We start from the raw sequence: 47,774 nt of genomic DNA, 5'->3' as shown, positions 1-47,774 counted from the left end.
GGAGTCATATATAATTCTTAGACTACAAATTTCTGATTTTATTTTGACATTCCTCCCCAGGTTTTGTTCTTGATCCAAAATATGTACATCTTGTTTGTAATTATTAGAAATTTTAAATTTAATAATAACTAAAAGGTTACCACTTATGAACACTACAGTATCAGTTCTCTTTTACATAAAGAGATCAAAAGCCAACAATGAAGGTATCTGCCCCATTTATGCAAGAGTAACAATCCAAGCCAAACGATTTGAGTTTAGTACAAACAAGTATGTAAATCCTGAAAGATGGTCTTCTGAAGGTACTAAAGTTAAGGGTACTAATGAAGAAGCTAGAACAATAAATAGCCATCTTGATTATTTGAAAAATCAAGTTTTGGAAGCTGAAAAAAGATTATTCAAAAAAGACATCAAAGTTACTTCTGAAAATTTGAAGAATGAATTGTTTGAAGCCAATGAAACCAAACGAATGCTAATTCCAATCTTCCAAGATCACAATAACAAAATAAAAGAATTGGTTGGCAAAGAATATGCTCCAGGAACATTAGAACGTTATAAAACTTCGTTGAGTCATACCATTGAGTTTCTACAGTGGAAATATAAAGTTTCAGATATCGAGATAAACAAAATAGATCATGCCTTTGTAACTGACTACGAATTTTGGCTAAGAAGTGTTCGGAATTGTGCGAATAACACAGCGGTTAAATATATTAAGAACTTCAATAAGATAATTAAACTTTGTCTGGCCAATGACTGGTTAGACAAAAATCCGTTTGCAAATTATAAATCGAAAGTCAAAGAAGTAGAACGGGTTTATTTATCTGAAGACGAAATTCAAAGTATCATTAATAAAGATTTAAAAACAGAGAGATTATCCTTAGTACGTGATATCTTTCTTTTTAGCTGTTTTACAGGCTTGGCATACATTGATGTCAAAAACTTAACAAAGTCGCATATAAGCATTGGTATTGATGGCGAGAAATGGATATTTACCCACAGGCAGAAAACTGAATCCGCTTCTAAAATTCCAATCCTTCCGATAACCCAAATGATTATCGATAAATACGAAGACCATCCACAGAGCAATAATCAGGAAAGATTACTTCCCATTTTGAGCAATCAGAAAATGAATGCCTATTTAAAAGAAATAGCGGGCGTTTGCGAGATTGAAAAAGAATTAACCTTCCACATTGCCCGTCATACTTTTGCAACCACTGTAACGCTTACAAATGGCGTTCCTATTGAAAGTGTAAGTAAAATGCTTGGACATAAAAATCTCCGTACAACTCAGCATTACGCAAAGGTTTTGGACAGAAAAGTGAGTAATGATATGTTGTTGATCAAGAATAAGTTCACTCCTAAAAATCTAAACGTAAAAATAAGTTGAATTTTAAGCTTTCTTTAGGTAGTTAAGGCAAAAGAAAAATTACATATTTATTATTTATCATTACTATAAACATTGGCAGATGAATCAAATCAGGAAGTTAACATTCCTGACTTGATTCTTCTTCTCTTAAACTTATAAGGCTTTCAAGCATTAAATAATCATCTCCACTTTTATCAGCCTCAGTTAAGCTAGATTTTTCCTTATCTGATGGCTTCTTAAATTTTTTGCGTGCTTTAGGAACAGCTTTATTTAATTTTTTACAACTCTCTTTTCCAAGTTCATTATCCAGATTATAGAATGCTTGAAGTATATCTTCATGATCCTGTTTTTCTGTAAATCTCTGCATGGCATTTTCTACCATTGGTTGTAAAGCCTTAGCATATTGTTTTTTTGTTGAATCACTCCCGTAAGCAAGCTGATACATTATCACTCTGAATTCATGTAGATTTGCTTCATAATGCTTTTCAATATTACTTACAACTTTATTTAAGTCAAGTGAATCAACAAATTCCCTACTAAAGGTGTTTGTTCCATATTCCCCAAGCATTGAAATACTCAACAAACTTTCCCAATACCTTGGAGTAGCTTCTTCAAAATCTTTTTTTACTCTATTAAAGTCAACAGAATTGACTATCTCATTAACTTCTTTTTCAAAAAAAATCAATTCAGTCAACCCTGAGAAAAACATTTGAGGAAATCGAATTTCCTGTAAACTAGATCTTTTAATTTGCAAGCTGATTTTGTCAACAAAATATTTGAATTCACTTCTTTTGATGTTTCCTATGTACTTTCGATAAAAAGAAATCAAGTCAAATATCAAATCAATTTTTCCCTTTTCATTTCTCTCAATTATTCTTTGAAAATCTGTAAAATTTAATTTGCTTTGAAAATTTACAACCCATTCCAAATGCCCTGTAGAAATAGTATCAAATAACCATGGTAGATAATTAAATACTTCAACATCTGAATTTTTAATAAGTTCAGCAAACTTATCAGAATCAATTTTATCCATAATCGGTTTAATAACTTCTTTACAATGGTATTTCAATGTAGCTCCCATTTCGTTAAAATAGTACAGCGTACTTTTATCCCCATTATCAATCAAATCGGCTATTTTATCCGCCTTGTCTTTAAAAACCTCATTGGCAATTTTACTGTGTCCTGGCAATGTTGTAGTATGAAGGTGGCTTGCCAAAATTGACAATATTGGCAAACCATGCTTAATAGTTTCATTCGTTAAGCTCTTCCATTGATCTATAGTTAATGAAACAGACCATCTTTTAGTATAATCATTAGCTTGCCCATGTTTCAACCATGACCAAAGAATCATTATTTGTCTAGCTTTTGTAAAATCCTTAAACACTTCATCCAAAAGCTCAGAGCAACCCGTTCTATCTATCAAATAAGCAGTTTCGATAAATGATTTGGAAAACTCACGATGAACCGTTTTGAACTTGCCTCTGCTTTCAACTAAAATCCTTCTATCGCATAAATGATTTAACTCATCTTTTAGCCATTCCTTTGTTGGTGCGGATTGCTTTTTTAAGATACTATTTCGACTATACAACTCAATAATTTCATCAATACTGGAGCCCTCTTCAACTTTTGCAATCTGTTTAATAGAAATATAAAGTACAATTAAATCAAACCTGTCTTCAGCTTGAAGTTCTGCATACATTTTATTTATCCTCAATAATCCTCCACCTAACATAAAAATAAACTGCCACACCGTATCTGTACTCTTAGCATAACTTTCAACAACCCTTTTTAGATGCTGGTCAAAAACTCCATAACCAATTCTATCTCTGCCGTGATTATTGATTTCATTTTCAGTTAAGTAACTAATAATTTCTGTCTCACTTTCTAAAATAGCTGTAATTACCTCTTCGCGAAGTATAAGCCAACTAATATATTCAACGCAATTAGGAAAATGTTGTTCTAAATTACCCTCACTACTGAAAGAGTTCCTTGTGTTTACAAGAATTATTTTTTGCTCTTTTTTTGCAAATTGTAAAATACTTTCAATTTGTTCTGTTTTAAGTTTGGTATTTGCATCATCAATAATTAAAACTAGGGGCTTTTGTGCAAGTGTCAGAAATTGAGATATTTCTTTAGCAATTTCAACACTTGATTTGTCAGAAACAACATATTTAAATACTATAGCATCTTTAATGTGCCCGGCAATACCTTTTGCTAGAGTTGTTTTACCACTACCTGAACCGCCTGCAAGTATAAGTTTATTCTCTTTTTCAATAGTCATTAAACAATGATCAGATAAATATCCTTTTGCAAGCTGAAGACAAACAGATCCTTTAGGAGAAGAAAAAGAAAACACATCAGTAATATTTCCTTTTACAGAATAATCTATTATTTCAAATGCGCCAAACGGGAATGTAATTCCTTTTGTTTTGTACTCCTGTGCAATACTCCAAAGATTCTCCCAAGTTTTTTTAATAGCCTTTTGCTCTTCGATAGTTATCTTTTTTGCATGTATATTAGCATGGTCATTCGGACACACTAAAGCCAAATTATCTTCATCATTATTTCGACTCACATGATATTCATCTATATGATGTATGTGAAAAGGTCTTGTGGAAATGCCATCTGAACAGTAGCAACAAACCTCACCACTTTTTGATAAAATTGCATCCAGTACTTCATAAGATATAGGATCCCTTTTCGTTTTACTATATATCAAATCAGTTTCGTCATTTGTAAATCCAAGCTTTAAAAGAGCATATTTGCTCATAGGCTTTAGACTACTAAGATTCAATGATTTTGAATCAATCTTTTGAATCAAATCAGTGTCAAAACCTAGCTCTAATAATCTCTTTTCCGAATCTTTTCTCATAATATACATGTCATGCATTGTAAAGTTAAAAATCATTTATAAACTAACAATTAAAATCAAAATCAAGCGTTTATAAAAGATTTAGAATTAACCTTCCACATTGCCCGGCATACATTTGCAACAACTGTAACGCTCACAAATGGCGTTCCTATTGAAAGTGTAAGTAAAATGCTTGGTCATAAAAATTTGAGAACCACACAGCACTATGCGAAAGTTTTGGATAAAAAAGTAAGTGAGGATATGAAAATATTAAAGGAAAAATTTCATTCTATGAATTTGCCAAAAGAACTAAAAACAGTAAATAATTGAAATCGTATGTAATTTATAAAATTATTTTATTTTTACAGAATATACTTATGAATATGTTTTATATTGCAATAACTAAACTAAATAAAAATGCCCGATAACTTTTTCCCCGAATTAGATGTACTAAGAGAATTTATAGATAATAATAATCTACGTATAAATCATTCGAATATTCATTTAAAAAGTAAATGTAATTTTAGAACAGGAAGAAGAAACACGAATGTTTATAGTGATGTAATTATATCTTTTAATAATTATAACCGAGAATGTATAGTTATTATTTTTGAAGATTTTGATGTGAATTTTTATCCGACAGTTTTTTTAACACCATATCAAAATATAGATATAGACGTAGATGAGGAAGCTTTAATAATTAAAGGTTTTTTTCAAAATAAAAGATTGGGAAGATATAGAGTTACAATCTTCCCAGTAAACAAGAATTAATAATATAAAAACACTTATTCCTAAAAATAAGAAGAAATTCCCAAACTCATTCCGTCAGTTATTGCAGGCGGATTACCAAATATATCTCGCTGTTTTTGATAGCGATAATTAAAGCGAATGACTGTTTGAGAAGTTGGTCTAAAACTAATTGCAGGCATTATGCTCCAAAGATCTTCTCCTATATTCCCACCTGTTTCATTAAAAGTTCCGACATTCCAATCTACATATTCTAAACGGCAGGCAACATTCAGTACAGCATTTTCCCAACCTAAAATAGTTCTCTTCAAAATAGGTTGTACAATATCCATAAAACCTCCGTACTGCTTATTTCCAAATTGCTGAGAATAAGTTTCAGGAACATCAACATTGATCCAGGCAAATTCCGTTGTGATAAATGTTTTCGTTTTTGGAATCGTTGTATTAAAATCCAATGCAAATATAGAAACACGTCTTTTCACATCAATTACAATCCCATCCTCTTGAAACTTATTATAAATTCCTTTCATATAGGATATTCCTAACTCTCCTATTTTACTATTTCTAACTGCTAGCTTTCCTGTAAATAAAGGTTCACCGCTATTTATTTCTTCAAATCGTTCGGGATTTTTCTTTGCTTCGGGTAAAAATGTTTTGTTTTCGGCATTTTCAATTATTGAATCGTCAAAGTTTCCGGATAAATAAACCTCATAGCCAAACATCCAATCTTTAGAGTATTTTTTTCCAAACAACCCAGCCCCAGCATTGCTAAAGGTAGCCGGCAACATTTGAGTTGATGATATAGGTCGGTCTGTAAATTCCCATTTTGGTCCGTCGTGATTTTGATTAAAAGAACCTATTGGATTTAAAATTATTCCTGCTCTTAAATTAACCAACGGATGAAACTCTACATCAAGTGAAGCAAATTCTATGGCTATTTCTTTCCCTCCATCCTCGAATTCTATTTCACTCAAAAATTTTACTCGTTTGCTAATGGCTGATGACATAAAAATAGATAATCTTCTTGCTTGAAATTGATGTCCTTCTGAAATTCCATCCGTTGTCATTTTTTGCCAATTCATTTCTAAATAACCTCCAATTGATATTGGTGTTTTATTGATATTCAGCGCAGGTCTATTGTATAAAGCATCCATATTCAGGATGTTTTTCACAGTATCTTTTGGGATTCTTTTCAGTAAATTGGGATCAATTTGAGCAAAGGAAATTGTACTATACAGAAGTATAAAAAGGAATATATAAGTTGGTTTTAATCTCATTTCAGGGATATTTTTAAAATGTTGTTTTCAATTATTATTGGAAATTTTCTTAAGTCTTCATCTGCAGGTCCGCTTTCTAAAATACCTCTATTGCTAAATTCACTTCCGTGAGCAGAACACTGAAGTTTATCTCCAAAGACTTGTAATTCTGCTCCCTGATGAGTGCAAGCCATTAACACAGCAGTATAATCAGTAGCACCAAATCGATAGATACAAATAGGAGATTTTAATAACTCATTTTGGATAATGATATATTTCTTATAGGTTGTTTCTCGTTCCTTTTTAATTTCAAAATCAGAAATCGGAACTAAAATATCCGACCCTTTGATTTCCTTTGAATGAACTTGGGAAGAACTGCAACTTTGTAACAATGATGCGCCTGCCAATCCTGCAAGACAGCCAAAACCACAGGCTTTTAAAAATTCTTTTCTATTCATAATTACAATGATTTTATAAATTTTAATACTGCATTTTTATCGGATTGTGAAAGATTTTCAAACGCATTTTTACTATTTTTTGCTTCACCGCCGTGCATAATTATTGCTTCTTCAATACTTCTTGCTCTTCCATCGTGCATTAGGAAATAATTCCCCCCTTGTGAGTTTTCAGAAAGACCAATTCCCCAAAGTGCAGGTGTTTTCCATTCAAAAGTTTTGGCACTCCCTTCTGTATAACTATCATCTAAACCTGTTCCCATATCGTGTAAAAGTAAATCGGTATAAGGTGCAAAGGTTTTGTTGGAAAGGGCTTTAATAGGCGAATATCCTGTCTTTAATTCAGATTTATGACAACCTGTACAATTGATTTGATTAAAAACAGTTGCACCCTGTTTTACAACAGCATCATTTGAATTGCGTTGCACAGGAGCTTTTAATGTTTGCAAATAAAAAACAACGTCATTTACGGTACTTGTAGCTACTTCAGGGTCAATTTCCAGATTGGTATAAGTATCAATAGGTCGGAATACGGATGTTATCCCCATATCTTGATTGTAGGCGTTTGCGGTTTGATGCAATAAACTATGAGCTGATGCTTTTTTACCATAACGACCTATATACTTCCCGTTTTGAGAAATTGCACTTGAAAGAGGTATTACAAAATCAGGGATATCTATCCAGTTTGGAATCCCTGAAATTCCATCACCATTACTATCATTAGGGTCTGTCATTGCTAAGATATCAGCATCAGTAACAAATTGGATGAATCCTAAACCAGTATTTGCGGGTGGCGTAAATTTTGAAAAAGTAGCTCCGGCAGGGATTTGTTCAGGAATGAATCCAGGTAACCCTCTGTTTTGTAATTGTGGTCCACCTTTGTGAAGAAATAAATTCCCTGTTTCATCAATTTGTCCAAAACGGATAAGTGTTGTAAAAGGATGTCCTTTACCGTCACCGGCGTGACAACTGATACAACTTGTCGCAACAAATGTAGGACCAAGTCCTGTTTCTCGAGTGAATACCTCATTAAATGCCTTGTCACCTTTTAAAAAACGAGCTAATTCTTCTTGTGTTAATCCTTGTACTGTTCCATCTAAAACTTTCTCGTCAGATGGGATATCCGTGTAGGTTGACTCACAGGATATTAAACCAACAAAAAGAAAACAAACCACAAAAAGCTTATTCAAAAATTTATTTTTCATTACTCTAAATATTATTTTTAGTCAAAACTAAATAAATATTTAGAACAGCGATATAAATATTAAAATATTTTAAAACGTAATTCTATTACATTTGTTAAATAATTAAATATCAAATGGCAAAAACACAAAAAATAAAAAAGAAAAAGATTGTAAAGAAAAAACCAATTACAGCATACGCTGTAATTCGTATTATAATGATAGCTCTAGTGTGCTTAATCTTGATATTAGGAATAGTGGCAAAGATTATGCACTATTTTAATGTTCATTTTAAATAATTATTTGCTACTTTTACAGCAGTGAAACTTACAAACATCATATTATCAATTGTTTTTCTAATACTTTCGTGTATGCCTTGTGCAGATATGGAAGTCAATAGTGCTACACATACTCAAACAGAGTTTGCATCAAACCACGAAAAACATTCTCACGATAAAGAAAAAGATTTGTGTTCGCCATTTTGTATTTGCAGTTGTTGTGGTTCGCAAATGGCAAGTTACTCTCAACCTGTAATTATTGACTTTCCAATTCGTTTGGAAGGAATCAAAACACAATTACCTACTTACAAATCAATTTTTTCTTCCAATTTCTACGGAAGTATTTGGCAACCGCCTCAAATAGCATAATGATGCCCGAGTAATTTCGGGTTAGAAAGTTGTGACCTTTTCACAAATAATGGCAAATATTCTATTTGCTGATTTCTAATTCATTATAATATTTTATGTTAGACAAAATCATACAATTTAGTATAAAGAACAAGTTCATTATACTCTTATTTACCCTTGCACTTATAGCTTGGGGAAGCTACTCTATTAAAAATTTACCGTTGGATGCCTTGCCGGATGTTACCAATAATCAGGTACAAATTATTACCACCGCACCAACATTGGCAAGTCAGGAAGTAGAACAATTAATTACTTATCCGCTTGAACAAGCAGTAAAAACTATTCCGAAAGTAATCGAATTACGCAGTATTTCTCGTTTTGGACTTTCTGTTGTAACGGTAGTCTTTAAAGATGATGTTGATATTTATTGGGCTCGCCAACAAATTTTTCAACGTTTGAAACAAGCAGAGGAAAACATTCCTAAATATGCTGGATCTCCCGAATTAGCACCTATTTCAACTGGTCTTGGAGAAATATATCAATATGATGTATATGCAAAAAAAGGCTATGAAGACAAATACGATGCTGTAAAACTGCGAACTATTCAGGATTGGATTATTATTCCACAATTACAAGGCGTTGAAGGTGTCGCCGAAGTAAGCACTTGGGGCGGAAAATTAAAGCAATATGAAGTGGCCATCAATCCAAATAAACTAAATAGTTTAGGAGTTACCATTACCGATATTTTTAATGCTTTAGAAAAAAACAATCAGAATACCGGTGGTGCTTACATTGAAAAAGATCAATATGCTTATTTCATTCGTGGCGTGGGTATGGCTACCGGCATCAAGGATTTAGAGAATGTTGTCGTAAGTAATAAAAATGGTTCGCCTATTCTAGTTCGAAATGTAGCTGAAGTGCGCGAAGGTGTAGCATTACGCTATGGTGCTTCTACAAAAGATGGTAAAGGAGAAATAGTTTGCGGATTAGCCTTGATGCTAAAAGGAGAAAATTCAAATGCTGTTGTTGACAGAGTCAAAGAAAAAATGATTCAGATTAACAAAAGCCTGCCTGAAGGCGTTGTTGCTGAAGCTTTTATTGACAGAGGAAAATTAGTAGATAATGCTATTGGAACAGTAACCAAAAATCTGCTTGAAGGGGCATTAATCGTAATTTTTGTATTGATCTTATTCCTGGGAAATCTTCGTGCCGGGTTAATTGTGGCTTCGGTTATTCCGTTGGCAATGCTTTTTGCCGTAATCCTGATGAATTATTTTGGTGTCAGCGGAAACCTGATGAGTTTAGGTGCCATAGATTTTGGAATTATTGTAGATGGTGCTGTAATCATTGTTGAAGCAACAATGCATCATTTACAAAAACTCAAAAGAAAAAAGGATTTAACTCAAGAAGAAATGGACAGCGAAGTATTTCAATCTGCTTCAAAAATCCGTAACAGTGCAACCTTTGGAGAAATTATTATCCTGATTGTGTATTTACCAATTCTTGCATTAGTTGGAACAGAAGGTAAAATGTTCAAACCAATGGCAATGACTGTAGGATTTGCTGTGATTGGAGCATTTATTTTATCATTAACCTATGTGCCAATGATGAGTGCAATGTTCTTATCAAAAAAGACTGAGCATAAAACCAATTTTAGTGATAGAATGATGGCTTGGTTCGAAGGAATATACACTCCCTTTTTAGAAAAAGCATTACGTTTAAAAAAAGCCGTTTTAGCAATCTCATTAGGATTATTTGTATTAGCAATAGTTATTTTTCAAAATATGGGTGGCGAATTCATTCCAACAATTGAGGAAGGAGATTTAGCTCTTAATGCTACAATTATGACAGGAAGTTCGCTTTCACAAATGGTAAAAACAACCACAGAATATGAAAAAATTCTAAAAGCAAAATTCCCCGAAATAAAAACCATAGTCGCAAAAATTGGTAGTGGTGAAATCCCAACCGATCCAATGCCTATTGAAAGTGCTGATTTAATTATCGTTCTAAAAGACAAAAGCGAGTGGACGGGCAAATATGACAATTGGGAAGATTTAGCCAATGCAATGAAAGAAGAAATGGAAGCCATTCCGGGTGCTAATATCGAAATTTCACAGCCTATTCAAATGCGATTCAACGAATTAATGACAGGAAGCCGAAGTGATATTGCCATTAAAATATTCGGGGATGATTTAGAGATATTGGATGCCAAAGCAAACGAATTGATTTCGAAAGTAAAAAGCATTGAAGGTATTGGAGATTTAAAAGCGGAAAAAGTAACAGGCTTACCGCAAATCACGGTGAAATACGATTACAATAAAATTGCCTTATATGGTTTAAATATTACAGATATTAACCAAATCATCCGTTCCTCATTTGCAGGAGAAAGTGCCGGTAAAATTTACGAACAAAGTAAAAGGTTTGACGTAGTGGTAAGAATGGATGCCAATAGCAGAACTGATATTACCGATGTGAGTAATCTATTTGTTCCTCTGCCAAACGGACAGCAAGTACCACTTTCACAAGTAGCAACCGTTTCTTATGAACAAGGTCCTGTACAGGTTTCTCGTGAAGATGGTAAACGCAGAATTACTGTTGGATTAAACGTTCGTGGTCGAGACATTAAAAGCGTTGTAGAAGAAATTCAACAAAAATTAGACAAGGATTTCAAGCTTCCGGCGGGTTATTATGTAACCTACGGTGGACAATTTGAAAACTTGATTGAAGCTTCCAAAAGACTTTCCATAGCTGTACCTATTGCGCTAGGCTTAATAATGGTTTTGCTGTTTTTTACTTTCAATAGTATGAAACAGGCAGGATTAATATTTTCTGCTATTCCGTTATCGGCTATTGGTGGTGTATTTGCACTGTGGATGCGGGGAATGCCTTTTAGTATTTCGGCAGGAATTGGATTTATAGCCTTGTTTGGAATCGCAGTACTGAACGGAATTGTATTGATTTCATATTTCAATCAACTTAAAACTGAAGGAATAACCGACCCATTACAAAGGGTTCTAATTGGTACAAAAACACGTTTACGCCCCGTTTTAATGACAGCTTCTGTAGCTTCTTTAGGATTTATGCCGATGGCATTATCGACAAGTGGCGGTGCAGAAGTCCAAAAACCATTGGCAACCGTAGTTATTGGCGGATTAATATCAGCCACATTACTAACATTAATCGTTTTACCTATTCTGTATTTACTATTTGAAAAAGGAATTAAAGGAAGAAAAAAAATGAAAACAACATTCGTTACCTCAATTATTTTATTGATAAGCAGTTTTTCTTTTGCTCAAAATGGTCAATCTATTTCACTGCAAAAAGCAATAGAAATGGCAAAAACCAATAACATTGATTTAAAAATTGCCGATAAAGAAATTGAAAAACAAACAGTGCTGAAAAAGACAGCATTTCAGGCTGACCCATTGCAGGTACAGTATCAGGGTGGGCAATTCAATAGTGCTGATTATGATCATAATGTTTCGGTACAACAATATTTCCCAATTGGAAGAATTACAAAAGCCAACCGACAATTACAGGAAGAATTAGTCAAATTATCCGAAAAGCGAAAAGCATTATCCGAATATGAAATTGAAAAAGCAGTAACACTCGCCTACTATCAATATTTATATGGTATTTCTATTCAAAAGCTAAATGCAGACTTATTAGCTATTTATTCTAAGTTTCTAAAGAATGCGGAACTGCGTTTTGAAACAGGCGAAAGTGGTAAAATTGAAGTAATCAGTGCCAAAGCAAAATCAAAAGAAATTGAGACCCAACAAGCTCAACTTGAATTTGACTTGGCCATTTATCAAAAGCAATTACAGTTTTTCATTCAAACCGAGGACAATATTGTGCCTGATAGTGCAACGCCAATGCAATTTTCAATTCAAAAGAATAAAAACCAATCAAAAGTAGAAACTTTGGTAACGGATTATTACACACAACAAATTTCGGTGTATCAAAAAGAAGCCAACACATTTAAAGCGTTGAAAACACCAAAATTAGGATTAGGTTATTTTGCACAAACAATTGATACTAAAGCCTATTTTCAAGGATTTACTACGGGTTTGCAAATTCCTTTATTTGGTGGTGTAAATTCAGCTAAAGCCAAAGCATCAGCTATTAGTATTTCACAATCTCAATTAGAATTAGACAAAAATAAATTGGCTTTGAATCTGAAAATGCAGGAATTGAAAAACGATTTTGAAAAACAGCAAAAAGCATTAGAATATTATCAAAAGGAAGGATTGCAATATGCAGAACAGATTATTACAACGGCTCAAAAAAGTTATGCCAATGGCGATATGAGTTATTGGTCCTACATCAGTTTTTTGAATCAGGCTATCGACATCAAAAAACAAAATGCTGAAGCTACCAATGCTTACAATCAAAGTGCTATTCAATTACAATATCCATCTATTTCTAAAAACTAAAATTTATTAAAATGAAAAATATAAAGATAAAAACAACACTCCTACTTCTTGCTTCTTGCTTCTTCTTTCTTACCTCTTGTGGTGATAAAAAAACCGAAGAAACCGGTCACGAAGAAGAAAAGTCAGAAAATGAAGTAGCATTAACTGCTGTCCAATATAAAACTGTTGGGATTCAAACAGGTTCTTTAGAAAACCGAAATCTTAATTTGGTGATAAAAGCCAACGGTTACACTACAGTTCCACCACAAAATATGGCAAACATTTCTACCTTGATTGGTGGAACGGTTAAAGATATTTTAGTTCTTGAAGGCACATATGTAAATAAAGGAAAAGTATTGGCAACCATTCAAAACTTAGATGTTGTTGAAATGCAGGAAGATTATAATTCGGCTGTTGCCAATATTGAATACCTGCAATTAGAATACAATCGTCAGAAAACATTAAGTGACGAAGATGTAAATCCTAGAAAAGTACTTCAGGAAGTAAAAGCAAAATTAGCTGTTGAAAGAGCGAGAGCAAAAGCATCAAAGAATAAATTACAAGCTTTAAATATGAGTACAAGCGGATCAAGCTTGGTGCCAATAGTTTCGCCAATATCAGGTTATGTTGGAAAAATCAGCATTGCCAAAGGAGCATTTGCTGAAACAGGAATAACGCTTTTTGAAGTGGTAGATAATAGCCAAATGCACTTGGATTTGAATGTCTATGAAAAAGATTTAGGCTCTATTGCTGTGGGGCAAACTATAGACTTTATTTTAACAAACCAAGGCAATAAATCCATTAAAGGAAAAATATTTGGCATCAATAAATCATTTTCTAACGAAAGTAAAACCGTGGCAGTTCACGCCAAAATCAATCCGGCTGATTCCAAAGATTTAATTTCCGGAATGTATGTTTCTGCCAATATCAATATTAAAAACGCTACCGTTCCTGCCCTGCCTAAAGATGCAGTAGTAAAAAATGGCGAGAAATACTTTGTCTATATTCAGGAAGAACACGAAGAGAAAGCTACGGCTAAAAAAGGTGAAGCTCACGAACACAAAGAAGGTGAAGCTCATTTTGAAGAAACTGCAGGCGAAGAAGAAGGACATAACGAAATTCATTTCAAAGCAATTGAAGTTATACCAGGAACAACCGATTTAGGTTATACCGAAGTGAAATTTGTTTCGGAGATTCCTGCTGATGCAAAAATTGTAATCAAAGGTGCATTTTATTTGCTTTCTGCTATGAAAGGTGGCGGAGAACACGAACATTAATAAAAATCAAATGACACATCAACATAAATACGATGCAAACGGCAAACAGCTTTGTTGCACACAGGAAGAAAAGATAAATAGCAAAACCGATAAACAAAGCGGTTGTTGCTCTACTCATAACGAGCCCAAAAATCATTCTGACGATGATGGTCACGACCACGAACATTCAGAGACAAATCAATCTGTCTTTCAAATGTTTCTTCCGGCAATTATAAGTTTTATATTGCTACTGATTGCTATTGGTTTTGATAACTATTTTGAGCAAACTTGGTTTACGGGTTGGCTTCGAATTGGTTGGTATATTGTAGCCTATATTCCTGTAGGTTTTCCTGTAATCAAAGAAGCTTTTGAAAGTATTCGCAATGGCGAAATATTCTCAGAGTTCCTATTAATGGGAATTGCAACCATTGGAGCATTTGCTATTGGCGAATATCCCGAAGGTGTGGCTGTTATGCTGTTTTATGCTATTGGAGAAATATTTCAAACACTAGCAGTTCAAAAAGCAAAAAAGAACATCAAATTATTATTAGATCAAAGACCTGATACGGCTACAGTAATTGAAAATGGAAACCCTATTTCTAAAAAAGCTTCTGAAATTACTATTGGAGAAATAATCCAATTACGCCCGGGAGAAAAATTAGCTCTCGATGGAAAATTGCTTTCCGATAATGCTTCCTTAAATACATCTGCTTTAACAGGGGAAAGCAAACCTGATACGAAACAAAAAGGAGAAACCGTTCTTGCCGGAATGATTAATCTAAATACAGTTGCTCAGGTAGAAGTTACAACAGCTTACACCGATAGTAAACTTTCAAAAATATTGGAAATGGTTCAGGAAGCTACTGCCAAGAAAGCACCTACCGAATTATTTATTCGAAAATTTGCTAAAATATACACGCCAATAGTGGTGTTTTTAGCAATTGCAATTTGTTTGCTACCAATGCTTTTTGTCGATGATTATGTATTTAGAGATTGGTTATACAGAGCATTAGTTTTCTTGGTTATTTCGTGTCCTTGTGCATTAGTAATATCAATTCCATTAGGCTATTTTGGTGGAATTGGTTCAGCGAGTAAAAACGGAATATTATTTAAAGGCTCAAGTTTTCTTGATATAATGGCATCTGTTCAGGTAGTCGTAATGGATAAAACAGGAACGCTGACCAAAGGCGTTTTCAAAGTTCAAAAAGTCGTAGCCGTTGGTGTCTCCGAAGCCGATTTGGTAAAATATACATCAGCTCTCGAAACCAAATCTACCCATCCTGTCGGAACTGCAATTATTGAATACGCAAAAGGTGCTGAAAAAAATGTAACCGTTACCGATGTGGAAGAAATTGCAGGACACGGACTAAAAGGAAAAGTAGATGGAAACGAAATCCTAGCAGGAAATGTAAAACTGATGAAGCAATTCAAAATCACTTATGATGTTGGAATTGACAATACACCGTTTACAATAATTGTTATCGCCATCAATCAAAAATATGCCGGCTATTTTCTAATTGCAGATGAAATCAAAGAAGATTCAAAAAGTGCTATTCAAAATTTACATAGTATAAATGTAAAAACGGTAATGCTTTCCGGTGACAAACAAGCCGTTGTTGATGCTGTTGCTAAAGAACTAAGTATTGATAAAGCTTATGGCGATTTGTTACCTGAAAACAAAGTCGAAAAAGTTGAGGAACTCAAATCCCAAAACTTAAAAATTGCTTTTGTTGGCGATGGCGTAAACGATGCCCCTGTAGTGGCTCTTGCAGATGCAGGAATTGCAATGGGTGGTTTAGGAAGTGATGCTACTATCGAAACTGCTGATATTGTCATTCAAAACGACCAGCCTTATAAAATATTCACAGCTATAAGCATCGGTAAAAAGACCAAGCAAATTGTTTATCAAAACATTGGTTTGGCTTTTGTCGTAAAAGCAATCGTTTTGGTTCTTGGTGCCGGAGGATTAGCCACAATGTGGGAAGCCGTTTTTGCTGACGTTGGAGTGGCTTTATTAGCCATTCTAAACGCAATTAGAATTCAGAGAATGAAGTTTTAAAACTTTTATGACTTACAATTAATCTCTTTCCTGCTTAAATAATCATAGTTTAAGCAGGAAATTTTTGATTGAAAACACAAAATATTAACACAGATTTTTTCACAACACTAGTGATTCAAACAATGAAAAAAAATATTTACAGCTTACTTTTTACATTCTTAGGAATAACAATGTTTGCTCAACAATTGAAAATAAATAATAACAATCAATTACTATCAGACACATCTTCATTCCCTTTTAATTCTAGTAATGAGATATTGGAAAGTGCCGATACTTCGGTTAAAATTAGTACCAAAGAAAATAATAAAACTTTACAAATTAATGACACTATTGTATATCCGCCTTTAACAAGAGACTATAGAAAATTAGGCTATAATACCGCTATTGTTTTTGGAACTACTATTGTAGCTTATGGAATTTTATGGTCACTTCCCGAAAGCTTCACACAATGGGACAAAGAAGAAATGAGAAAAAATGGTATTGGAGCTAAATGGAAAGAAAACGTTAAAGCAGGTCCGGTAATAGACGAAGATAATTTCTTTCTAAACTATGTAATGCATCCTTATTTCGGAGGTGTATATTATATGACAGCCAGAAGCAACGGCTTCAATATCTTCGAATCTTTTACCTATTCAGCTTTAATGTCAACATTTTTTTGGGAATATGGAGTTGAAGCTTTTGCAGAAGTTCCTTCTGTTCAGGATTTAATAGTTACACCTGTCTTGGGTTCGGTAGTCGGAGAAGGATTTTTCTATGCCAAGAAAACTATTCTTAAAAATAATTCGAAAGTTTTAAATTCAAGATTTTTAGGCAAAACCTCTTTATTTTTGATGGATCCGCTCAATACTATTCTTGACGGTTGTGGTTACAAGCAAAAAGTAAAAACACAACTCAATATTGCTCCAGTAGGATTCAACCCATATACCAAAAATACGACTCTTGGTATATCTTTTTTAGCTAGTTTTTAATCATTAGAACTTTAAAAATATTAAACTAAATATTTAATTTTCTATATTCATTATAACATACAGTTGATTATTTTCAATATAATCAACTGTATTTTTTTAACAAGATTTAGTTTATTAATTATATAATTTCGTCATAATATTGATAATTTTAGTACGTTAATAATTACGCCTTTGATAAATATTATGAAGCCAAAATACATTCTAGAAAACTACGATAGGATACTAAAAGAAATCAAAAATCCAAAGATTATTTTTAGTAATGATTTAATGCCTTTTCTAGAAAATTTTACGTTCAAAAGTTTTCTTATTTATCAAATAGATTTTATTAAACACTATACAATAACAAAATATATTGTAAAAAAACCAATTCACAATCTACATCCAAAAATTGCAAAACTAAATTTCAGGAAAGCTAATATTACTTCTGAATTTGAACCTTTTATACCAAAAATAGTAAAGGAATTAAATATCCCGGAAGACCAAGTTAGTTTACGTTACTGTTCCAAAAACAAGAATACTTTATATCTTTTGCAAAAATGTGAAATCGAAGATTTATCTCAGGAAAAACGTTTCTTTTTATACTGTTATCATTCACTCAAAAATGAAAATCAAAAAATCAAAAAGTTAAATAAAGAACGTGTTTACAAATTAAAATCCAGAGAACGGATTGAACAGCACATTCATAGAAAACAATATGCGCTTGAAAATTTAGCAAATCGATTAATCAAGGAAATAAACCCACAAAATTCATCTGATCTTTATCAATTTTCAAATAATTATGATAAAATAGATTGTCTGAAAATCACCTATATCTATTTGGAAAAATTACTCCGTTTCATTGAAAAAGAATACCGTAATTATCTCAACTTAAATATTAAAATTCCAAATAGATCAGCCTTAGTCAAAGAATTTGAAATTACCAAAAAATTTAAGAAAGTAAAATTACAATTGTTAGGAAGTGATATCAATAACAATTTATTGAAATTAGCATACGAACCTCTACAAAAAATTGCAACTAAAAACATTCAGGAAAAATTAACATACTACGAATTCAATTATTGTTCAGGATTTATAATGACATTTTACAAACAGATTAATTTTTCTGATATGTCTGAAGAAACTATCAAAGAATTTCTTTTTGACATAAATTTCAATTCATTACAGTTTTTTAAATACTTAACTAATGAAATTTTAGAAGAATTAGAAACTCAGGACGACGATATCAAAAAAATAGATGCTCTATACCGGTTTCTCAAAAATTACAATCAAAAGCAAAGCAGAAATATACTAAAATACAAAACAAACTTGCCCTCATTAAAAGAACAGATTATAAGTTGGATTGAAGAAGAAATTGAATATCTAAATCGAAAAATAAAACTCGAAGTCAAACATTTTCCAAACATTTCCAGCAATGAAGAAAAAACCAAACTCTTGACAGGTTTATCAGTATCACAGCTAAGCTGTTTTTTCGGATTATTAATGGAAACAGGAATTATAAAACACAAAAACCAAACAGATGTTTTTCGGTTTATTTCAGAAAACTTCAAAACTGCCAACACCGAAAGAATTTCTGTTGATAGTATAAAAGTAAAATATTATAATGTCGAAAATACTACTAAAAACGTACTTCGGGAAAAAATAATCGAATTACTCGGGCTCACGAAGTACTAAAACTTCTCGCATCATTCTCCACCCAAAACCAGCCATTCCAAGTAATGTTTCATCTTCAATCTGCAATAATGTGATAAGATTGGGGATTTTATGCAATTCCATAAAATGTTGTAATTCGGGACTAATTATTGTTTCTTTCATTATACTATCTTTTTAAAGCATACAAAAAATCCCATTTGGTATTGGTACAAAACAACAGCGTGGGACATCGATCACCAGCCAAAGAGGTACGACCAAGCACCTACAGCTCCGATAAACCGAGCCCACGCATAGCGTAGGCGAACAGTTTATTTGTAGAGCTGATTTTGAAATTTGGTCGTTTTCTTTGGCTCGAAATAACTTTCGCAATATATATTTATAGGGCTTGCCCTATTTTGTATTCATTAAGCAAATTTAGTCATAAATGTATTAAAATAGTATCCTATAACACATAAATAAAAAACTTTTTTACTGTGATTGCCTTATTTTGTTGAGGTTTGTTGGGGGTTCCGTAACCCCCGTAACTGTTTTGGTATTACTTAATTATTTCTCTTTGTCCGAAATATTTAAAACCACAACACTATGGCAATCGAAGTTATCACTCGCGAAGATCTAAACGAATTCCGCGCACTCCTGCTCGCTGATTTAAGCGAAATGCTCAATTCAAAACCACAACAGCAAAAACAATGGCTCAAATCCAATGAAGTCAGAAAACTGTTAAACATTTCTCCGGGTACTTTACAAAACCTTCGGGTAAACGGCACAATAACCTATACCAAAATTGGCGGTATCATATATTATGCAACTGCTGATTTAGATAAACTATTAGAATCCAATAAAGTCGAAGCTTCAGTGACTTTATTCAATCCTAAATGGCTAGTGAGATGAATTATATAAAACATCTCACAGGATTTTTTGAGAAAGTAGCAATAGACAAAACACTCAATCCAACCCACGTAAGTTTGTATATAGCACTCTTCCAATTTTGGAATTGCAACCGCTTCAAAAATCCAATTAGTATTTCACGTGATGAGGTAATGCGGATAAGTAAAATCAGTTCCAAAGCAACCTATCACAAATGCCTTAAAAACTTGCATTCTCTAGGGTATATCAACTATGAGCCATCCTATAATCCATTCAAAGGAAGCCACGTTTACCTATTCAATTTTTCAGATGATTTAAAGCCAATTCCAAAAAACGAAAAAACAACAATACCAAAAAACGAACCTGCTTTTGAACTAGTCAATGAACAAGTAGTGAACAAGCTTTGTACAGCTAGTGATACAAGTAATCAGACAGGTACTGAACAAGCACTAGTATCTTATATAAACAATACAAACATACCAAACATTTCAAACGATTTAAAGATTGTAAACTTGGACGAGCAAGCAAAAAAAATTGAAATCGACGATGAATTTTTAAAAATTGTTGGTACTGAAGAAAAAGAAAAAAGTTCCGCCAAAAAAGAAAAAGAGTTTCTTGTCACTTCGAGCGCAGTCGAGAAGCCAACAATCGAAAATGTCAAAGCTTATTTTCTCGAACAACACTTTCCGGATATTGAAGCTATTAAGTTTTTCAATTACTTCTCCAGCAACGGTTGGTTAGTCGGAGGTAAAACACCGATGGTCGATTGGCAGGCATCGGCACAAAATTGGATATTAAACGCACCCAAATTCATTTCAAATGAACAACAATCCAACAGAGCAAAACAACTCAATACAGGAACAGACAAAGACTATTCCGAGCCATTATAGCTACACTGAAATAATACTTTGGCTTGAAAAGAAAGGAATTGAATTATACGGCAATCATTTCAAAATTCTTGAAAGCGATTATCCAATAATTTACAAACTCATTGCCTATTTTCTCAAAGACGAAGCAACTTGCTTTCAATACAGCATTAATCTCAACAAAGGAATTTTACTTTCGGGTCCAGTAGGCTGTGGCAAAACATCACTAATGAATTTAATGAAGCACCTCACTGCTACCGAACACAAATTTTTAGTAAAACCCTGCCGGGACATTAGTTTTGAATTTATTCAGGATGGTTACCAAATCATTCACAAATACAGCAAGGGAAAACTCTATGAATCCGAACCCAAAACAATATGCTTTGATGATTTAGGAACAGAAAACAACCTGAAATATTACGGAAACGAATGCAACGTAATGGCAGAAATTCTATTAAGTCGGTATGATATTTTCACAGCTAAAAAAATCCAAACGCATATAACCACAAATCTTTCGGCTACTGAAATTGAAACCCATTATGGGAACCGTGTAAGAAGCCGATTGAGGGAAATGCTCAATTTGATTGGGTTTGAAAGAGATATAAATGATAAAAGGAAATAGATATTAATAGTTATTTTTGTAATCTAAATCATTATAATGATAACAAGTATAGAACAAGCACTATTAAGTTGCAATCCAGATAAATTTGCCAATATTTGTAGATTATACCTCGGTTATAGATATCCGATCGTAAATCCTACTGGTTTAGTTGTAGGAAAAGAAAAGTCAAAGAAAGGAACTCCCGATAATTTTATTTCGGATAATGATTCTTATATATTTAGTGAAATTACTACCATTGATAAAAATCAATTAGTTCCGAAATTAAAAAAGGATATTGAACATTGTTTTAATCAAAGTGATATTTCTTCAGACAAAATAATTAGAATTATCTTAATCTGCAATCAAGAAATTACAACGAAAATTCAAGAGGAACTGAATGATCACAAAAACTCAATCAATAAATTTACTAAGCTAGAAGTAATTGGCATAGATGCTTTTGCAACTATTATTTTTAGAGATTTTCCTTCTTTAGCCAAAGAACTGGGATTGACTATAGATACAGGTCAAATTTTAGAAATGAGCGAGTTCATAATTCAGTATGAAAAATCAAAATTTGCGACACCTTTATCAAATGTATTTTTTAACAGAGAAACGGAATTAGACAAAAGCATAGAACTGTTAAATAAATATGACTTTTTACTAATTACCGGGCAAGCAGGTGTTGGTAAAACCAAATTTTCAATTCAGTTAGTTACAAATTATTTGAAAAGTAATCCAGGATATATTGTAAAATATATTAGAAACAATAATCAATTAATTTGGGATGATCTAAAAGTGCAAATCACAAAAAATAACAAATATATAATTGTTGTTGATGATGCTAATAAACTCAAAAGTAATTTAACATCAATTATAAATTTTAAAAATGAATTCAATTATGATGGCATTAAAATAATAATGACTGTTAGAAATTATTTGAAACAAGAAATAGAATATCAACTTAAGGAAAATGGTTTAATTGAATTAATGAATTTTGAGAAGTCAGAATTGGCAAAAATTTTGCAATCTCCTGAATTTAAAATTACTGATTATTACACAGACAGAATATATTCCATATCAAAAGGAAACCCAAGAATTGCCTTAATGGGAGCTATTGCCGGAAAAAATAATGAAATCGAAAAACTTACAAAAGCATCTCTAATATTAGAAGAGTATTTTTCTTCTGCTAACAATAGTATAAAAGATGATTTAGTTTTATTAAAGACTGCTGGAATACTAACGCTTTTTAGAACCATTGATATTTCTAATTCAGGTGTAATTGATGAAATTTCAAAGCATTTTGATATTAACAAAAATAAATTAATAGAGAAATTAAGCTTATTAGTAAAAAATGAAATTGCTGATGAATACAAAAACACGTATAAAATTGCTGACCAAATTCTTGGAGAATATATTTTCTATTTAATTTTTATTAAAGAACAACATATTCCATTCAAACAATTATTGGATTTACATTTTGACGACCGTAAAATTTCATTAATGAATCTTTTAAATCCAATAATTAGTAACTATGGTTTTTATGAAATAAAAGATTTGATATTGTATGATGTGAATCAAAAATGGAATTCTATCCAAGAAGACCGCGATAAATCAATAAAATTTTTAGAAAGCTTTTGGTTTTATTTAGAAACTGAAACAATACTATTCATAAACAAAATTATAAGTTCAGAAACGGCTTTTGAAATAGATACTCTTAAGTTTGAAATTTACAAAGACAATTCTATTGAATCGTATGATGATAAAATAATTGATCTTTTAGTAAACTTCCAAAGCCTTCCAGATAAATTTGAAGTGGCTTTAGCTTTATTATTAAAGTATGGATTATCAAGTCAACTGCTATTTACAAAAGTCCTAAAAGTTTTCACACAATCATTTACATATAAAAGATTTAGTTATGAATATGGTTATAAAATTCAAATAAAACTTTTTGAGTTTTTATATTCAAAGGTTAATGAAAATAGCCTTTTTTATTCCAAAATCATTCTATTTATTGCAAATAAATATTTAATTGATAGTTATCAGTGTCATTATGGTGGAAACGGAAGACAATTCTATTTTAGTCAAGAATATATTATACTAACTGAAGAACAAAAGAATTTTAGAACTAAACTTTTTGAGTTCATTTTTGAGTGCTATAAAAATGTAGAATTGAAAGATAGTGTATATGATTTCTTTGATAAGCATCGGTATTCACATCTTCATCAAAATGAGAAAAGAATAATAAATTTTGATAAAAAACTAATACTTCCTTTTTTTGAAAAAAATTTTAACAATGGAGAATTTAGAGAATCTTCAATTGTACATAATTATATAAGGAAACTTGGTTATTTAAAAATTAAGGTAAAGAAAGAGGTTAAAAATCTTATTAGCTCAAAAGAATTTAAATTATGGTTATTGTTAGACGAAAAGTTTGACAGAAATGAAAAGATAATTAATAATTTTTCAGATTATACTTTTGATGATTACATTGATCTAATGCATTCCTTGAATATAATTTTCGAGAATAAGAGTGGTAATTATTCTTGTTTTGAAACAATAACTAGTCCTGTTTCAGACATATTTAAAAATCTCGCTAAAAAAGATTTTAATCTGTTTATTAAAGTATTGAAAAATGTGTTCGAGTATGAATATTCAAAAAATCTATATTTTAGAGTAATAATATCAAATATCAATTTTGATAAAGATAAAGTCGAAAAATTAAAATTAGTATTTAAAAAAAGTAGAAATAGTGATATTAATTTAATGGAACTCTTTATAAGAATTCCAAAAGAATATTTAGAAATAGAACACTATAATTCAATTGTGGATATAATACAAAAAGATGATTTCAAAAATATTTGGTTTATAGATCATCTTATAAAAAGGATTTCTGATTTAGAATTGAATATTGAAATTGAAATTGAGAAGTTACTCAATATAATAATTTTAAAAACTGAATTAAATGATAATCTGTTTATGTATGGTGATTTTTTCGAAATCGTTAATGACCAGTATCAATCATCTTTCATAAAAAACTTAAAAAAACTTGAAAAGGTTTATTTGTATTTAGATAATGCAGGAAGGCATTTTGATTATGATTTGAAAGTATTAAAGATGATTTTATCTCAAAACCCCAATTTTATAATTGATTTATTGAAATATAATTTTGACGATAAAGATTATTTGTCTAGAAGAGATTTTGATGAAAATGACTTCAAAAAACTTTGGGATTTGGATAATTATGAAATTGTTTTTGAAAATATGATTAATTATTTAGTAAATTTTAAAAGTGTTTTTCTTCATCGAGCTTCAGAATTTTCAAGTGCATTTAGAGGAAATAGCCAAAAAGAAATTGATTTTTTGCATAATCAATTGGTGAATACTGAAAATAAGAAAATGATTGAATTGATATTCAATATCATTAGTAGTATCTACAGAGATAAAATGTTAGATTTTCTCAAAATAATTTTAGATAAAGACTGTGATGCAGAACTTTTCAAAAGACTCGATTTTTATGTTTCTGCCGGAGTTACAATGGGAAGTAGGTTGCCAAATATGCAATTTGAATTGTCCCAATTAGAAAAAGTGAGAGATTTTCTTGTAGAACAAAATAACATAAACTACTACGAATTTATAGAAATCATTAATCGAAATATTATGTATTCGAAAATGAGTATTGAAAGCGAAAGAAAAAGTGAATTCGTTAGTGAATGGGATTAATTAATATTTTTTAAAAGTAATTATAGTAAAATGAAACTAGTAGCAATTTGGGTTGAAGATTTTATGAAAATTAAAAATCAAGGTTTCAATTTTGGAGGTAGAAATACTTACTCCTTCAATTTTGACCAAGAGAAAAGAATTTTAAATATTAATGCTCACGATACAACTGACTATTACAACTTATTTGGTACTTCTGAAATAAGAAATATTTCTGGAATAATAGGTATAAATGGCTCTGGAAAAAGCTCTTTATTAAAATTAATAAATGTAATTAATGCTGAAAAACCATTAGTGAATAATGTCATTCTTATTTTTGAAAATGAACAAAAAAACGAGTTTGAAATAATTGATTATGTTAGTACCTTTTTTAGTTTTGGAAAAAAACAAGCATTAAATATTTTACTACCTAAGAAAGGAATATTCTCTGAAGAAAATAAAAAAATAATCCAAAAGAAAAACATAAACCCTTTCAAAGAAATTGACTTAATTTTTTATTCAAATTTAAGTTCAAACCAAAACGTAAACTACTTAGGATTAGACAATCCTTTAGACCGTTCAGTTGATTATCAGTTGCGTCAATCACTTTCCCCTAATAAGGTATCTGAATATTTAAAAGATTACAATAAGAAGAAGGAAGGTGAAAAAACGTATTTACTTTTAGAAGAAAGCTTTAATTTACAGTCTATATATCAAAATGAAAGATTAGAAAGAATGGTCAATTTTCTTTCTGATAGTATTGAAAATCAATTTTCAATTATAGGAGATATTAAGTTTCCAGAAAAAATAACAATATGGTTCAATGAAAATATTTTTCCTGAGACAATTAAATTGATAGAAAAATCTGAGTATGATTTTAATAGATTAGTAGAAATATCTAAGCATTGTTTTAAATTATATAACGAAGAAGGAAACTTTAAAGAAAAATTAAAAAAAGGAGTTATATTCCATTATTTATTTTTCGCTTTTTATAATGATTTTTTTAAACGAACTGGTAAACTTGGATATGTAGAGAATTTATCAGTATTTGTTAAATCACTTCCTTTAGATGGTAATATTTTTAACTCAATATTTGGATTTTTAATTTCTCACAAAAGTGAGAAACAAAATTATGAGATTGATAAAATAAATGACTTATTAAAGAATTTAAATGTTTTACTTGAAAATATTGAAATATCAGAATCTAAAGAGTTTTTTGGTAATGGAAATTTTGAGCTTTCAATAAACGAGTATTTATGGAACTTTTTAAAAGAAATACTTTTAATAACTGATTTCAAATCAGAAGCTGTAATAAATTACAGTATTACACCATTTAGTTCAGGTGAAGATGCAATCTTATATCAATTATCAGAATTTCACGAAGCATTTAAGCATTCGAATAAGGAGAATATAATTATAAGTATTGATGAAGGAGAATTATATTTACATCCAGAGTGGCAGAGAAAATATATTAATACCATATATCAATTCTTTCAACATTATGGTAAGAAATATGATAAAAAAATCCAAATAATTATTACCTCTCATTCTCCTTTTATAGTTTCAGATATTCCAAAACACAATTTGATATTTTTAAAAAAAGATGAAAAAGGAAATTGTAAAGTATCTAACTCTGAAAACCATTTGCCAACTATGGGAGGTAATATTTTTGAACTTTTCAATGATGGATTCTATGTTAAGGAATTTATTAGTGAGTTTGCTTTTGATAAAATTAATGAAGCTATAAAGTGGTTAAATGATGAAAAATCCGAGTTTAACGATATTCTTGAAGTTGAAAATTTTAATAAACTAATAGGTGAATCTTTAATTAGAGACGAAATTCAAAAAATGATTGATTTCAAAAAAATGAAAAATTTTGATGAATTTTTCGAGCTTATTAAAACCAATAAATCTAGTACAAAAAATGATTAGTGTACATTACTCAAATTACAAATCTTTTTTAGAAACTCATTCAGAATCTATTCTAGACTATTGTAACACAACTGCTAAAAAATATAGTACTAAAAAAATAGATAGTTTGATAAAAAACTATTTTAATGGATTTATAAGTGATTTTGAGGATTTGTTAAAAGCTAGTCCTGAAAAATTATATGAAATTAAAACTTATTTTGACTCACTGCCTTTAGCAGACAGAGAACAAATCAACAAAAATTTTGACCTCGAAACGCTGTATGATTATTTTATTAAAGGAATTTACGAAAATAAAAAACTCGACACTAAATATTCATCTTCGTATTTAGCCGATAACTTAGACATCTTCACTTGTCCATATTGTAATGAAAATTTTACGTATTCATTTAGATACAAAGTAGGTGTCAATCCTGTTAGAAGAACATTTGATTGGGATCATATCTACTCCAAAACGGATTATCCTTTTTTAGCCATTTCATTCTTTAATTTAATTCCTTGTTGTAAAGTCTGTAATTTTATTAAATTAGATCAAAATATAGATTTTTTTAATCCCCATCAAAACATAAACGTTAATGATTCCTATTTTTTTCTACTAAATCCGACAGGAGCTGGTTTTATTACAGATACTAGTAAATTAGAATTAAATCTAGTTCTAATTAAAACTAAATATAAAGATGAATTTAAAAATTCTATTTCAACAATAGGTTTACTTGATAGATATAGAACCCATAAAGAGATAATAAAAGACATTCTCAATAAACAAAGAATGTATCCATTGAGATATATAAATGCTATTAGTAATCAATTACCTCTTAGTAAAAGTCCTTCATTAAGTCAATTAAGGACTACTCTTTATGGAACGAATTTCAACCATCAATATTATTATAAAAGACCTTTTTCGAAGCTAACTTTTGATATTTTAAACTATACAAAACCATAATATTAACCTTTAGTTCCACCGACTAAAGCTCCGTTTCCAAATGCTTTCAAAAATTTTATCCAATCAAATTTTTGATTAGAATTTCGGTTGTTTAATTGTTGAAAAACATTAATTGTAGCGTTTCCGATACCAAATATTAATGCTCCATTAGTTGCATATTTTAAAGCTTTGTTCATTTCTAATATATTTTCCTTATTCTTTCACCAATTATTAAATCAATTTTAGTTAATGCTTCATCACAATATTTATAAATAAAATTAAAATAATCTTGATAGGATTGAATCTTGACGGGTAATTTTAATTTGATTTCACTTATAATTTCATCAATGTTATTTATCGAAATTTTATTTTCATTAAAGTCATAATATAAATCTTTTTGACTAAAAATTTCAAATCTACTATATGATTTAATAACTGAATTTATGCTTTTTTGTTTTTCTTCATCTAACGTTTGATATATATCATAAAAGAACCCCATACCTGTTGTGAATGGTAATAACTCCCTACCTATTTTATGATTTCTTTCAATAATATTATCTAACCATTTTGATAAAAATAATTCTTGAAAATCAGACCAAGTTAAAAGAGAAATATTGGATTTATCTATTGTTTCTATGGCTCCAGATTGAAATCCAACTTTTGAAATTATGAATCCATTTGTTGCACCATAATCATTAATAACTGACCTTAATGAATGAACTACAGTTTGTGGAATATTATTTTTCCAAAATTTACATTCACACAAGATTATTGTTTTAATACCCTCTTCTTTTTCTGCATAAACATCAATCTCAACTTTACCTCGTAATGTTTGAATAGTTTTTTCAATTTGTGTTACATACCCACATTCATTAAGTATTTCACTTACAAACAATTGCAATTCTCTCCAATTTTTAGGCTCTTTATGATTAATATTTAAACTCATTTATTGGGAATCTAATTGGTCAATATATTTATTTAAATCGATAGGCCGTACAGTACCTAATTTTTGTAATTCAGAAACCAATTTTAAGAAGAAATAAATCAATGTTTCATCAGCAGTACTAAATTTAGTTTCAAATGCACCATTTACTTCAGTATTTACAAAAGACATATCATTCAAAACACAACCTATATTTATTTGCTCTAAACCTTTTAAACTACTAATACAATCATTAAAAGGTTTAGAATTATTAATTGGATCTACCCAGGAATTATCTAAACATAAAAAACCACCTAAAATATTAAACAATTCAGGTGCCTTTTTAACCACTCCTTTATCAACAACCGGAGCCGTTGTTCTATTGAGTTTTCTTACACTTTCAACTTTTTTTCCAGCGTATTCAATATTTGATTTTGAAATTTCTTGTTTTGCCTCAAAGACAGCATAAACACTTTCTACTGGGATGTATATAACACCTCTTTTATTTAAAATGAATGGGGTATATTGGGTATCATAAATCACAATATCAATCGCATCACTTCTATTTCCTTCATAATCGATTATTATCGCTTTTGTTACAGAATATCTTTTAGGAAGATATTTTTCAAAAAAATCAACCCATACGTTTTCTGAACCATCTCCTTTAGTAGGTTCATGTGGTGTGTTAGATCTCAATGATTCTAAATCTTCTTTCATAGTTTTTTGTAATCCAAGAAAAAGACTTTTCATGTTAATATTTTCTCTATGGCTCATATCTATATAATTTATTTTTAAATTGAACATAAAAACCAAGTTCAGTCTTGGTTTTATTATAACCTATAATTAACATCACAGGATTTGTTATTGAAACATCTTTATGATTTGTTATTGAATTAATGGCATTAATATCAGTACTGCTAGGAATGGGTAAATTATCCGGATGTGTATGCCATTCACCCACATAATATTTTTGAGGGTTTTCGGCATAATAATTTTTTAATTTATCTTCTATACCAACGGTATCTCTCTCAAACAAATACGGTGTTGCTTTATATTTATTTGGAAGAATTGTATCAGTAATGTTAAGTTGAATTTGATCACTTGAATAATAGCCTATCAGAAAACCTCCAAATTCATTTGGATAATGTTTAACTCCAATTTCAATAATATTAGAAAGCAAAGTATCCTCAATACTAATTATTAATCCTATTTCTTTATTTCTATATATCAAAATTCGTTCAGTTTAATATTAAACCCATTTTTATCTTCCGTTTTCAAAATAAAGTTCCTTAATACTTTACTTTCATCTAAAAATTTTAAATTCAAATGTTTTATTGCAAATTGTACTAATGTATTTATGTCATTATAAGAAGCTTTAAAAGTTGGACTCCAACAGCCTGTCGGATTATGGATATCTTCCAAATCATTTTCTAAAACATTCTCAAATTGATTCATAACCCAATCATAACTATTTGGCTCTACCGAGCAGACTAAATCTTTTGCATTATTTGTTACTGATAGTGTTATAAAACGTTTTAAATCGACCTGATTTAAAATGTACAATAAATCATTATCAGTTGAACAATCAATAATTAAGTCATAGTCGGCTAACGCTTCTAATTTGCTTTTATTAGCATTTATACCTTGTAATATCTTTGAATAAAAATGCAACTTAGCACTGTCTAAAATCCCAATTTCTACAAATGGTGAAATACTAATTAATTCATTAAATAAATCATTAGCTTTATTACATAAACCTGTTAAAAATGAATATTCTGATCTACAGACATTTTCCGGTTCTTTTATATCAAAATCAACAATATCAATACTAGTACAACCGCTTCTTGTCAAAGTTGTAGCAACAATACTTCCTATAGCACCCACACCAATGATTAAAATTTTACTCTTGGTAATCTTATCTGCCAATTTCCCCCTTCCAAAAAAATAATCATAGGAGCAGTTTCTTGTTATATTCCAAATAATATTTTCATCAATAAATCTACCTTTCCAAATTTGATTTTCTTTATAAGATTCAATGGGGAATTTCCCGATTTCTAAAATTGCTACTTGCCAATGTATTTCTAATTCCGAAATTTTATAACCTATTAATAAAGGAATTGGATTTCCTTTTATTTTTTGATTATCTTTTTGGACTTTGTATAAAAATTTAAAAAAGTCTTGCGTGACTAAATTTTCTAAATTTTTCCAATTACTGATTATAAACTTTTTCTTTATTGTAGGCGGATTATCTAGAAAAACAAATAACCCACTATTATTATTTGTGAATTGTTTAATATGACTACTCCATTTACACTCTGTGATAGTTCTACTAAAAGGATCTTTAAAATTTTGAACAATATTATTATTAATCGTTTTGTCAAAATATAGTCCATCATTTATTTTTGAATATTCAAAAAATCCAAATTGATTTTTATTAAATGAATAATCGACTTCTGTGAATAAATAAGAAAAATGAATGTTATTAAATTCTTTCGGCTGAAGAATTATATGTTCATAATGATTATCATTTTCTTTATTCAAATAATATTTCACAATCCATCTTTTCAATGAATTAATGTCAATTTCAATTTTTTTCTTTAAATCTATATTATGAGAAGTATGAATACAAATAGAGCCATTCCCCATAACGTGACCATATTCTAAAAGATCAGTATTAAAAAATGTTATTGACTCAGTATTTAATCTTTTTGAAGGATATTCAGGATAAATCTTAATGTCAAAAATTAAAGTTTCGTCACTATCATCTATCGATACCTTGATTTTGCCAATAATATTATAATCAGAATCTGAACTAAATGGAATCTCAATTGAAACTCCATTTAGTTCAGAAATGATTTGTTGTATTTCATGTAGTCGTTTATCCATCAATTAACCGAATCTTTCGTTTTTTGGTGGATTAGTATAGAATCCATTTCCTTTATTTCCATACTTGTTATCGGATTTTTCTTCTTCAACAAATTTTGCATTTTCAGGAAAATAAGTTTTTATGTTTTCATCATTATCTTCAATTCTCTCAAGCATATTTTTCATATCATAAGAAAGAATTTCTCTTTCATATTCAGTTAATGAATCAATCAAATCATTAGAGCTGTTTCCAGGATCCTTAAGAGTAAAAGTATCTTTCGTTACTTCATCACGAATATACTCCAATACGGCTTTTAATTTATTCCATAGATTACCCGTAATTTCTTTATTATCAAAAGCTTTAATTGTAATCAGTTCTAAAAAGAATGATTTAGTAGGATAATTATGTTTAGTATTTTTCCAGACTTTTAAAAGACGAATAATTTTTCTAATGGATTCCTTTTCTTTAGTCGCCCTGTCTTTAATATTTTTAATTTGTGCCTGAACATTAGTTTTAATTCTTTCACTCCCAGCATCATAATTACCATACTTATGATACACATATAAATTCAAATTTTCATCATTCGCATACTGGTCTTGATTTAATTCTCTACCCGGAACAACATCAATTTTCACAATATCACCATCATTGTCACTGTAAAATTCAATTCCAACTGAAACTTTTTGTTTTCTGACTGTGGCCACATCGCTATATTTTCCATTTAAAAAATCATAAACATCTTCGAACATTTCTTTTAGTGTTCCTTTTGAACCAAAGGCATTTCTCTTAAATGGTGAAACCATATCAAAATCAAACTTGGTATTCATAGCCGTATTTTTTGCGTATGAACCTGAACTAAACGGAGAATAAATAGTATCTCCATACTTTTCTTCCAAAGCTTCCTTAACCTCTTTGTTCTTTTCTTTGTGCTTGTTTAAAAGCTGTTCTTCTTTGGCAATTTGATGCGTTTTAATTACCGAATCTAAATGTAAATTTTTATCCATATTATTTTAAATTATAAGCGTTCATATCAATTAAGTTGTCTAAATTGTCTTTTTCACTATCATTTGGCTTTGTCCTTAAGTAATCTTGAACAACAATTACCTCTGCCTTTTGCTTCCAATTAGGATAATTCCATATCAAGGTCTTTATGGTTTTACCATTTTTAATTAATTGAATAACAGATTTTTCAGAGCTTCTTATACCTTTTTCAAATCCGTTATTACTGTTCTCATGTAAAAAAACATCCGTGATGTTTCCATTCGCGTCTTTCCAGACACCTGTAATAAAATAATCAGTCATTGTCTATTTTTTATTGTTTATACATCTGACACAAAAACAATCATTATGCCAAAACCATAAAACATTTACACATCTGTCAATATGGCATACTATTTGCTATTATGATAAACATAACGTATCTTTGCACCATATTTTAAAATCTATACATCATGAGAGACTTTAAAGGTATTCTCTACTATATGATTGGTAACAGAATTAAATCCTTAAGAACAGAAAGAGGTTTAAGTCAGGAAGACCTTTCTTTACACTTAAACTTATCAAGAGCTTCAATTTCTAATATTGAATTAGGAAGACATCAAATCCCATTATTTCTTCTTTATGAGTTATCTTTATTTTTCAAGATTAGTATTTATGATTTAATACCCGCAAATGAAGAAATTCAATCAAATTTAAATTCTAATAATCCCGAATTATCTAAAATTTTAGATACACAAAATCTAGATTTATCTCAAAAAGAAAGCCTTGAAAATATATTAAATAGTATATAGTTATGATACTTTATAAAAAAATAGAAGAGCTGACATTTAATATTTTATCTGAATTAAAAATTGACACTCCAAATAAGATAGATGTTTTTAAAATAGCTGAACATTTGGGTGTTGATGTAAAACCTGCCACGCTTGACAGTTCAATTTCAGGACTATTTGTCATAAAAGAACAAAAGCCCTACATTCGATATAATGAGAACGAAGCTCCGCAAAGACAAAAGTTTACTATTGCACATGAGTTAGGACATTTCGTTCTACATAAAGACACTCCATTATTTATTAATAAAAACGAAAAAATTCTTTATCGAAATTCTGATTCTACAACTGGAGAACTTTTAAAAGAAAAAGAAGCAAATTCTTTTGGGGCATCATTACTTATGCCAAAAGTTTTTATTGATGAAGAAATAAAAAACATTCCTCCAGATGTTGATCCAATAATTCATCTTTCAGACGTTTTTAAAGTCAGTAGCCAAGCAATGAATTATAGACTGAATAATTTAGGCTACTCATTTTTAGGAATGTATTAAAACAAATGCTAAACCCAACAGAAATAAAATCAATAGTAAGCTCTGGAGAAGGATTTAATGCTGAATTCAAAGTAAACCTGCCAACCAATCTAAAAGGAATTACAGAGGAAGTATGTGCTTTTGCCAATGCTTCAGGCGGTATTGTATTAATCGGTGTTGATGATAAAAATAGTATCAAAGGTGTTACTATTGATAATTCTAAGCGTTCTGCGATACAAAATTCTATCGGAGAAATTTCGCCACCATTACAATGTGATTTCTATATAGTTGATGTTGAGGGTAAAAATGTTGCAGTTATTGAAGTACCATCAGGTCAAAACAAACCTTATGTTTTATCAGGTGCAATTTATGTTCGTCAAGGACCAAATTCTCAAAAACTGACTACGGTTGAAGAAATGAGAAATTTTTTTCAGCAGGCTGAAAAAATCTATTTTGATGAAACTTCCTGTACAGAAATTGACATCAAAAAAGACGTCCCAAAAATAAATATTGATGCTTTTAGATTTGAAGCAGGATTAGTAAACAACACTTCTGATGAGCAAGTTTTTAGTAATTTGAGGCTAATCAGTAATGAAGGCTATTTAAAAAACGGCGCTGTTTTATTTTTTGCCAAAGAACCAGAACGCTTTTTTGAAAAAGCAGTTATTCGCTGTGTAGCTTTCGATGGTTTAGACAAAAGATACATTATTGATGATAAAATAATGACAGGCACATTATTCCAGCAATACCAACAAAGTATGATTTGGCTTAAATCTAAACTAAATGTACGATACGATATTGAAAATGAAGGTGGTAAAGCAAGAAAAGAATTATGGGAAATTCCAGAAACCGTTTTCAAAGAAGCCATTATAAATTCATTGGCACATAGAGATTATTACGACAAAGGAGGAAGAATTACGATAGAACTTTTCAATGATCGTGTTGAAGTTACAAATCCGGGCGGACTAGTAAGTTCGATTGCAAAAAATGAATTTGGTAAAAAAAGTTCCAGTAGAAACCCTTTAATTTTTGGCTTATTCGAGAGAATGCGATTAGTAGAACAAATTGGTTCAGGTATCAGCAGAATGCGTGACTTAATGAAAGAAGAAGGATTAACACCTCCTGAATTTTATACCGATGGAATGTTTACAGTAACTTTCAGAAGACCTTTTGATTTCGAAATGTGGGTAAATAAGTGGGTGAATAATTTATCAGAAAAGCAAATTATAATCTTAAAAGCCATTCATCAAAATCTAGCAATAAAAAAATCTGATTTACAGCAATTGACTGATTTTAGTAGCACTGCAATAGATAATAATTTAGAAGTACTTAAAAGAAAAGGTTTATTAGAACGTGAAGGAACAAAAGGTGGTGTTTGGATTTTACACTATATCTACCCAAAAATGGGTGAATAAGTGGGTGAATAAAAATGTTTTTTACAATCCATTATCTCATTCAGCTTCACAAAAATTGCTCCTAGTCCAAGTGTTCCTAGCATCAATTCTTTGTTTGCTTCATTTCGCTAATTACTTTTAGTATCCATAGATTTGATATAATTTTAAAAAATCAATGTTTATTTACTTTCATTTTTTTTATTCAAAAACATATCGTAATATTGCAATATAAATATATTACTATGGGTGCATCTAAAACAGACTTCTTTACAGAAAATCAAAACGAACTAGCTATTTTGGCAAAAGCACTCGGTCATCCTGCCCGAATTGCAATTATAGAACACATTTTAAAAGTCAATTCTTGTATTTGTGGAGATATTGTAAACGAATTGCCGTTAGCACAACCAACAGTTTCACAACATTTAAAAGAATTAAAAAACGCTGGATTAATAAAAGGGAGTGTTGAAGGAAACTCAATTTGCTATTGCATTGATGAGAACGGTTTTGAAAAAGTCAAAAGCTTTTTCCAAAACATACATGAACATATTGAAAAAAAGAAAACAGATTGTTGTTAAATTAAAAACTCATATTATGAAACTTTCAGAAATTAAAACTCAATTAAGTACACTTGAAGCTGTAAACTTTCAACTACCAGATGGAACTTTTGTCCCAGAACATTTTCACGTTACCGAAGTTGGTTTAGTAACCAAAAACTTTATAGATTGTGGTGGAACAGTTCGCAATGAAACTGTTGTCAATTTCCAACTTTGGGATGCAAACGATTTTGAACACAGACTAAAACCTAAAAAACTTTTAGACATTATAGCATTATCGGAAAAAGTTTTAGGCATTAAAGACTTCGAGATTGAAGTTGAATATCAAGATACTACAATCGGTAAATACGATTTAGAATTCAACGGAGAAAATTTTGAGTTAGTTAACAAGCAAACTGCTTGTTTAGCTCAGGACCAATGTGGAATTCCATCAAAAAAACAAACAGTATCAGATAAAAACAACGAACCTTGTTGTAGTCCTGATGGGAACTGTTGCTAAAAATGAAACTTCAAGAAAATGAGAATAGCATTATTTAGTGATATACACGCCAATTTACCTGCTTTAGAAGCTTTTTTTGCTGATGTTGAAAATAGAAATGTGGATGCTTTATATTGTTTGGGAGACTTAGTGGGTTACAATATTTGGCCTAATGAAATTATTAATGAAATTAGAAACCGAAACATTGTAACCATTGCCGGAAATCACGATGAAGCCATTGGAAATATGGTCAATACTCGAAAAGAAATTGATGTAACGATTTTAAATAACGGATCAATTTCCAAAGAATTTACCAATCAATTACTAACCGAAGATAATCGGTCATATTTAAAAACACTCCCTGCGAATATTCGATTAGAATTCAAATTCAATACTGAAACAATTGTTATTTTATTAGTTCATGGTAGCCCTAATTCAATAAATGAATACATATACGAAGACCGACCAAAAAATGAATTAATAGAAATGATGAATGCTTCAAAAGCAGATATTTTATGTTTTGGTCACACTCACAAGCCATTTCATAAGGTTTTGGATATTCAGGCTCACGGTGTTACTAACCATAAACATGCTATTAATATTGGTTCAGTTGGAAAACCTAAAGATAATAACAATAAAGGCTGTTATGTCATTTTAGAACTGAACAAACAAACTTCAATGTTAAACGAGAAAAGTATAAATGTAGAATTCATTCGTTTTAACTACGATATTGAAAAAGCCTCAAAAGCTATTGAAGATAGTATTTTACCTAACGAGTTTGCAGAGAATTTAAGAAACGGATATTAGCTCCAACCAAAAAAACATATAAAAAATGACAACAACACAACACATCCTGTTTTCAGAAATAGAAAACCTAATCAAAAATTTAAACATTGAAAACATCCCTGCAGAACGTAAAGAAACATTACAACCGCTTGTAGATTATATTCAAACCAAAGTCACAAATAAGAAAGAAATTCGACTAAACTTAATTTGCACACACAATTCCAGAAGAAGTCATTTGTCACAAGTTTGGGCGCAAACTGCTTCATCATATTTCAATATAAAAGATGTTTTTTGCTATTCTGGCGGAACGGAAGCAACTGCAATGTTTCCAATGGTAGCAAAAACTTTGGAGAAACAAGGTTTTAAAATTAAAACCATTTCTGAAGGAAGTAATCCTGTTTATACTATAAAATATGCCGAAAACGAACATCCAATTATTGGCTTTTCTAAAGTTTATGATGATGCCTTTAACCCAGAAAGCGAATTTGTAGCGATAATGACTTGCTCGCAAGCTGATGGAGGCTGTCCTTTTATCGCAGGTGCTGAGAAACGTATTCCAATTACTTTTGAAGACCCGAAAGCATTTGATAATACACCACAACAAGCAGAAAAATACGAAGAAAGAAGTTTGCAAATTGCAACTGAAATGTTTTACGTCTTTTCTCAAATCAAACAATAATTATGTCTGCTAATAATTGTGCACCAGTAGTAGAAAGAAAAAAGCTAGGCTTTTTAGACCGTTTTTTAACTCTTTGGATATTCCTTGCAATGGCTATTGGAGTTACAATTGGCTATTTCATACCATCAAGTAGCGGTTTCATCAACTCATTTTCAAGCGGAACAACCAACATCCCATTGGCAATTGGTTTAATCTTGATGATGTACCCGCCATTGGCAAAAGTAAAATACGAACAAATGGGCGAAGTGTTCAAAAACACAAAAGTTCTCGGGGCATCACTATTCCTCAATTGGATTGTGGGTCCGATATTAATGTTTTCGTTAGCGTTGCTTTTCCTTAAAGGTTATCCCGAATATATGATTGGTTTAATTCTAATCGGTTTAGCACGTTGTATCGCAATGGTTGTGGTTTGGAATGATTTAGCCGAAGGAAATCGGGAATATGGAGCGGGCTTAATCGCTTTAAATAGTATTTTTCAAGTATTGCTTTACAGCGTTTATGCCTATTTTTTCATTACTATTTTGCCACCATATTTTGGCTATACAGGTTTTGAAGTAAATATCAGCATCGGACAAATTGCAGAAAGCGTGGGTATCTATTTAGGAATTCCGTTTGCACTCGGAATAATCAGCCGATATACATTAATCAAATTAAAAGGCGAAGAATGGTTTCAAACTAAATATGTTCCTGTAATATCTCCAATAACATTAGTAGCGTTGTTATTTACAATTTTAATCATGTTTAGTTTAAAAGGAGAACTTATTATACAAATCCCTATGGATGTTATCCGTATTGCAATTCCATTAGTTATTTATTTTGTTGTAATGTTTGTAGTTAGTTTTTTCATCGGAAAATATTTTGGTGCAGATTATTCAAAATCTACAGCAATTGCATTTACAGCAACAGGAAATAATTTTGAATTAGCAATTGCAGTAGCCATTGGTGTTTTTGGTATCAATAGCGGACAAGCATTTGCAGGTGTAATTGGTCCGTTGGTTGAAGTTCCTGCATTAATTGCATTAGTAAACGTTGCTTTTTGGTTCAGAAAGAAATATTTTGCAATAGCAATTTAATACCTATTAAACACTATTTACTAAAAATTTGAAAGTACTTGTTTTTTAAGCAAGTACTTTTTTTTGTAAAATATAAACCTGAATTGTAACAAAAGACATTTTACATTCCAATTGCCACTCCTTTGCCAACGCTCCTAAAGTTTTTGTACGCCCTAGAACGTTTACGGTTTAAAAGAAAATTTAATGGTAGAGCAACAAAAACTTTCCCCAAGCTGTGTTACATAATTGAGTATTATAATTCATCACAAAGCTTTTATATTGTTTTTTGGTTTTTGCAATGAAGTTATAATATCATTTATGTAAAACAGCCCCGCACCCAACGCGCTAGCCAGTGGCTCCAGGACAACTTTTTTTTTTTGCTCCCTCGCACCTGCCGGCAATAAAAAAAACCGTCCTTCGCCACTGTCTTTAACAACGTTCGCCATTTCATAGGAAGTTTTACGGAATCACTTGCTTTCAAGAACTTTAACAGTCACTGTTTTTAGCAACTTTATGTTTAAATCGGTAGTGTTTGCATTGCTTTTATGAGTAAAAAAATGGCTTTAATCTGTAGTTGATTTGCCTATGGATAAAGCCATTTTTCTACCCATAAAACCAAAAAACCCGGCAAGAGTGTGGTTGTTTTATTTGCCAGAAATTATAGAAGTAATTGTTTTCACGATGGCCAAGATACCATATCAATTTCATAGTACATTATTTGGTAACGGAAAATCTAATTCTTTCAAGAACATTTGTGGTATCAAGCCATCATAAAAACAATCAGAAACACCCCAGTAAGCAAATAAAAAACCACACACTTGCCTGCGCTACTGCCCCATCACACTAGGAATTATCTTTTCATTGTTTTTGTAAGTGTAATAAATTGCTTTTTGAGTTCATTTCTAAAAATCACGATTTGGATAAAGCAATTTATTACACCCACAAAATCAAGTCCAGGAAAGAGTATGGATTTTCAAACCAGAAAAATAATCGGAATGGGTTTTATATTTCTTTTTTCTGTTTTAAAAATCCATACCCTTTCTGAAGAACTTCTATCTTCCTAATCAACGTTTTTAGATCGCATTTCATAAGAAATCTATCGGTCACGAGGAAAATAAAAAAATAAATAAAAAGAAAGTAAAGGTAAGTTCCAGTTTCAAGAAAAGAAAGTTCAAGCCCTACGGGTTTTCAATAAAATCTCCACCCTACGTTTTCGTTTCGCTTCAACACTTTCTTATAAAATCCAAACTCCACTTCCGAACAACTACATCCTAAAATCCCGGGTAGTATTTTCTTGAAAAAACTTGCTTTTCTTGAAACCTCCACTTGAGAGACGACTTTCTTTTTTTTCCTTTTTTCTTTTAAAAAATTATATGTGTGGCAAGTTCAGCGAGGCACATTATCTTAAAAACCGAAAGTATGCCAAATTTCATCATCAAAACCCACCAAAAAGATACCGCTTATACAAAGCCTCATTTATTCATATTAAACAAAGGGATGAACAGCGGAAAGCCACAAAAAGAGCCATTTACGAACAGTTTTGTGATCATTTTTCAAAACGAGGAAGATTGCGAAAATATTTATTTTGTGGCTTACAGCTTATGGAAAACCAAGTTTTGGCATCAATATTTAGTTGGTTCTGTTATTCCGTTTTTACGCCTTCCGGATTTTTCAAAAGAATTTAATCCAAAAGCAAGTGCAATAATGCAGGAACACGAAGAACATCAAAAAAACATCACAGCCCTCAAACTTTTAGAAAAAAAGGAAAAACAATTTCACGAGAACATCAACCTCATCAATGATTTAAGAAGAGTGATTCTGTATCGCTATTCCAAAAAATAAAACCAATTTCTAACTTTAAATTTTCATAAATGAAACTATTTATTTTGTACCAAACCGACATTTGGAAATCCAAAGCATCAAGAGTTTTTTTTGGAGTATTCGACAGTAGACATAAGGCAATTGACAGCGCAAAATACAATAATCTGTATTGTTCATTTGCCGAAGTCGTAATTGAAGAAATTACTTTGAACCTTTTCGAAGAAAATTAATTTTTCGACAAAAAAATGCCCAATCCGTCGGAAAGGGCATTTTTAGTTTAACCCAAAGGGTCACCACAACGAGAGTTAAACTATGTTTTGTGCTTCTTAATGAAAATTTTGAGTATCAAAGATATTAAAAAACTAACTATTGCCCCAAGAGTGGCTAGAATTATCGTTTTCAGAACATCTTCCGAATGTAAATTCGGCAAAACACTCAAAAATGTACCGCCAGCGGTACCCATTACTGTCGAATTACTGTGATCCATCGTTTTTTTCTGTTGTCAATTGGCTAACTGCTGAAATAACACCTCCAGCAACCGCCAAATAGCCTGCTACAGAAGTAACAATGACAGGCAAAGCCACAGGCGCAGTCAAAATTGTTCCGCCAACAGCCACCAATCCCAAACCTACATTTCGAAGCACTTTGAAAAATTTTGGAGTTGGAGCTTTCGCTCTTTTTACTACATTCATAATTAGAATTTTATGATTTAATAATTAATGTTACACTTTCATTATCTAAAGCTTTGTAAACCAAGTTTTTTAATTTAGTAAAAGCTTTTCGGGACATAAGCCCCAAACCAGGTCCTGAAAGTTTCGTTACCGGAGCAATACAGCCATTCAATTCTTTTAAAGCATTATTGGCAGGATGAAATAGAATAAAGCTTCTATTTTTTACATTAATTATTTCCAAATGCCATTGAAATTTCTTGCTGTATCGCTTTTTTATAAAATATTTCCCTTCCGGAATGCAGGAAACTTTCGTTTCGTTATTTTTCCAAGGCAATTCAATAGTATTACAGATGAATTTACCCTCGCATTCGAGTTTACCATTCGTTCCGTCAGGGAAATAAGTTCTAGTTATTGAAATAACCATTATACACCGCTATCTACTTTCACAATCGACAATGGATTGTAAGAACCGTTTTTCAACGAATACATCTGACCATTTACCTCTTGGTAAAACTCCAATCCCAAAGCTAAAAACAATGGTTTTGTACTAGCAGGTGTAACAGGATTAGAATGATTAATCGCAACCGTTGGATTGATATCCCAAGGCAAAATAGCCGTTTCTGAATTGGAAACAACAAAGGTTTCCGCTTCAAAATCAATTTCTGCCCCTGCAGAAATGATTTTATAATGTGTTGTCCCACTTGGTGCCGAAATCATATTCAATGGGGCAAACGAAGCTAAATCGACTGTAATATCTCCCGATACACGGTTAATTGTCGCTACAAATGGAGCAAATAAACTAGTGCCTAATTTTCCTTGAATATTGAACTCAAAACCTGCTAAAAGCTCGGCTTCGCCATCAATTACATTTCGTAAACCTCTCACACTAGTAGTGTCAGCTTGGATAACTTTAATCATTTGTTGAGTTAGTCGGCTTACCATTCTGCTGTCCGCAGAATTGATTAGAACAGCTCTAAAAGCAGTTCTTAAAATTTTGCCTGCTTTACCAGCACGACCAAATTCAGAACCATTTTCACGCGTTCTTTGAAATGCAGGATCACTCGCAATTCTGCTCGCATCTATTCCGCCTTTTTCACGTGCCAAGTGCCCGTCTTTGGTTTTATAAAAAGTAATATCTCCGATAGTACCTTTTAATTTAATTATGCCTTTCTGTCTTGCCATAATTCCTAAAATTTAGATTAATAAATTGTCTAAATCATCATCCTGTTGCAACAGCTGTAGATTGATTTCGGAACAAATTTTAGCCAATAAAACAGAAGAAAAAAGCAAGTACAGTTCGATATGTCACAAAGTGACACAAATGGCTTAAATAGGCATAAATACCTACTTAAAAGCGTCATAAATCATAGAAAGTCACAAATGAAAATTATATTTCAAAAATCCTTATTTTTGTATAAATTTAAACATTGCTTATCAGCAAGTTCAAGCTAATCAAAGCCTAGTTAAAGGCATAGATAATGTATGAAAATAGAAAAGCAGAGGATTTGCATCTATCCGAAGGACATACAGCGTATAACAGGTAAGAGTTATCGCCAAAGTACCCGATTAATGCAAAAAGTAAAAACTGACCTCAACAAGCTCGAAAATGAGTTCTTAACTATCGATGAGTTTTGTTCCTATGCAGGATTAAAATATGAACAAGTCGCTCATTTGATTTTTGGTTAAAATGCGGATTAAATCCCAACTACATTTTAAACCATTGAGCCTAAGCATACTATTAAACAACTAGTTCAAATTTTAGCCTTGATGCTTTATTATTCAAGCAATTATGCTTATATTTGACTACTTTGAATTTAAGATAATTGTATCCTAATAAGGAGGTGTCAGTCAAGGTGTCACTTAAATGAAATACTTTGCGAAGTATTGATTTTATTGGTATCTTTTATAGCAGACGAATCCCTCTTTCTCCGCTGAAAAAATCCTAAAAGGTAGCAAAACCCTGTAAATCTTATGATTTACGGGGTTTTTTCTTTTGCAACCATATCAAATTATTCATTAAATCTTATTTAAATCGAGATAAAATCGAGACCCTAGAAAAATCCAAAATTAGGGTCTCGCTAAACTCTCGGAAGTATTGCAAATAGGCGGTTTAATGACTTGTTCAATAGCTTGTTCACTCATCAAACATCTTGTTTGTTTTCAATTAGGAAATTAAATTGAGTAATAATTAATTGGTCACCACAATGAAAACAAAAATCACACTTCACTTTTATGCCAAAAGCACAAAAGCCAATGCAAACGGACTACTTCCTATTTATGTAAGATTAACAGTTGATGGAAAACGATTAGAGTTCAGTACCAAAAAGTTCGTAGAAAAGACAAAATGGTCTAATGAACTATCCAAAATGAAAGGTACTTCAGAAGAAGCACGTTCAATCAATAGTTACCTTGATTTGATGAAAGCGAAAGTTTTAGAAGCGCAAATGGAACTACTCCACCGAAACGAAGCTCTTACAATCGAAAACTTCAAAAGAAAAATATTAGGAACTGAAGAAAGACAAAGAATGTTAGTTGCTATCTTCCAAGACCACAATAACAAAATAAAAGAATTGGTTGGAAAAGAATATGCTCCAGGAACACTGGAACGCTACACAACTTCATTGAAACATACTATCGAGTTTATGCAATGGAAATACAATGTTTCCGATATCGATATTACAAAGATTGATCATGCTTTTATAACCGATTATGAATTTTGGCTACGAAGCGTTAGAAACTGTGCTAACAATACAGCTGTGAAATACATCAAGAATTTCAATAAAATAATCAAGATATGTTTGGCCAATGATTGGCTCGATAAAAATCCATTTGCAAACTATAAATCAAAAGTCAAAGAAGTAGAACGTGTGTACCTCAACGAAGCCGAAATTCAAACTATAATAGAAAAAGACTTTAAAACAGAACGATTATCTTTAGTACGTGATATCTTCCTTTTTAGCTGCTTTACTGGTTTAGCCTACATAGACGTCAAAAACCTAACAAAGTCTCATATAAGCTATGGTATAGATGGCGAGAAATGGATATTTACGCACAGACAGAAAACCGAAAGTGCTTCTAAAATTCCAATTCTTCCTGTAACACAAATGATAATCGATAAATACGAAAATCATCCACAATGTTTAAATGAAGATAAACTACTCCCTATTCTATCAAACCAAAAAATGAACGCTTATTTAAAAGAAATAGCAGGAGTTTGTGAAATTGAAAAAGAATTAACTTTTCACATAGCTCGACACACTTTTGCAACGACCGTAACACTTACTAATGGAGTTCCAATCGAAAGCGTAAGTAAAATGCTTGGACATAAAAATTTGAGAACTACGCAACACTATGCTAAAGTTCTGGATAGAAAAGTAAGTGAGGATATGAAAGTTTTAAAAAATAAATTTAGAATCAATGAGATTGTAGTAACCGAAAAAATGGGATAACAAATAAATTCATTAAAAATTATTATTAAAGGCACTTTTTAAGAATATCTATTCCTTCTGTTAAATCTTCAATAGAAGATGAAGCAAAACCTAACCTAGTGCCATTTGTGTCATAGGTGGGATATTTATGTATTTTACCGTCAGAAAAGTATAGCCCTTTATTATACGCTTTTTGGGCTAACTTTTCGAGATTTATAGACTTCTCAAATTCAGTCCATACGGTCATGCCTCCTTCAGGCTCTGAAAAATCAACAATGTCGTTTAGCTCATTTTTTAGCAAACTACAAAAATGATTTCTCCTTTCTTCATATACATTCAAGGTCTTTCTTAAATAACGTTGTATAGTCCCATCGTTTAGTAGTTCTGCCATTGAATTATCTAAAATATGGTCTCCTTGTCTGTCAAGTAGTACCCGTACATTAGCAAGATGTTCTATTACATTTTCTGAAGCGACTAAATATCCCATACGAAAAGCAGGAGAAAAACTTTTACTGAAGGAACCACAATAAATTACCATTCCATTTTCATCCGCACTTGCAAGTGGAAGTAACGGACGGTGATTGTAATGAAAATCAAAATCGTAGTCATCTTCAAAAATAATAAACCCATATTCATTTGCCAATCTTAAAAGTTCCAATCTTCTATCAATACGTAGTGAAACAGTTGTAGGATAGTGATGATGAGGAGTAACATATACCATTCTTACCTTATTTTGCATACATATTTTTTTTAATTCATCGACAACTAAACCATGTTCATCTACTGGAATACCAATATGTTTTGCTTTAGCATGTAAAAAATTATGTTCTGCACGTTGCCAACCTGGTATCCCTGAAACAACAATATCACCTTGGGTAATTAAGGCATTACAAACAAGATTAATCCCCATTAAAGTGCCTCGTATTGATAATATATTTTTTATAGAAGTCTTTAAGCCTCTTGTTTCATTCAAATAATTAGATAAAGCATCCTTATAAAATTCCGAACCATCAGGAAAACTGTAACTACCAAATTTGTAATATAACCCGCTTCGAGTAAGTTGATTTCGATAAGCTCTGTAAAGCTCTTTAAGTGGTGCTAATTTGGGATCCGGATAACCATCGTCTAAATGAATTTCAGCTGTAGGAATAAAATATGGATTGGATAAATAGCGATTTTCATAAAGTTTAAAACCAGCAATTTTTTGTGCTTCATTTGAAACTTCATTCTGTATTTTTTTTGGATCGTGTGCTGGAATATGTGAAGAGACAAAAGTACCACGTCCAACAAAACTTTCCAGCCAACCTTGTGTTTGCAATTCTTCAAATGCCTTAGATACTGTTATTCTATTGATATGTAATAGACTTGCTACATCTCTTGTTGATGGTAATTTTTGACCAGCGCTAAGTTTCCCTACCTTGATTAGAATCAGTATCTCATCAGACAATTGAAGAAAGACTGCTCTTTCAGCATTCGCATTTATTTTAATTGAGCTAAATAAACTCTCTAAAATTGGACTATCCATTTTCTTTAAATTGGACTACAAATATAATCCAATATTCAATTACTTTTGAAATCTCAAAAAAGATTATTAATTTTTTTTTAATACATTAAATTGGTTATCAATATAATATAAAAATAATGTTATGAGTGAAAAGGGAATAAATGTTAGAAAAGCTGTGGAAGCTGATTGCGAAAAAATTTGGATACTAATGAAAGACTTAGCTGTTTTTGAAAAATATATTGATTCTTTTGCAATCACTCCTGAAATAGTAAAAGAGAGTGGTTTTGTAAAGTCTCCACCTGATTTTTATTGTTTAGTTGCTGTTGATGGAGATAAAATCGTAGGGATGTTAGTTTACTATTTTCTTCCATATACTGCACAGAACAGACCTGCAATTTATATGAAAGAACTTTATGTAAATGATAGGTATAGAGGACAAAACATTGGCGAACATTTAATGAATGCTTTAAAGGAAGAAGCAATAATTAATAACTGTGGAGTAATAAAATGGACTGTTGCCCCATGGAACGAGGGTGGAAAAAAGTTTTATGAACGTTTGGGAGCAAAGGAAAATACAGAGTGGATAAATTATGAATGGAATGTTTAAAAGGAAAATAGCATAATATGAATTGGCTAATCTTAATTATTGCAGGGCTATTTGAAGTTGCCTTTGCTTTTTGCTTAGGAAAAGCAAAAGAAACATCGGGCACAGAGATGTATATATGGTATGGAGGGTTCTTAGTGGCATTATGTATCAGTATGGGTTTACTGATAAAAGCAACACAGACATTACCTATTGGAACCGCCTATGCAGTTTGGACAGGTATTGGTGCTGTTGGTACTGTGTTGGTGGGGATTCTTGTATTTAAAGAACCTGCCACATTTTTGCGTTTGTTTTTCATTACCACATTAATCTGCTCAATTATTGGACTTAAAGTAGTATCTCATTAAAATAGATAGTATTTAAAAAGAACTTAAAATTAAAAATATATGAAAAATATAGAAATCAAAAAGGTAACATTGGATGATATCAATCTGTTACAGGAAATAGGTAAAAAAACATTTTTAGAAACATTTTCTGAAAGTAATTCTGAAGAAAATATGAAAAAATATTTGGAGGATGGTTTTTCTGTCGAAAAGCTGACTGAAGAACTAAACAACAAACATTCGGAGTTTTTCTTTGCTGTTATGGATGAAAAAGTTCTCGGTTACCTAAAACTAAACTTTGGAGCTTCCCAAACCGAGCTGAAAGACAATAATAGCCTTGAAATAGAAAGAATTTATGTATTGCAAGAATACCACGGCAAAAAGGTCGGACAGGTATTGTACGAAAAAGCATTGCAGGTAGCCAATGAAAAAAAAGCCAACTATGTATGGTTGGGTGTGTGGGAGAAAAACCCGAGGGCTATCCGTTTTTACGAGAAAAACGGATTTGTGGAGTTTGACAAGCATATTTTCAAGTTGGGCGACGATGAACAGACCGATATAATGATGAAAAAGTTTTTGTAAAATATATTCTGTATATGTATACACCCAGTCATTGGATATGCAAATAAAAACTACACATTAAGTTAAGCTACATTTTTGTAATTAATTTGATTATTAAATTCTTCTATGT

At 31.1% G+C, this 47,774-nt stretch carries 45 protein-coding genes and 1 pseudogene; 29 read left to right on the top strand and 17 right to left on the bottom strand.

Annotation, left to right across the window (positions count from 1 at the left end; translation table 11 throughout):
• Positions 1–145: 145 nt before the first annotated feature.
• Positions 146–1,384 (top strand): site-specific integrase, encoded by a 1,239-nt coding sequence (locus ABEG11_RS17775; RefSeq protein ID WP_348825531.1) that lies wholly within the window; start codon positions 146–148, stop codon positions 1,382–1,384.
• A gap of 97 nt (positions 1,385–1,481) precedes the next feature.
• Here ABEG11_RS17775 and ABEG11_RS17770 read toward each other — a convergent pair whose 3' ends face one another.
• Complete coding sequence (locus ABEG11_RS17770; RefSeq protein ID WP_348825530.1) at positions 1,482–4,235, bottom strand: HNH endonuclease; 2,754 nt, start codon at positions 4,233–4,235, stop codon at positions 1,482–1,484.
• A gap of 84 nt (positions 4,236–4,319) precedes the next feature.
• On the opposite strand from ABEG11_RS17770, the pseudogene ABEG11_RS17765 reads away from it, so the two are divergent.
• Both ABEG11_RS17765 and ABEG11_RS17760 read left to right on the top strand, forming a co-directional pair.
• Positions 4,320–4,544: pseudogene (locus ABEG11_RS17765) on the top strand (tyrosine-type recombinase/integrase); the annotation flags it as partial.
• Between the two features lie 87 nt (positions 4,545–4,631).
• Positions 4,632–4,985 (top strand): hypothetical protein, encoded by a 354-nt coding sequence (locus ABEG11_RS17760; RefSeq protein ID WP_348825529.1) that lies wholly within the window; start codon positions 4,632–4,634, stop codon positions 4,983–4,985.
• 20 nt (positions 4,986–5,005) lie between these two features.
• On the opposite strand, the gene ABEG11_RS17755 is transcribed toward ABEG11_RS17760, so the two are convergent.
• From ABEG11_RS17755 to ABEG11_RS17745, 3 genes are read right to left on the bottom strand one after another with little or no spacing between them, the layout of a single operon-like run.
• Positions 5,006–6,238, bottom strand: coding sequence for a hypothetical protein (locus ABEG11_RS17755; protein ID WP_348825528.1), 1,233 nt, complete (start codon positions 6,236–6,238; stop codon positions 5,006–5,008).
• Complete coding sequence (locus tag ABEG11_RS17750; protein ID WP_348825527.1) at positions 6,235–6,675, bottom strand: Rieske (2Fe-2S) protein; 441 nt, start codon at positions 6,673–6,675, stop codon at positions 6,235–6,237. Before ABEG11_RS17750 ends, ABEG11_RS17755 begins: the two co-directional genes overlap by 4 nt.
• Before the next feature lie 2 nt (positions 6,676–6,677).
• A complete protein-coding gene (locus ABEG11_RS17745; protein WP_348825526.1) occupies positions 6,678–7,877 on the bottom strand; it encodes a di-heme oxidoredictase family protein in 1,200 nt (399 codons plus the stop codon).
• 296 nt (positions 7,878–8,173) lie between these two features.
• Here ABEG11_RS17745 and ABEG11_RS17740 point away from each other — a divergent pair, with 296 nt between their 5' ends.
• From ABEG11_RS17740 to ABEG11_RS17715, 6 genes are all read left to right on the top strand, one after another.
• Positions 8,174–8,500, top strand: a complete 327-nt coding sequence (locus ABEG11_RS17740; RefSeq protein WP_348825525.1) for a DUF6660 family protein — start codon at positions 8,174–8,176, stop codon at positions 8,498–8,500.
• 95 nt (positions 8,501–8,595) lie between these two features.
• Positions 8,596–12,915, top strand: a complete 4,320-nt coding sequence (locus ABEG11_RS17735; protein ID WP_348825524.1) for a CusA/CzcA family heavy metal efflux RND transporter — start codon at positions 8,596–8,598, stop codon at positions 12,913–12,915.
• An 11-nt stretch (positions 12,916–12,926) separates the two neighbouring features.
• Entirely contained in the window at positions 12,927–14,171 is a 1,245-nt protein-coding gene (locus tag ABEG11_RS17730; RefSeq protein WP_348825523.1) for an efflux RND transporter periplasmic adaptor subunit, read from the top strand.
• A 10-nt stretch (positions 14,172–14,181) separates the two neighbouring features.
• On the top strand, positions 14,182–16,209 hold the full coding sequence (locus ABEG11_RS17725; protein WP_348825522.1) for a heavy metal translocating P-type ATPase: 2,028 nt from the start codon (positions 14,182–14,184) through the stop codon (positions 16,207–16,209).
• Between the two features lie 122 nt (positions 16,210–16,331).
• Positions 16,332–17,177, top strand: coding sequence for a DUF3943 domain-containing protein (locus ABEG11_RS17720; RefSeq protein WP_348825521.1), 846 nt, complete (start codon positions 16,332–16,334; stop codon positions 17,175–17,177).
• Positions 17,178–17,360: 183 nt separating this feature from the next.
• Positions 17,361–18,848, top strand: a complete 1,488-nt coding sequence (locus tag ABEG11_RS17715; protein WP_348825520.1) for a hypothetical protein — start codon at positions 17,361–17,363, stop codon at positions 18,846–18,848.
• On the opposite strand, the gene ABEG11_RS17710 is transcribed toward ABEG11_RS17715, so the two are convergent.
• Positions 18,825–18,989, bottom strand: coding sequence for a hypothetical protein (locus ABEG11_RS17710; RefSeq protein ID WP_348825519.1), 165 nt, complete (start codon positions 18,987–18,989; stop codon positions 18,825–18,827). The two genes, ABEG11_RS17715 and ABEG11_RS17710, sit on opposite strands and share 24 nt — an antisense overlap.
• A 420-nt stretch (positions 18,990–19,409) precedes the next feature.
• Between ABEG11_RS17710 and ABEG11_RS17705 the strand changes: the two genes are divergently transcribed.
• From ABEG11_RS17705 to ABEG11_RS17680, 6 genes are read left to right on the top strand one after another with little or no spacing between them, the layout of a single operon-like run.
• Positions 19,410–19,715 carry a helix-turn-helix domain-containing protein gene (locus ABEG11_RS17705; RefSeq protein WP_348825518.1) on the top strand — a complete coding sequence of 102 codons (306 nt, stop codon included), beginning with the start codon at positions 19,410–19,412 and terminating at the stop codon, positions 19,713–19,715.
• Positions 19,712–20,581, top strand: a complete 870-nt coding sequence (locus tag ABEG11_RS17700; RefSeq protein ID WP_348825517.1) for a transcriptional regulator — start codon at positions 19,712–19,714, stop codon at positions 20,579–20,581. The genes ABEG11_RS17705 and ABEG11_RS17700 overlap by 4 nt, the downstream gene beginning before the upstream one ends.
• The gene (locus ABEG11_RS17695) at positions 20,511–21,179 is read left to right on the top strand and encodes an AAA family ATPase (RefSeq protein WP_348825516.1); all 669 of its coding nucleotides are present in this window, start codon (positions 20,511–20,513) and stop codon (positions 21,177–21,179) included. Before ABEG11_RS17700 ends, ABEG11_RS17695 begins: the two co-directional genes overlap by 71 nt.
• A gap of 36 nt (positions 21,180–21,215) precedes the next feature.
• The gene (locus ABEG11_RS17690) at positions 21,216–24,878 is read left to right on the top strand and encodes an nSTAND3 domain-containing NTPase (protein WP_348825515.1); all 3,663 of its coding nucleotides are present in this window, start codon (positions 21,216–21,218) and stop codon (positions 24,876–24,878) included.
• Between the two features lie 30 nt (positions 24,879–24,908).
• A complete protein-coding gene (locus tag ABEG11_RS17685; protein ID WP_348825514.1) occupies positions 24,909–26,786 on the top strand; it encodes an AAA family ATPase in 1,878 nt (625 codons plus the stop codon).
• The gene (locus ABEG11_RS17680) at positions 26,779–27,726 is read left to right on the top strand and encodes a hypothetical protein (RefSeq protein ID WP_348825513.1); all 948 of its coding nucleotides are present in this window, start codon (positions 26,779–26,781) and stop codon (positions 27,724–27,726) included. The genes ABEG11_RS17685 and ABEG11_RS17680 overlap by 8 nt, the downstream gene beginning before the upstream one ends.
• Before the next feature lie 2 nt (positions 27,727–27,728).
• Here the strand turns inward: ABEG11_RS17680 and ABEG11_RS17675 are convergent, their stop codons facing one another.
• Genes ABEG11_RS17675 through ABEG11_RS17645 form a run of 7 tightly spaced genes read right to left on the bottom strand, consistent with a single transcriptional unit; the run spans position 27,729 to position 32,795 of the window.
• Complete coding sequence (locus tag ABEG11_RS17675; protein WP_348825512.1) at positions 27,729–27,902, bottom strand: hypothetical protein; 174 nt, start codon at positions 27,900–27,902, stop codon at positions 27,729–27,731.
• A 2-nt stretch (positions 27,903–27,904) separates the two neighbouring features.
• A complete protein-coding gene (locus tag ABEG11_RS17670; RefSeq protein WP_348825511.1) occupies positions 27,905–28,651 on the bottom strand; it encodes a restriction endonuclease in 747 nt (248 codons plus the stop codon).
• Entirely contained in the window at positions 28,652–29,401 is a 750-nt protein-coding gene (locus tag ABEG11_RS17665) for a DUF6602 domain-containing protein (RefSeq protein WP_348825510.1), read from the bottom strand.
• The gene (locus ABEG11_RS17660) at positions 29,391–29,858 is read right to left on the bottom strand and encodes a Mov34/MPN/PAD-1 family protein (protein ID WP_348825509.1); all 468 of its coding nucleotides are present in this window, start codon (positions 29,856–29,858) and stop codon (positions 29,391–29,393) included. The genes ABEG11_RS17665 and ABEG11_RS17660 overlap by 11 nt, the downstream gene beginning before the upstream one ends.
• On the bottom strand, positions 29,855–31,513 hold the full coding sequence (locus ABEG11_RS17655) for a ThiF family adenylyltransferase (protein WP_348825508.1): 1,659 nt from the start codon (positions 31,511–31,513) through the stop codon (positions 29,855–29,857). The genes ABEG11_RS17660 and ABEG11_RS17655 overlap by 4 nt, the downstream gene beginning before the upstream one ends.
• 3 nt (positions 31,514–31,516) lie before the next feature.
• Positions 31,517–32,497: a nucleotidyltransferase gene (locus tag ABEG11_RS17650; RefSeq protein ID WP_348825507.1), complete on the bottom strand. Its 981-nt coding sequence runs from the start codon at positions 32,495–32,497 to the stop codon at positions 31,517–31,519.
• 1 nt (position 32,498) lies between these two features.
• Complete coding sequence (locus ABEG11_RS17645; RefSeq protein ID WP_348825506.1) at positions 32,499–32,795, bottom strand: DUF3892 domain-containing protein; 297 nt, start codon at positions 32,793–32,795, stop codon at positions 32,499–32,501.
• Between the two features lie 149 nt (positions 32,796–32,944).
• Here ABEG11_RS17645 and ABEG11_RS17640 point away from each other — a divergent pair, with 149 nt between their 5' ends.
• From ABEG11_RS17640 to arsB, 8 genes are all read left to right on the top strand, one after another.
• Positions 32,945–33,283, top strand: a complete 339-nt coding sequence (locus ABEG11_RS17640) for a helix-turn-helix transcriptional regulator (RefSeq protein WP_348825505.1) — start codon at positions 32,945–32,947, stop codon at positions 33,281–33,283.
• Positions 33,284–33,285: 2 nt separating this feature from the next.
• Positions 33,286–33,810, top strand: a complete 525-nt coding sequence (locus ABEG11_RS17635; protein ID WP_348825504.1) for an ImmA/IrrE family metallo-endopeptidase — start codon at positions 33,286–33,288, stop codon at positions 33,808–33,810.
• Positions 33,811–33,815: 5 nt separating this feature from the next.
• Positions 33,816–35,204, top strand: a complete 1,389-nt coding sequence (locus ABEG11_RS17630; protein WP_348825503.1) for an ATP-binding protein — start codon at positions 33,816–33,818, stop codon at positions 35,202–35,204.
• Positions 35,205–35,425: 221 nt separating this feature from the next.
• Positions 35,426–35,758, top strand: a complete 333-nt coding sequence (locus ABEG11_RS17625; protein ID WP_348825502.1) for an ArsR/SmtB family transcription factor — start codon at positions 35,426–35,428, stop codon at positions 35,756–35,758.
• Between the two features lie 16 nt (positions 35,759–35,774).
• Complete coding sequence (locus tag ABEG11_RS17620) at positions 35,775–36,236, top strand: DUF6428 family protein (protein ID WP_348825501.1); 462 nt, start codon at positions 35,775–35,777, stop codon at positions 36,234–36,236.
• An 18-nt stretch (positions 36,237–36,254) separates the two neighbouring features.
• Positions 36,255–37,022, top strand: coding sequence for a metallophosphoesterase family protein (locus ABEG11_RS17615; RefSeq protein WP_348825500.1), 768 nt, complete (start codon positions 36,255–36,257; stop codon positions 37,020–37,022).
• 25 nt (positions 37,023–37,047) lie between these two features.
• Positions 37,048–37,680, top strand: a complete 633-nt coding sequence (locus tag ABEG11_RS17610; RefSeq protein ID WP_348825499.1) for an arsenate-mycothiol transferase ArsC — start codon at positions 37,048–37,050, stop codon at positions 37,678–37,680.
• A gap of 2 nt (positions 37,681–37,682) precedes the next feature.
• Positions 37,683–38,753: an ACR3 family arsenite efflux transporter gene (arsB, locus tag ABEG11_RS17605; RefSeq protein WP_348825498.1), complete on the top strand. Its 1,071-nt coding sequence runs from the start codon at positions 37,683–37,685 to the stop codon at positions 38,751–38,753.
• Between the two features lie 242 nt (positions 38,754–38,995).
• Here the strand turns inward: arsB and ABEG11_RS17600 are convergent, their stop codons facing one another.
• Positions 38,996–39,178, bottom strand: a complete 183-nt coding sequence (locus tag ABEG11_RS17600) for a hypothetical protein (RefSeq protein ID WP_348825497.1) — start codon at positions 39,176–39,178, stop codon at positions 38,996–38,998.
• A 973-nt stretch (positions 39,179–40,151) separates the two neighbouring features.
• On the opposite strand from ABEG11_RS17600, the gene ABEG11_RS17595 reads away from it, so the two are divergent.
• Positions 40,152–40,574, top strand: a complete 423-nt coding sequence (locus ABEG11_RS17595; RefSeq protein WP_348825496.1) for a DUF6943 family protein — start codon at positions 40,152–40,154, stop codon at positions 40,572–40,574.
• Between the two features lie 29 nt (positions 40,575–40,603).
• Entirely contained in the window at positions 40,604–40,783 is a 180-nt protein-coding gene (locus ABEG11_RS17590) for a hypothetical protein (protein WP_348825495.1), read from the top strand.
• 243 nt (positions 40,784–41,026) lie between these two features.
• Here the strand turns inward: ABEG11_RS17590 and ABEG11_RS17585 are convergent, their stop codons facing one another.
• The 3 genes from ABEG11_RS17585 to ABEG11_RS17575 are packed head-to-tail and all read right to left on the bottom strand — an operon-like array spanning position 41,027 to position 42,406.
• On the bottom strand, positions 41,027–41,245 hold the full coding sequence (locus tag ABEG11_RS17585; RefSeq protein ID WP_348825494.1) for a hypothetical protein: 219 nt from the start codon (positions 41,243–41,245) through the stop codon (positions 41,027–41,029).
• A gap of 10 nt (positions 41,246–41,255) precedes the next feature.
• Entirely contained in the window at positions 41,256–41,648 is a 393-nt protein-coding gene (locus tag ABEG11_RS17580) for a DUF5675 family protein (RefSeq protein ID WP_348825493.1), read from the bottom strand.
• Positions 41,648–42,406, bottom strand: a complete 759-nt coding sequence (locus ABEG11_RS17575) for a hypothetical protein (protein ID WP_348825492.1) — start codon at positions 42,404–42,406, stop codon at positions 41,648–41,650. Before ABEG11_RS17575 ends, ABEG11_RS17580 begins: the two co-directional genes overlap by 1 nt.
• Before the next feature lie 1,022 nt (positions 42,407–43,428).
• Here ABEG11_RS17575 and ABEG11_RS17570 point away from each other — a divergent pair.
• Positions 43,429–44,673 (top strand): site-specific integrase, encoded by a 1,245-nt coding sequence (locus ABEG11_RS17570; protein WP_348825491.1) that lies wholly within the window; start codon positions 43,429–43,431, stop codon positions 44,671–44,673.
• A 25-nt stretch (positions 44,674–44,698) separates the two neighbouring features.
• Here ABEG11_RS17570 and ABEG11_RS17565 read toward each other — a convergent pair whose 3' ends face one another.
• Entirely contained in the window at positions 44,699–46,177 is a 1,479-nt protein-coding gene (locus ABEG11_RS17565; RefSeq protein ID WP_348825490.1) for an aminotransferase-like domain-containing protein, read from the bottom strand.
• A 121-nt stretch (positions 46,178–46,298) separates the two neighbouring features.
• Here ABEG11_RS17565 and ABEG11_RS17560 point away from each other — a divergent pair, with 121 nt between their 5' ends.
• The 3 genes from ABEG11_RS17560 to ABEG11_RS17550 are packed head-to-tail and all read left to right on the top strand — an operon-like array spanning position 46,299 to position 47,665.
• Complete coding sequence (locus ABEG11_RS17560) at positions 46,299–46,763, top strand: GNAT family N-acetyltransferase (protein WP_348825489.1); 465 nt, start codon at positions 46,299–46,301, stop codon at positions 46,761–46,763.
• Positions 46,764–46,780: 17 nt separating this feature from the next.
• Positions 46,781–47,107 (top strand): DMT family transporter, encoded by a 327-nt coding sequence (locus tag ABEG11_RS17555; protein ID WP_348825488.1) that lies wholly within the window; start codon positions 46,781–46,783, stop codon positions 47,105–47,107.
• Between the two features lie 39 nt (positions 47,108–47,146).
• On the top strand, positions 47,147–47,665 hold the full coding sequence (locus ABEG11_RS17550; RefSeq protein ID WP_348825487.1) for a GNAT family N-acetyltransferase: 519 nt from the start codon (positions 47,147–47,149) through the stop codon (positions 47,663–47,665).
• Positions 47,666–47,774 lie beyond the last annotated feature (109 nt).

It is taken from the genome of Flavobacterium aestuarii, from assembly GCF_040049115.1.
GTDB classification, from domain to species: Bacteria; Bacteroidota; Bacteroidia; order Flavobacteriales; family Flavobacteriaceae; genus Flavobacterium; species Flavobacterium aestuarii.
The sequence above is the reverse complement of the archived record's forward strand: the minus strand, read 5'-3'. Positions and strand labels throughout refer to the sequence as shown.

Coding starts and splice junctions, on each gene's coding strand:
- ABEG11_RS17770 (WP_348825530.1), bottom strand. CDS start 4,235: ATGAGAAAAGATTCGGAAAAGAGATTATTAGAGCTAGGTTTTGACACT.
- ABEG11_RS17755 (WP_348825528.1), bottom strand. CDS start 6,238: ATGAGATTAAAACCAACTTATATATTCCTTTTTATACTTCTGTATAGT.
- ABEG11_RS17565 (WP_348825490.1), bottom strand. CDS start 46,177: ATGGATAGTCCAATTTTAGAGAGTTTATTTAGCTCAATTAAAATAAAT.
- ABEG11_RS17610 (WP_348825499.1), top strand. CDS start 37,048: ATGACAACAACACAACACATCCTGTTTTCAGAAATAGAAAACCTAATC.
- ABEG11_RS17700 (WP_348825517.1), top strand. CDS start 19,712: ATGAATTATATAAAACATCTCACAGGATTTTTTGAGAAAGTAGCAATA.
- ABEG11_RS17625 (WP_348825502.1), top strand. CDS start 35,426: ATGGGTGCATCTAAAACAGACTTCTTTACAGAAAATCAAAACGAACTA.
- ABEG11_RS17670 (WP_348825511.1), bottom strand. CDS start 28,651: ATGAGTTTAAATATTAATCATAAAGAGCCTAAAAATTGGAGAGAATTG.
- ABEG11_RS17750 (WP_348825527.1), bottom strand. CDS start 6,675: ATGAATAGAAAAGAATTTTTAAAAGCCTGTGGTTTTGGCTGTCTTGCA.
- arsB (WP_348825498.1), top strand. CDS start 37,683: ATGTCTGCTAATAATTGTGCACCAGTAGTAGAAAGAAAAAAGCTAGGC.
- ABEG11_RS17735 (WP_348825524.1), top strand. CDS start 8,596: ATGTTAGACAAAATCATACAATTTAGTATAAAGAACAAGTTCATTATA.
- ABEG11_RS17745 (WP_348825526.1), bottom strand. CDS start 7,877: ATGAAAAATAAATTTTTGAATAAGCTTTTTGTGGTTTGTTTTCTTTTT.
- ABEG11_RS17760 (WP_348825529.1), top strand. CDS start 4,632: ATGCCCGATAACTTTTTCCCCGAATTAGATGTACTAAGAGAATTTATA.
- ABEG11_RS17710 (WP_348825519.1), bottom strand. CDS start 18,989: ATGAAAGAAACAATAATTAGTCCCGAATTACAACATTTTATGGAATTG.
- ABEG11_RS17635 (WP_348825504.1), top strand. CDS start 33,286: ATGATACTTTATAAAAAAATAGAAGAGCTGACATTTAATATTTTATCT.
- ABEG11_RS17550 (WP_348825487.1), top strand. CDS start 47,147: ATGAAAAATATAGAAATCAAAAAGGTAACATTGGATGATATCAATCTG.
- ABEG11_RS17705 (WP_348825518.1), top strand. CDS start 19,410: ATGGCAATCGAAGTTATCACTCGCGAAGATCTAAACGAATTCCGCGCA.
- ABEG11_RS17560 (WP_348825489.1), top strand. CDS start 46,299: ATGAGTGAAAAGGGAATAAATGTTAGAAAAGCTGTGGAAGCTGATTGC.
- ABEG11_RS17775 (WP_348825531.1), top strand. CDS start 146: ATGAACACTACAGTATCAGTTCTCTTTTACATAAAGAGATCAAAAGCC.
- ABEG11_RS17620 (WP_348825501.1), top strand. CDS start 35,775: ATGAAACTTTCAGAAATTAAAACTCAATTAAGTACACTTGAAGCTGTA.
- ABEG11_RS17570 (WP_348825491.1), top strand. CDS start 43,429: ATGAAAACAAAAATCACACTTCACTTTTATGCCAAAAGCACAAAAGCC.
- ABEG11_RS17695 (WP_348825516.1), top strand. CDS start 20,511: ATGAACAACAATCCAACAGAGCAAAACAACTCAATACAGGAACAGACA.
- ABEG11_RS17630 (WP_348825503.1), top strand. CDS start 33,816: ATGCTAAACCCAACAGAAATAAAATCAATAGTAAGCTCTGGAGAAGGA.
- ABEG11_RS17575 (WP_348825492.1), bottom strand. CDS start 42,406: ATGGCAAGACAGAAAGGCATAATTAAATTAAAAGGTACTATCGGAGAT.
- ABEG11_RS17725 (WP_348825522.1), top strand. CDS start 14,182: ATGACACATCAACATAAATACGATGCAAACGGCAAACAGCTTTGTTGC.
- ABEG11_RS17680 (WP_348825513.1), top strand. CDS start 26,779: ATGATTAGTGTACATTACTCAAATTACAAATCTTTTTTAGAAACTCAT.
- ABEG11_RS17720 (WP_348825521.1), top strand. CDS start 16,332: ATGAAAAAAAATATTTACAGCTTACTTTTTACATTCTTAGGAATAACA.
- ABEG11_RS17690 (WP_348825515.1), top strand. CDS start 21,216: ATGATAACAAGTATAGAACAAGCACTATTAAGTTGCAATCCAGATAAA.
- ABEG11_RS17655 (WP_348825508.1), bottom strand. CDS start 31,513: ATGGATAAACGACTACATGAAATACAACAAATCATTTCTGAACTAAAT.
- ABEG11_RS17650 (WP_348825507.1), bottom strand. CDS start 32,497: ATGGATAAAAATTTACATTTAGATTCGGTAATTAAAACGCATCAAATT.
- ABEG11_RS17595 (WP_348825496.1), top strand. CDS start 40,152: ATGCCAAATTTCATCATCAAAACCCACCAAAAAGATACCGCTTATACA.
- ABEG11_RS17580 (WP_348825493.1), bottom strand. CDS start 41,648: ATGGTTATTTCAATAACTAGAACTTATTTCCCTGACGGAACGAATGGT.
- ABEG11_RS17615 (WP_348825500.1), top strand. CDS start 36,255: ATGAGAATAGCATTATTTAGTGATATACACGCCAATTTACCTGCTTTA.
- ABEG11_RS17685 (WP_348825514.1), top strand. CDS start 24,909: ATGAAACTAGTAGCAATTTGGGTTGAAGATTTTATGAAAATTAAAAAT.
- ABEG11_RS17590 (WP_348825495.1), top strand. CDS start 40,604: ATGAAACTATTTATTTTGTACCAAACCGACATTTGGAAATCCAAAGCA.
- ABEG11_RS17730 (WP_348825523.1), top strand. CDS start 12,927: ATGAAAAATATAAAGATAAAAACAACACTCCTACTTCTTGCTTCTTGC.
- ABEG11_RS17645 (WP_348825506.1), bottom strand. CDS start 32,795: ATGACTGATTATTTTATTACAGGTGTCTGGAAAGACGCGAATGGAAAC.
- ABEG11_RS17600 (WP_348825497.1), bottom strand. CDS start 39,178: ATGGCGAACGTTGTTAAAGACAGTGGCGAAGGACGGTTTTTTTTATTG.
- ABEG11_RS17715 (WP_348825520.1), top strand. CDS start 17,361: ATGAAGCCAAAATACATTCTAGAAAACTACGATAGGATACTAAAAGAA.
- ABEG11_RS17555 (WP_348825488.1), top strand. CDS start 46,781: ATGAATTGGCTAATCTTAATTATTGCAGGGCTATTTGAAGTTGCCTTT.
- ABEG11_RS17640 (WP_348825505.1), top strand. CDS start 32,945: ATGAGAGACTTTAAAGGTATTCTCTACTATATGATTGGTAACAGAATT.
- ABEG11_RS17675 (WP_348825512.1), bottom strand. CDS start 27,902: ATGAACAAAGCTTTAAAATATGCAACTAATGGAGCATTAATATTTGGT.
- ABEG11_RS17585 (WP_348825494.1), bottom strand. CDS start 41,245: ATGAATGTAGTAAAAAGAGCGAAAGCTCCAACTCCAAAATTTTTCAAA.
- ABEG11_RS17665 (WP_348825510.1), bottom strand. CDS start 29,401: ATGAGCCATAGAGAAAATATTAACATGAAAAGTCTTTTTCTTGGATTA.